49 protein-coding genes, 1 tRNA gene and 1 pseudogene (2 of these 51 running past the window's edge) are annotated in these 57,485 nt (G+C 63.5%); 22 read left to right on the top strand and 29 right to left on the bottom strand.

Going from position 1 to position 57,485, the window contains the following annotated elements; all coding sequences use genetic code 11:
- The 3 genes from BLS27_RS19095 to aceE all read right to left on the bottom strand — a co-directional run.
- Nucleotides 1-430: the start of an EAL domain-containing protein gene (locus tag BLS27_RS19095; RefSeq protein WP_043212606.1), read on the bottom strand. 2,264 nt of this gene lie to the left of the window's left edge; the window shows 430 of its 2,694 coding nt (coding positions 1-430); it begins with the start codon at nt 428-430; the stop codon falls past the left edge of the window.
- Nucleotides 431-754: 324 nt separating this feature from the next.
- Nucleotides 755-2,404 (bottom strand): dihydrolipoyllysine-residue acetyltransferase, encoded by a 1,650-nt coding sequence (gene aceF, locus BLS27_RS19090; protein WP_090346303.1) that lies wholly within the window; start codon nt 2,402-2,404, stop codon nt 755-757.
- Between the two features lie 13 nt (nt 2,405-2,417).
- Entirely contained in the window at nt 2,418-5,063 is a 2,646-nt protein-coding gene (aceE, locus tag BLS27_RS19085; protein ID WP_043212611.1) for a pyruvate dehydrogenase (acetyl-transferring), homodimeric type, read from the bottom strand.
- Between the two features lie 384 nt (nt 5,064-5,447).
- Between aceE and glnE the strand changes: the two genes are divergently transcribed.
- From glnE to BLS27_RS19045, 8 genes are all read left to right on the top strand, one after another.
- Nucleotides 5,448-8,381, top strand: coding sequence for a bifunctional [glutamate--ammonia ligase]-adenylyl-L-tyrosine phosphorylase/[glutamate--ammonia-ligase] adenylyltransferase (gene glnE, locus BLS27_RS19080; RefSeq protein ID WP_090346299.1), 2,934 nt, complete (start codon nt 5,448-5,450; stop codon nt 8,379-8,381).
- Nucleotides 8,382-8,514: 133 nt separating this feature from the next.
- Nucleotides 8,515-9,564 (top strand): lipopolysaccharide heptosyltransferase II, encoded by a 1,050-nt coding sequence (waaF, locus tag BLS27_RS19075; protein WP_043212615.1) that lies wholly within the window; start codon nt 8,515-8,517, stop codon nt 9,562-9,564.
- A complete protein-coding gene (waaC, locus tag BLS27_RS19070; RefSeq protein WP_090346296.1) occupies nt 9,565-10,623 on the top strand; it encodes a lipopolysaccharide heptosyltransferase I in 1,059 nt (352 codons plus the stop codon).
- Nucleotides 10,623-11,747, top strand: coding sequence for a glycosyltransferase family 4 protein (locus BLS27_RS19065; protein WP_043212619.1), 1,125 nt, complete (start codon nt 10,623-10,625; stop codon nt 11,745-11,747). The genes waaC and BLS27_RS19065 overlap by 1 nt, the downstream gene beginning before the upstream one ends.
- Complete coding sequence (gene rfaP, locus BLS27_RS19060; RefSeq protein WP_043212621.1) at nt 11,744-12,550, top strand: lipopolysaccharide core heptose(I) kinase RfaP; 807 nt, start codon at nt 11,744-11,746, stop codon at nt 12,548-12,550. Before BLS27_RS19065 ends, rfaP begins: the two co-directional genes overlap by 4 nt.
- Complete coding sequence (locus BLS27_RS19055; protein WP_043212623.1) at nt 12,550-13,293, top strand: lipopolysaccharide kinase InaA family protein; 744 nt, start codon at nt 12,550-12,552, stop codon at nt 13,291-13,293. The genes rfaP and BLS27_RS19055 overlap by 1 nt, the downstream gene beginning before the upstream one ends.
- Nucleotides 13,290-14,042 (top strand): lipopolysaccharide kinase InaA family protein, encoded by a 753-nt coding sequence (locus BLS27_RS19050; protein WP_090346294.1) that lies wholly within the window; start codon nt 13,290-13,292, stop codon nt 14,040-14,042. Before BLS27_RS19055 ends, BLS27_RS19050 begins: the two co-directional genes overlap by 4 nt.
- A complete protein-coding gene (locus BLS27_RS19045) occupies nt 14,042-15,484 on the top strand; it encodes a lipopolysaccharide kinase InaA family protein (protein ID WP_090346291.1) in 1,443 nt (480 codons plus the stop codon). Before BLS27_RS19050 ends, BLS27_RS19045 begins: the two co-directional genes overlap by 1 nt.
- Before the next feature lie 90 nt (nt 15,485-15,574).
- Here BLS27_RS19045 and BLS27_RS19040 read toward each other — a convergent pair whose 3' ends face one another.
- The 7 genes from BLS27_RS19040 to BLS27_RS19010 form a co-directional block, all read right to left on the bottom strand.
- On the bottom strand, nt 15,575-15,754 hold the full coding sequence (locus tag BLS27_RS19040; protein ID WP_090346288.1) for a hypothetical protein: 180 nt from the start codon (nt 15,752-15,754) through the stop codon (nt 15,575-15,577).
- Nucleotides 15,751-16,863, bottom strand: coding sequence for a PepSY-associated TM helix domain-containing protein (locus BLS27_RS19035; RefSeq protein WP_043212631.1), 1,113 nt, complete (start codon nt 16,861-16,863; stop codon nt 15,751-15,753). The genes BLS27_RS19040 and BLS27_RS19035 overlap by 4 nt, the downstream gene beginning before the upstream one ends.
- Before the next feature lie 83 nt (nt 16,864-16,946).
- A complete protein-coding gene (locus BLS27_RS19030) occupies nt 16,947-19,379 on the bottom strand; it encodes a TonB-dependent siderophore receptor (protein ID WP_090346286.1) in 2,433 nt (810 codons plus the stop codon).
- Nucleotides 19,380-19,540: 161 nt separating this feature from the next.
- Nucleotides 19,541-20,497: a FecR domain-containing protein gene (locus BLS27_RS19025; protein ID WP_090346283.1), complete on the bottom strand. Its 957-nt coding sequence runs from the start codon at nt 20,495-20,497 to the stop codon at nt 19,541-19,543.
- Nucleotides 20,494-21,012, bottom strand: a complete 519-nt coding sequence (locus tag BLS27_RS19020) for an RNA polymerase sigma factor (RefSeq protein WP_090346280.1) — start codon at nt 21,010-21,012, stop codon at nt 20,494-20,496. The genes BLS27_RS19025 and BLS27_RS19020 overlap by 4 nt, the downstream gene beginning before the upstream one ends.
- A 198-nt stretch (nt 21,013-21,210) precedes the next feature.
- A complete protein-coding gene (locus BLS27_RS19015) occupies nt 21,211-21,924 on the bottom strand; it encodes a 3'-5' exonuclease (RefSeq protein WP_090346277.1) in 714 nt (237 codons plus the stop codon).
- Nucleotides 21,921-23,858: a DUF294 nucleotidyltransferase-like domain-containing protein gene (locus tag BLS27_RS19010; protein ID WP_043212641.1), complete on the bottom strand. Its 1,938-nt coding sequence runs from the start codon at nt 23,856-23,858 to the stop codon at nt 21,921-21,923. The genes BLS27_RS19015 and BLS27_RS19010 overlap by 4 nt, the downstream gene beginning before the upstream one ends.
- A 214-nt stretch (nt 23,859-24,072) precedes the next feature.
- On the opposite strand from BLS27_RS19010, the gene BLS27_RS19005 reads away from it, so the two are divergent.
- Nucleotides 24,073-24,522 carry a response regulator gene (locus BLS27_RS19005; protein ID WP_232092056.1) on the top strand — a complete coding sequence of 150 codons (450 nt, stop codon included), beginning with the start codon at nt 24,073-24,075 and terminating at the stop codon, nt 24,520-24,522.
- A 33-nt stretch (nt 24,523-24,555) separates the two neighbouring features.
- Here BLS27_RS19005 and BLS27_RS19000 read toward each other — a convergent pair whose 3' ends face one another.
- Nucleotides 24,556-26,733, bottom strand: a complete 2,178-nt coding sequence (locus BLS27_RS19000) for a malate synthase G (protein WP_090346271.1) — start codon at nt 26,731-26,733, stop codon at nt 24,556-24,558.
- A gap of 460 nt (nt 26,734-27,193) precedes the next feature.
- Here BLS27_RS19000 and BLS27_RS18995 point away from each other — a divergent pair, with 460 nt between their 5' ends.
- The gene (locus BLS27_RS18995) at nt 27,194-27,712 is read left to right on the top strand and encodes a glycine cleavage system transcriptional repressor (RefSeq protein WP_043212645.1); all 519 of its coding nucleotides are present in this window, start codon (nt 27,194-27,196) and stop codon (nt 27,710-27,712) included.
- A gap of 238 nt (nt 27,713-27,950) precedes the next feature.
- On the opposite strand, the gene rarD is transcribed toward BLS27_RS18995, so the two are convergent.
- The 4 genes from rarD to BLS27_RS18975 all read right to left on the bottom strand — a co-directional run bounded on the left by rarD (nt 27,951) and on the right by BLS27_RS18975 (nt 31,547).
- The gene (rarD, locus tag BLS27_RS18990) at nt 27,951-28,838 is read right to left on the bottom strand and encodes an EamA family transporter RarD (protein WP_090346268.1); all 888 of its coding nucleotides are present in this window, start codon (nt 28,836-28,838) and stop codon (nt 27,951-27,953) included.
- 63 nt (nt 28,839-28,901) lie between these two features.
- A complete protein-coding gene (locus BLS27_RS18985) occupies nt 28,902-29,876 on the bottom strand; it encodes a serine/threonine protein kinase (protein WP_090346265.1) in 975 nt (324 codons plus the stop codon).
- 72 nt (nt 29,877-29,948) lie between these two features.
- Complete coding sequence (locus BLS27_RS18980) at nt 29,949-30,713, bottom strand: TOBE domain-containing protein (protein ID WP_043212653.1); 765 nt, start codon at nt 30,711-30,713, stop codon at nt 29,949-29,951.
- A 96-nt stretch (nt 30,714-30,809) separates the two neighbouring features.
- Nucleotides 30,810-31,547 (bottom strand): ComF family protein, encoded by a 738-nt coding sequence (locus tag BLS27_RS18975; RefSeq protein WP_090346262.1) that lies wholly within the window; start codon nt 31,545-31,547, stop codon nt 30,810-30,812.
- A gap of 89 nt (nt 31,548-31,636) precedes the next feature.
- On the opposite strand from BLS27_RS18975, the gene bioB reads away from it, so the two are divergent.
- From bioB to BLS27_RS18930, 9 genes are all read left to right on the top strand, one after another.
- Entirely contained in the window at nt 31,637-32,695 is a 1,059-nt protein-coding gene (gene bioB, locus BLS27_RS18970) for a biotin synthase BioB (RefSeq protein ID WP_043212657.1), read from the top strand.
- 1 nt (nt 32,696) lies between these two features.
- Complete coding sequence (gene bioF / locus BLS27_RS18965) at nt 32,697-33,869, top strand: 8-amino-7-oxononanoate synthase (RefSeq protein ID WP_090346259.1); 1,173 nt, start codon at nt 32,697-32,699, stop codon at nt 33,867-33,869.
- On the top strand, nt 33,862-34,593 hold the full coding sequence (locus BLS27_RS18960) for an alpha/beta fold hydrolase (RefSeq protein ID WP_090346257.1): 732 nt from the start codon (nt 33,862-33,864) through the stop codon (nt 34,591-34,593). Before bioF ends, BLS27_RS18960 begins: the two co-directional genes overlap by 8 nt.
- Nucleotides 34,586-35,410 (top strand): malonyl-ACP O-methyltransferase BioC, encoded by an 825-nt coding sequence (gene bioC, locus BLS27_RS18955; RefSeq protein ID WP_090346254.1) that lies wholly within the window; start codon nt 34,586-34,588, stop codon nt 35,408-35,410. Before BLS27_RS18960 ends, bioC begins: the two co-directional genes overlap by 8 nt.
- Before the next feature lies 1 nt (nt 35,411).
- Nucleotides 35,412-36,092 (top strand): dethiobiotin synthase, encoded by a 681-nt coding sequence (gene bioD / locus BLS27_RS18950; RefSeq protein WP_090346251.1) that lies wholly within the window; start codon nt 35,412-35,414, stop codon nt 36,090-36,092.
- A gap of 117 nt (nt 36,093-36,209) precedes the next feature.
- Complete coding sequence (locus BLS27_RS18945; RefSeq protein ID WP_043215853.1) at nt 36,210-36,506, top strand: hypothetical protein; 297 nt, start codon at nt 36,210-36,212, stop codon at nt 36,504-36,506.
- A gap of 315 nt (nt 36,507-36,821) precedes the next feature.
- Entirely contained in the window at nt 36,822-38,627 is a 1,806-nt protein-coding gene (locus BLS27_RS18940; RefSeq protein WP_043215854.1) for a phenylacyl-CoA dehydrogenase, read from the top strand.
- Between the two features lie 180 nt (nt 38,628-38,807).
- Nucleotides 38,808-40,094, top strand: a complete 1,287-nt coding sequence (locus BLS27_RS18935; protein WP_090346249.1) for a GGDEF domain-containing protein — start codon at nt 38,808-38,810, stop codon at nt 40,092-40,094.
- Between the two features lie 131 nt (nt 40,095-40,225).
- Nucleotides 40,226-42,004, top strand: coding sequence for an acyl-CoA dehydrogenase C-terminal domain-containing protein (locus tag BLS27_RS18930; RefSeq protein ID WP_090346247.1), 1,779 nt, complete (start codon nt 40,226-40,228; stop codon nt 42,002-42,004).
- Nucleotides 42,005-42,322: 318 nt separating this feature from the next.
- On the opposite strand, the gene BLS27_RS18925 is transcribed toward BLS27_RS18930, so the two are convergent.
- A complete protein-coding gene (locus BLS27_RS18925) occupies nt 42,323-43,246 on the bottom strand; it encodes a LysR family transcriptional regulator (protein ID WP_043210345.1) in 924 nt (307 codons plus the stop codon).
- Nucleotides 43,247-43,433: 187 nt separating this feature from the next.
- On the opposite strand from BLS27_RS18925, the gene BLS27_RS18920 reads away from it, so the two are divergent.
- Nucleotides 43,434-44,711: an aspartate aminotransferase family protein gene (locus BLS27_RS18920; protein ID WP_043210346.1), complete on the top strand. Its 1,278-nt coding sequence runs from the start codon at nt 43,434-43,436 to the stop codon at nt 44,709-44,711.
- 165 nt (nt 44,712-44,876) lie between these two features.
- On the top strand, nt 44,877-45,035 hold the full coding sequence (locus BLS27_RS18915) for a YqaE/Pmp3 family membrane protein (RefSeq protein WP_009681539.1): 159 nt from the start codon (nt 44,877-44,879) through the stop codon (nt 45,033-45,035).
- An 82-nt stretch (nt 45,036-45,117) separates the two neighbouring features.
- Here the strand turns inward: BLS27_RS18915 and BLS27_RS18910 are convergent, their stop codons facing one another.
- The 10 genes from BLS27_RS18910 to BLS27_RS18865 form a co-directional block, all read right to left on the bottom strand.
- Complete coding sequence (locus BLS27_RS18910; protein ID WP_090346245.1) at nt 45,118-46,950, bottom strand: S9 family peptidase; 1,833 nt, start codon at nt 46,948-46,950, stop codon at nt 45,118-45,120.
- Entirely contained in the window at nt 46,916-48,076 is a 1,161-nt protein-coding gene (gene pqqE, locus BLS27_RS18905) for a pyrroloquinoline quinone biosynthesis protein PqqE (protein WP_090346242.1), read from the bottom strand. Before pqqE ends, BLS27_RS18910 begins: the two co-directional genes overlap by 35 nt.
- A complete protein-coding gene (pqqD, locus tag BLS27_RS18900; RefSeq protein ID WP_090346239.1) occupies nt 48,048-48,323 on the bottom strand; it encodes a pyrroloquinoline quinone biosynthesis peptide chaperone PqqD in 276 nt (91 codons plus the stop codon). The genes pqqE and pqqD overlap by 29 nt, the downstream gene beginning before the upstream one ends.
- Nucleotides 48,320-49,075: a pyrroloquinoline-quinone synthase PqqC gene (gene pqqC / locus BLS27_RS18895; RefSeq protein ID WP_090346236.1), complete on the bottom strand. Its 756-nt coding sequence runs from the start codon at nt 49,073-49,075 to the stop codon at nt 48,320-48,322. The genes pqqD and pqqC overlap by 4 nt, the downstream gene beginning before the upstream one ends.
- A gap of 88 nt (nt 49,076-49,163) precedes the next feature.
- A complete protein-coding gene (pqqB, locus tag BLS27_RS18890) occupies nt 49,164-50,075 on the bottom strand; it encodes a pyrroloquinoline quinone biosynthesis protein PqqB (RefSeq protein WP_043210355.1) in 912 nt (303 codons plus the stop codon).
- 78 nt (nt 50,076-50,153) lie between these two features.
- Complete coding sequence (gene pqqA, locus BLS27_RS18885; RefSeq protein WP_003243383.1) at nt 50,154-50,225, bottom strand: pyrroloquinoline quinone precursor peptide PqqA; 72 nt, start codon at nt 50,223-50,225, stop codon at nt 50,154-50,156.
- Nucleotides 50,226-50,392: 167 nt separating this feature from the next.
- A complete protein-coding gene (pqqF, locus tag BLS27_RS18880; RefSeq protein WP_090346230.1) occupies nt 50,393-52,711 on the bottom strand; it encodes a pyrroloquinoline quinone biosynthesis protein PqqF in 2,319 nt (772 codons plus the stop codon).
- An 84-nt stretch (nt 52,712-52,795) separates the two neighbouring features.
- Entirely contained in the window at nt 52,796-53,590 is a 795-nt protein-coding gene (locus tag BLS27_RS18875; RefSeq protein WP_090346227.1) for a carbon-nitrogen hydrolase family protein, read from the bottom strand.
- A 14-nt stretch (nt 53,591-53,604) separates the two neighbouring features.
- A complete protein-coding gene (locus BLS27_RS18870; protein WP_043210361.1) occupies nt 53,605-55,287 on the bottom strand; it encodes a flavin monoamine oxidase family protein in 1,683 nt (560 codons plus the stop codon).
- A gap of 208 nt (nt 55,288-55,495) precedes the next feature.
- Entirely contained in the window at nt 55,496-55,957 is a 462-nt protein-coding gene (locus BLS27_RS18865) for an Lrp/AsnC family transcriptional regulator (RefSeq protein ID WP_070571947.1), read from the bottom strand.
- A 164-nt stretch (nt 55,958-56,121) separates the two neighbouring features.
- Here BLS27_RS18865 and BLS27_RS18860 point away from each other — a divergent pair.
- Nucleotides 56,122-56,517 (top strand): annotated as a pseudogene (locus BLS27_RS18860) (LbetaH domain-containing protein); the annotation flags it as partial.
- Here BLS27_RS18860 and BLS27_RS18855 read toward each other — a convergent pair.
- From BLS27_RS18855 to BLS27_RS18845, 3 genes are all read right to left on the bottom strand, one after another.
- Nucleotides 56,501-57,277 carry a lipopolysaccharide biosynthesis protein gene (locus BLS27_RS18855; RefSeq protein WP_090346224.1) on the bottom strand — a complete coding sequence of 259 codons (777 nt, stop codon included), beginning with the start codon at nt 57,275-57,277 and terminating at the stop codon, nt 56,501-56,503. The pseudogene BLS27_RS18860 and the gene BLS27_RS18855 sit on opposite strands and share 17 nt — an antisense overlap.
- Before the next feature lie 105 nt (nt 57,278-57,382).
- Nucleotides 57,383-57,459, bottom strand: a tRNA-Ile gene (locus BLS27_RS18850).
- Between the two features lie 15 nt (nt 57,460-57,474).
- Nucleotides 57,475-57,485, bottom strand: partial view of a bifunctional diguanylate cyclase/phosphodiesterase gene (locus BLS27_RS18845; RefSeq protein WP_043210367.1) — the final stretch only. The gene runs 3,733 nt beyond the window's last position; 11 of the gene's 3,744 nt are visible here — the last part of the coding sequence; its start codon lies off the right edge, out of view; the stop codon is at nt 57,475-57,477.

The following is a 57,485-nucleotide window of genomic DNA, read 5'->3' as shown; positions in this document are numbered from 1 at the left end:
GATCGTCCTCGCCAAGCTCTGGCTCCTGGTCCTGCTGATCATCGAGCACCATGAGATAGCCGCGCAACAGCTGGCGGTTGTGCTGGCGGTAGGCTTCGCCGATCTCCAGCAAGCGCAAGGCTGCGCCGCTGGTGTGCAGGGTGTAGCGGATCCGGTAGTGGTTACGCTGTGCCAGTTGCAGCTGGATCTCGTCATGCAGCCTGTAGCGCGCCTCTGGCTCCATGAGGCTGGCATAGGGTGAGCCGATCAGGGCGCAGAGGTCGGCGGCAGGCAGGCCGAACTGGCGCTCGCAGGCAGGATCCAGATAGAGCATCGCCCAGCTGGCTTCGTTGAGCCGTTCGAAACGCAGCATACCGAGCCGTGAAGGCACGGGGAGCTGCGTGACGACCTCGGCCGCCACTCGGCTGGCGGCATCGGGTTGGCTTTTCATCGAAGACTCGCTTGAAAGGGCGGTTGGCGCGGCGGGCCACGAGCTATGCGGCGGTGCCTAGGGCAAGGTTGCATCATGTCCCGAGGGCTGGCAAGCGGCCATGCGGGAAGCTATGTACAGCTTGTCGGCGGTTGTACGGAAATCTGAAGGCCAGAAGGGGTGGTGGGAACGGGTTCGCCTGCGAAGGGTTGCGAGTTTGACGGCGTATTCGCGTCTTTGGCATCAGGCAAAAAAAGCCCCGCCAGAGTGGCGGGGTTGAGGTACGAGCGTGGCAGCTCGAAACAGGCTTGCCTCACCCCTTGGAGGGTGAGGCAAGGGGCTGCGTTACAGCAGCATGGTGCGGATGTCCGCCAGCACGTCGCCCAGACGCTTGGTGAAGCGCGCGGCGGCGGCGCCGTTGATCACACGGTGATCGTAGGACAGCGACAGCGGCAGCATCAGCTTGGGCTGGAACGCCTTGCCATCCCAGACCGGCTGCATGGTGGCCTTGGAGACACCCAAGATCGCCACCTCAGGCGCGTTGACGATCGGCGTGAAGCCGGTGCCGCCAATGTGGCCGAGGCTGGAGATGGTGAAGCAGGCGCCCTGCATTTCGTCGGAAGACAGTTTCTTGGTGCGGGCCTTCTCGGCCAGCGCCGCGGCTTCGGCAGCCAGTTGCAGCAGGCTCTTCTGGTCGACGTTCTTGATCACAGGGACCAGCAGGCCGTCCGGAGTGTCCACGGCGAAGCCGATGTGCACGTACTTCTTGCGGATGATCGCCTTGCCGCTGGGTGCCAGCGAGCTGTTGAAGTCCGGCAGTTCCTTGAGCAGGAAGGCGCAGGCCTTGAGCAGCAGCGGCAGGACGGTCAGCTTCACGCCAGCCTTCTCGGCCACGGCCTTCTGCGCAACGCGGAAGGCTTCCAGCTCAGTGATGTCGGCGGAGTCGAACTGGGTGACGTGCGGCACGTTCAGCCAGCTGCGGTGCAGGTTGGCGGCACCGACCTGCATCAGGCGGGTCAGGGCGACTTCTTCCACTTCACCGAACTTGCTGAAGTCCACAGCCGGAATCGGCGGGATGCCTGCACCACCGGTCGCGCCAGCGGCTGGAGCTTCCTTGGCTTTCTGCATCATGGCCTTGACGTAGACCTGCACGTCTTCTTTCAGGATACGGCCGTGCGGACCGGTCGCGGCGACCGCGCCCAGGTCGACGCCGAACTCACGGGCCAGCAGACGCACGGCAGGACCAGCATGGACCTTGGCGTTGCTGCCAGCAGCCGGCGCGGTGGCGACCGGAGCCGGTGCAGCAGCCGCAGCTGGCGCTGCAGCAGGCGCGGCGGCTGGCGCCGACTCGGCCTTGGCAGGGGCCGGTGCGGCAGCGGCTGGAGCGGCAGCCGGGGCGGCGCCCGCGACTTCCAGCTTCAGGATCAGGTCACCGGTGCCAACTTCGTCGTCCAGCTTGGCGATCACTTCCTTCACCACGCCAGCGGCGGGGGATGGGATCTCCATGGAGGCCTTGTCGGACTCCAGGGTGATCAGCGACTGGTCGGCTTCGACGGTGTCGCCGGCCTTGACCAGTACTTCGATGATCTTGGCCTTGCCCGACGAGCCGATATCCGGCACATGGATGTCCTGCACGCTGGCGGCAGCAGGCGCAGCAGGCGCAGCAGCCGGGGCAGGGGTGGCGGCTGGCGCAGGTGCGGCAGCCGGTTGCTCTGCGGCAGCCGGGGCAGCAGCGGCCGGAGCCTCGGGCGCCGCAGCGGCACCCTCGACTTCCAGGACCATCAGCTCGTCGCCTTCTTTCAGGCGATCACCCAGCTTGACTTTCAGTTCCTTGATCACGCCGGCCTTGGGTGCTGGGATCTCCATGGAGGCCTTGTCGGACTCCAGGGTCAGCAGGCTCTGGTCAGCCTCGATACGGTCACCGACCTTGACGAACAGCTCGATGATTTCACCTTCACCGCTGCCGATGTCAGGTACGCGAATGAGTTCGCTCACTTAAAAATACTCCTCAGCAGTCCAGTGGGTTGCGCTTGTCCGGATCGATGCCGAACTTGACGATGGCGTCGGCCACCACCTTCGGTTCGATCTCGCCACGGTCAGCAAGGGCTTCCAGGGCAGCCAGCACGACGAAGTGACGGTCGACTTCGAAGAAGTGACGCAGCTTCTTGCGGCTGTCGCTGCGACCGAAGCCATCGGTACCCAGGACCTTGTACTCCTTGCTCGGGACCCACTGACGGATCTGTTCGGCGAAGAGCTTCATGTAGTCGGTGGACGCTACAACCGGGCCTTTGCGGCCGGCCAGGCACTGCTCGACGTAGGTCTGCTGTGGCTTCTGGCCAGGCTTGAGGCGGTTGGCGCGTTCCACGGCCAGGCCGTCACGGCGCAGTTCGTTGAAGCTGGTGACGCTCCAGACGTCGGCGCCGACGTTGTATTCCTCGCGCAGGATCTTGGCCGCTTCGCGGACTTCGCGCAGGATGGTGCCCGAACCCAGCAATTGCACGTGGTGCGCGGCCTCGCGGGTGTCTTCCTCGAGCAGGTACATGCCCTTGATGATGCCTTCCTCGGCGCCGGCCGGAATGGCAGGCTGGGTGTAGGCTTCGTTCATCACGGTGATGTAGTAGAAGACGTCCTGTTGCTCTTCGGTCATCTTCTTCATGCCGTCCTGGATGATCACCGCCAGCTCGTAGCCGTAGGTCGGATCATAGGTGCGGCAGTTCGGGATGGTGGCAGCCATCAGGTGGCTGTGACCGTCTTCGTGCTGCAGGCCTTCACCGTTGAGGGTAGTACGGCCGGCGGTACCGCCGATCAGGAAGCCACGGGTGCGGCTGTCGCCAGCGGCCCATGCCAGGTCACCGATACGCTGGAAGCCGAACATCGAATAGAAGATGTAGAACGGCAGCATCGGCTGGTTGTGGTTGCTGTACGAGGTACCGGCGGCGATGAACGACGACATGGCGCCGGCTTCGTTGATGCCTTCCTCGAGGATCTGGCCCTTCTTGTCCTCGCGGTAGAACATCACCTGGTCCTTGTCGACCGGCTCGTAGAGCTGGCCCACGGACGAGTAGATGCCAAGCTGGCGGAACATGCCTTCCATACCGAAGGTACGGGCTTCGTCCGGGATGATCGGAACGATGCGCTGGCCGATCTCCTTGTCCTTGACCAGCTGCGCCAGGATACGCACGAAGGCCATGGTGGTGGAGATTTCGCGGTCGCCCGAACCGTCCAGGATCGCCTTCAGGGTTTCCAGCGGCGGAGTCGGGATGCTGAAGCTCTTTGCACGGCGCTGCGGTACGAAGCCACCCAGGGCTGCGCGGCGCTCGGCCAGGTACTTGGCTTCGGCGCTGCCTTCTTCCGGACGGAAGAACGGCAGGTTTTCCAGGTCGGCATCCTTGACTGGGATGTCGAAGCGGTCACGGAAGTGACGCAGGCTGTCGACGTCGACCTTCTTGGTGTTGTGCGCGGTGTTCTTGGCTTCGCCGGCACCGGTACCGTAACCCTTGATGGTCTTGGCCAGGATGACGGTCGGCTGACCTTGATGGTTGACCGCCTGGTGGTAGGCCGCATAGACCTTGTACGGGTCGTGGCCGCCACGGTTGAGCTTCCAGATCTCGTCGTCGGACAGGTCTTCGACCATGGCCTTGAGTTCTGGGGTGTTGAAGAAGTGCTCACGGACGTACGCACCGTCCTTGGCCTTGTAGTTCTGGTACTCGCCGTCGATGACTTCGTCCATGCGGCGCTGCAGGGCACCGTTGGTGTCCTTGGCGAACAGCGGATCCCAGAAGCGGCCCCAGACGACTTTGTTGACGTTCCAGCCACCGCCACGGAACACGCCTTCGAGTTCCTGGATGATCTTGCCGTTGCCGCGGACCGGGCCGTCGAGGCGCTGCAGGTTGCAGTTGATGACGAAGATCAGGTTGTCCAGCTTCTCGCGGCCAGCCAGGGCGATCGCGCCCAGGGATTCTGGCTCGTCGCACTCGCCGTCGCCCATGAAGCACCAGACCTTCTGCTTACCGGCCGGGATGAAGCCACGGGCTTCCAGGTACTTCATGAAGCGTGCCTGGTAGATCGCCTGGATCGGACCCAGACCCATGGAAACGGTCGGGAACTGCCAGAAGTCAGGCATCAGCCATGGGTGCGGGTAGGAGGACAGGCCCTTGCCGTCCACTTCCTGACGGAAGTTGTTCATCTGGTCTTCAGTGATGCGACCTTCGAGGAAGGCGCGGGCATAGATGCCTGGGGAGGCGTGGCCCTGGAAGAAGATCAGGTCGCCACCGTGCTCCTCGGTAGGAGCCTGGAAGAAGTAGTTGAAGCCGATGTCGTACAGGGTGGCGCTGGAGGCGAAGCTCGAGATGTGGCCGCCCAGGTCCGAATCCCGCAGGTTGGTACGCATGACCATGGCCAGGGCGTTCCAACGTACCATCGAGCGGATGCGGCGTTCCATGAACAGGTCGCCAGGCATGCGTGCTTCGTGGGTAACGGGGATGGTGTTGCGGTATGGCGTGGTGATTGCGTACGGCAGCTGAGAGCCACTACGGGTGGCCAGCTCGCCCATACGGGTCATCAGGTAGTGAGCGCGGTCTTCGCCTTCTTTGTCGAGGACCGACTCCAAGGCATCCAGCCATTCCTGGGTTTCGACGGGATCGAGGTCTTGCATGGCTTGCTCCAGGGCGGAAAGGCCACCAGAATCGGGGGCCTGAGTTTGCGACTGGCCTTTTGGGCAGACGTCGTGAATTCTTGGATTAGCCGGACAGTCATCCGGCGCCGTGTAGTTTTACTACAAATGGTTTGGCATTTCATGCTTTTGAACAGCCGGGGTAGTAGTAAAACTACAGAAAAGCGGCATTTTGTCGCATGCCGGGTTGTGGGGAAAAACGTTCCCGTAGGTTTGGACTGGGCTTTGATTGGGTGAATCTTGATGTTTTTTACCAATGATTCGTTTATTTCAGCTATTTCCAACTTTTGTATGACAGTCCAACCGTCATTCGGCATCCCCTCGGCCGCCTCTACCCCTCCCACTCACGCCGATCAAGGATAGACCATGCGCCTGCCTTTGCCGCTCGATCTGCCCGCCGTCCTGCAACCGCTGGTCGTCCGTAACCAACAATCCCTGCGTGAGGCCATCGCGGGTATCGAGGGTCTGGACTTCGATGCCTGGAGCTCCGCCCAGCGCCATGCGTTCGATCAAGTGGCTGCAGTCAGCGACTTCGTTTTGGAAGTGGCCCTGCGCGAGCCGGCCATGCTCTTTACGCTGCAGGCTAGCGGTGAACTGGAGCGGCCTTTCGCCCCTGGCGAGCTGCGCGCGCGCATCGCCGCCGCTGCCGAAGCGGCGCAGAGCGAGGAGGAGCTTGCGCGCAACCTGCGTCGCGAGCGCAACCGCCAGCAGGTGCGCATCATTTGGCGCGACATCACCCGCCGGGCCGCGCTGGAAGAAACCTGCCGCGACCTTTCCGACCTGGCCGACGCCTCCATCGACCAGGCCTACCAATGGTTGTATCCGCGCCATTGCCAGCAGTTCGGTACGCCCATCGGCAACCGCAGCGGCCAGGCGCAGCACATGGTGGTGCTGGGCATGGGCAAGCTGGGCGCGGTGGAGCTGAACCTGTCTTCGGACATCGATCTGATCTTCGCCTTTCCCGAGGGCGGCGAAACCGAAGGGGTCAAGCGCTCGCTGGACAACCAGGAGTTCTTCACCCGTCTGGGCCAGCGTCTGATCAAGGCGCTGGATCCAGTGACCGTCGATGGTTTCGTGTTCCGTGTCGACATGCGCCTGCGCCCCTACGGCTCGGCCGGTGCCCTGACGTTGTCGTTCAATGCCCTGGAGCAGTACTACCAGGACCAAGGCCGCGATTGGGAACGCTACGCCATGATCAAGGCACGGGTCGTGGCCGGCGACCAGGTGGCCGGCGCCCAGCTGCAGAATATGCTGCGCCCGTTCGTCTACCGGCGTTACCTGGATTTCTCGGCCATCGAGGCGCTGCGCACCATGAAGCAGCTGATCCAGCAGGAAGTGCGGCGCAAGGGCATGTCGGAGAACATCAAGCTCGGCGCGGGCGGTATCCGCGAAGTGGAGTTCATCGCCCAGGCGTTCCAGTTGATCCACGGCGGGCGCGACCTGAGCCTGCAGCAGCGGCCACTGCTCAAGGTGCTGGCGACCCTCGAAGGCCAGGGCTACCTGCCGCCGGCGGTGGTGGCCGAGTTGCGTGAGGGCTATGAGTTCCTGCGTTATACCGAGCATGCGATCCAGGCCATCGCCGACCGCCAGACCCAGATGTTGCCGGAGGACGAAAAGGATCGCGAGCGCGTGGCGTTTATCCTGGGCTTTGCCGACTGGCAGAGCTTCCATGACCAGCTCATGCACTGGCGTGGCCGGATCGACTGGCATTTCCGCCAGGTGATCGCCGACCCCGACGACGAGGAAGGCGAGGGCGAGCTGGTCGTCGGTGGCGAATGGTCGCCGCTGTGGGAGCAGGCCCAGGATGAAGAGGCCGCCTGCCGTCAGTTGGAGGAAGCCGGCTTCAAGCAGCCCGCCGAGGCCTTGCGACGCCTGGCGTTGCTGCGCTCCAGTCCGTCGCTGCGCTCCATGCAGCGTATCGGTCGCGAGCGCCTGGACGCCTTCATTCCGCGCCTGCTCGCCCAGGCTGTGGAGCACGATGACCCGGACCTGGTCCTGGAGCGCGTGTTGCCGCTGGTCGAGGCGGTGGCGCGACGTTCGGCCTACCTGGTGCTGCTGACCGAGAACCCAGGTGCTTTGCGCCGGTTGCTGACGCTGTGCGCGGCTAGCCCGTGGATCGCCGAACAGATTGCCCGCTACCCGTTGCTGCTCGACGAACTGCTCAATGAAGGCCGGCTGTTCAGCCCGCCCCTGGCGCCGGAGTTGGCCTGCGAGCTGCGCGAGCGCCTGACGCGCATTCCCGAGGACGATCTGGAGCAGCAAATGGAGGCTTTGCGTCACTTCAAGCTGGCCCACAGTCTGCGGGTAGCCGCCTCGGAGATCACCGGCAACCTGCCCCTGATGAAAGTCAGCGACTACCTGACCTGGCTGGCCGAGGCGATCCTCGATCAGGTGCTGGCCCTGGCCTGGCGCCAGACGGTGGCCCGTCACGGCCAGCCCAAGCGCAGCGATGGCAGCCTGTGCGATCCGGGTTTCATCATCGTCGGCTACGGCAAGGTCGGCGGCATCGAGCTGGGGCATGGCTCGGACCTGGACCTGGTGTTCATCCACGATGGCGATCCCCAGGGCGAAACCGACGGCGCCAAACCCATCGACGGCGCGCAATTCTTCACCCGGTTGGGGCAACGCATCATTCATATGCTGACTACCCAGACCAACTCCGGTCAGCTCTATGACGTGGACATGCGCCTGCGTCCTTCCGGCGCCTCGGGGCTGCTGGTCAGTTCCGTGGGTGCCTTCGAGCGCTACCAGCAGGGCGAGGCCTGGACCTGGGAGCACCAGGCTCTGGTGCGGGCGCGAGTGCTGGTGGGCTGCAAGCAGGTCGCGGCGGCGTTCGAGGACGTGCGCGCCCGGGTGCTGGGCAAGCCGCGCGAGTTGGACAAACTGCGCCAGGAAGTGAGCGAGATGCGCGCCAAGATGCGCGACAACCTTGGCACCAAGAGCACCGCCGCCGGCACTGCCGCCAATGCGTTCGAGGCCGGCATGCCCTTCGATATCAAGCAGGATGCCGGCGGTATCGTGGATATCGAATTTATGGTGCAATACGCCGCTTTGGCCTGGTCCCACGACCACCCGGCCCTGCTGCGCTGGACCGACAACATCCGCATTCTCGAGGAGCTGGAGCAGGCTGGGCTGATGCCGGCCGACGATGCGGTGCTGCTGCGCGAGGTATACAAGGCGTTCCGCTCGGCCTCGCACCGCCAGGCCCTGCAGAAGCAAGCCGGGGTCGTCGATGCCGGTCAGTTTGCCGATCAGCGTCGCCAGGTGCGGCGGATCTGGAGCGAGCTCGGGCTGACCTGAGGCCCTCCGCCAGCCCTGTAGGGGCGATCAGCGGTAGAAATGCCTGGGTGTTACACTGTCCGCCACATAGCCTGAATATAAAGAGGGGAGGCCAGGCCAACGCTGAGCCTCCCCGAGCGTTTCTGGACTAAGCATGAGAATACTGATCATTGGGCCCAGCTGGGTCGGCGACATGGTGATGGCGCAGACCTTGTTCCAGTGCCTGAAACAGCAGCACCCCGAATGCGTGATCGACGTGCTGGCGCCCGAGTGGAGCCGGCCGATACTCGAGCGCATGCCCGAGGTGCGCCAAGCCCTGAGCTTCCCGCTCGGCCATGGCGCGCTGGAGCTGGCCACGCGCCGGCGCATCGGCAAATCCCTGGCGGGTCAGTATGACCAGGCGATCCTCCTGCCTAACTCGCTGAAATCGGCATTGGTACCGTTTTTCGCTGGCATCCCCAAACGCACCGGCTGGCGCGGCGAAATGCGCTTCGGCCTGCTCAACGATGTGCGCAAGCTGGACAAAACCCGCTATCCGCTGATGATCGAGCGCTTCATGGCCCTGGCCTATGCGCCAGGGGCCGAGCTGCCACAGCCCTATCCACGCCCAAGCCTGCGGATCGAAGCGCAGAGCCGTGACGCCGCGCTGGCCAAGTTCGGCCTGGCGCTTGATCGACCGGTGCTGGCGCTGTGCCCTGGCGCCGAGTTCGGCGAGGCCAAGCGCTGGCCGGCCGAGCACTACGCCGAGGTCGCTGACGCGATGATCCGTCAGGGGTGGCAGGTGTGGCTGTTCGGCTCGAAGAACGACCACCCAGTGGGTGAGGCGATCCGAGATCGGCTGATTCCAGGGTTGCGCGAGGAGTCCTACAACCTTGCAGGGGACACGTCCCTGGCCGAGGCCATCGACCTGTTGTCCTGCGCCGATGCCGTGGTGTCCAACGACTCCGGGCTGATGCACGTGGCCGCCGCCTTGAATCGCCCGCTGGTGGCCGTCTACGGCTCCACCTCGCCGGGCTTCACCCCGCCTTTGGCCGAACAGGTTGAGATCGTGCGCCTGGGCATCGAATGCAGTCCTTGCTTCGATCGCACCTGCCGCTTCGGTCACTACAACTGCCTGCGTCTGCTCGAGCCCGGCAAAGTGATTGCCGCGCTCACGCACCTGGGCGGACCGAACCTGATCGATGTCCTGGCCGAGGTCGACTAAGTGCGGGTCCTGATCATCAAGACATCTTCGCTGGGCGACGTGATCCACACGCTGCCCGCGGTCACCGACGCCGCGCACGCTCTTCCTGGTATCCGCTTCGACTGGGTGGTGGAGGAAGGTTTCGCCGAGATCCCCAGCTGGCACCCGGCGGTCGACCAGGTCATTCCGGTGGCCATCCGGCGCTGGCGCAAGAATCTCTGGCAGACGATCAAGAGCGGCGAATGGAAGGCGTTCAAGCAGCGTCTGCGCGCGCAAAAGTACGACTTGGTGATCGACGCCCAGGGGCTGGTCAAATCGGCCTGGCTGACGCGCTACGTGAAGGCGCCGGTGGCTGGGCTCGACCGCTACTCCGCGCGCGAAGGCTGGGCCAGCCGCTTCTATGACCGACGGTTGTCGGTCGCCGTCGGCCAGCATGCCGTGGAGCGGGTGCGTCAACTGTTCGCCCTGGCCCTGGCCTATGACCTGCCCGAAGGCATCGGCCGCTATGGCCTGGACCTGGATCGCCTGCAACTGCCGCCTGCCGCGCCATACGTGGTGTTCCTGCATGGCACCACCTGGGCCACCAAGCACTGGCCTGAGGCCTATTGGCGCGAACTGGCCGAGCGCCTTGGGCGGCGCAATCTGCAGGTTCGCCTGCCGTGGGGTAACCCGGCCGAGAAAGCCCGCGCCGAGCGTATCGCCCAGGGCTTGAAGAATTGCGAAGTCCTGCCCAAGTTGAACCTGGCAGGTGTCGCCCGCGTACTGGCGGCGGCCAAGGCCTGCGTGGCGGTGGATACCGGCTTGGGCCATCTGGCGGCGGCACTGGATGTGCCGACCATCTCCCTGTTCGGCCCAACCAACCCTGGCCTGACCGGCGCCTACGGGCGTGTGCAGGTCCATCAGGCCAGCGACTTCCCCTGCGCGCCCTGCCTGCAGAAGAAGTGCACCTACAAACCGAGCGCCGAGGACCTGCGCCGGTTCGATCTCAAACGCGAGTGGCCACTGTGCTTCACTCGCCTGAATCCCGAGCATGTGGCGAGCCGCTTGAGCGCGCTGCTGCTGGCTGAGGATGTTCGTTGATGCAACTGGCTTTCGTGCTTTACAAATATTTCCCCTTCGGCGGGCTGCAGCGCGATTTCATGCGCATTGCCTTGGAGTGCCAGAAGCGGGGCCACCAGATCCGTGTCTACACGTTGATCTGGGAAGGCGACATTCCGCCGGGCTTCGAGGTGCTGGTGGCGCCGGTCAAGGCACTGTTCAATCACCGCCGCAACGAGAAGCTCAGTGCCTGGATGGCCGCGGACTTGGCCAAGCGCCCAGTCGATCGCCTGATCGGTTTCAACAAGATGCCTGGGCTGGACGTCTACTACGCCGCCGACGGCTGCTTCGAGGACAAGGCCCAGACCCTGCGTGGCGGCCTGTACCGCCGCTGGGGCCGCTACCGGCATTTTGCCGAGTACGAGCGCGCCGTGTTCGCCAAGGACGCCCGCACCGAGGTGCTGATGATCTCCGAGGTGCAGCAGCCGCTGTTCATCAAGCACTACGGCACCCCGCTTGAGCGCTTCCACCTATTGCCGCCGGGGATTTCCCAGGACCGCCGCCGCCCGGCCGACGCCGAGGCGATCCGCGCGCAGTTTCGCAAGGAGTTCGGGCTGGGCGAGGACGATCTGCTGTTGGTGCAGATCGGCTCGGGCTTCAAGACCAAAGGCGTGGACCGCAGCCTCAAGGCGCTTGCAGCGTTACCCTCGGCGCTGCGCAAACGCACCCGGCTGATGGTCATCGGCCAGGACGATCCGAAGGTGTTCCAGTTGCAGAGCGCCACGCTGGGCCTGGGCGAGCAGGTGCAGTTCCTCAAGGGGCGCAGCGATATCCCGCGCTTCCTGCTCGGGGCCGATCTGCTGATCCACCCGGCCTATAACGAAAACACCGGCACCGTGCTGCTGGAGGCCCTGGTGGCCGGCTTGCCGGTGCTGGTTTCCCAAGTGTGCGGCTATGCCCATTACATTGCCGAGGCCGACAGCGGCCTGGTGCTGGACGAGCCGTTCGAGCAGGAGCAGCTCAACCGCTACCTGCAACGCATGCTCGAAGACGGCCAGGCGCGTGCCGCCTGGGCGCGCAACGGGCTGGCCTTCGCCGATACCGCGGACCTTTACAGCATGCCGCAGCACGCCGCCGACGTGATCCTCGGGCAGGAGCAGGCATGAAGCTGATACTGGCCGAGCCGTTCAAGCGCCTGTGGGCAGGGCGCGATCCCTTCGAGGCCGTGGAGGCCCTGCAGGGCGAGGTGTTCCGTGAACTGGAAGGCCGCCGCACGCTGCGTACCGAGGTCGAGGGCGAGGGGTACTTCGTCAAGATCCACCGCGGCATCGGCTGGGGCGAGATCTTCAAGAACCTGTTCAGCGCCAAGCTGCCTGTCCTCGGCGCCGGCCAGGAGTGGCGCGCCATCCAGCGTCTACACCAAGCCGGCGTGCCGACCATGACCGCCGTGGCCTACGGCGAGCGCGGCAGTAACCCGGCGAGTCAGCATTCGTTCATCGTCACCGAAGAGCTGGCACCGACCATCAGCCTGGAAGACTTCAGCATCGACTGGGTCAAGCAACCGCCCCAGGCACGTCTGAAATGGGCCCTGATCGCCGAGGTGGCGAAGATGACCGGCGGCATGCACCGTGCCGGGGTCAACCACCGCGACTGCTACATCTGCCACTTCCTGCTGCACACCGATCGACCGGTGACGCCGGAAGATTTCAAGCTGTCGGTAATCGACCTGCACCGGGCCCAGACCCGTGACAAGATCACCCGCCGCTGGCGCGACAAGGACCTGGCTGCCTTGTATTTCTCGGCCCTGGACATCGGCCTGACGCGCCGCGACAAGCTGCGCTTCTTGCGTGGATACTTCCAGCGCCCGTTGCGCCAGGTGTTGGCCGATGAGGCCGCCCTGCTCGCCTGGCTCGAGCGCAAGGCGCAGAAACTCTACGATCGCAAGCAACGCTATGGGGATGCGCTCTGATGGCGGGTTGGACACTGGCACCAGGCTACGAAGGCCTGGCGGCGGATTTCGGCAGTCTCGATGCGGTGTTCGCCCTTCAAGGTGAACGCCTCACCCGTGACCCGCTCAGCGAAGTGGTGCGCATCGAGCGGGATGGGGTCAACTATTACGTCAAACGCTACACCGGTGCCGGCAAGGCCCTGCGTCGCTACGTGGGGCGGCCGCGCATCAAGGCCGAGTGGCAGAACCTCAAGCAATTTGCCAAATGGGGGATCCCCACCGCCGAAGTGGTGGCCTGGGGCCTGGAACGCAACGGCCTGGGTTTTGGCCGCGGTGCGATGATCACCCGCGAACTGCCCAATACCGAGGATCTGTCCGCCCTGGCCGAACGCAAGGACCCGCGCCTGGCCGACCGCACCTGGGTCGACCATGTCAGCCGTCAACTGGCCAGGCATACCCGGGTCATGCACGATCACAACTTCGCCCACAACGATCTGAAGTGGCGCAACCTGCTGGTGGACGACAAGGCGACGCTGTTCTTCATTGACTGCCCGACCGGCGACTTCTGGCGCGGTTGCCGTGCCCTGATGTTGCGTCACCGCCTGATCAAGGACCTGGCGTGCCTGGACAAGGTCGCCAAATACCACCTGTCGGCAACCCAACGCCTGCGCTTTTACCTGCAGTACCGCGGTCACCAGCGCCTGGATTCCAGGGACAAGCGACGGATCCGTGAGGTGGTGAGCTTCTTCGAGGGAAGGGAATGACCGATTACCTGGCCAGTGCCGACGAGGCGTTGCTGCAACGTCACGGGCTAAATGACTTCGAGGCGCTGTGGGCGCTGCAGCTCGACGCCGTGGACGAGCCCAACACCGGCCGTGGCGGTTGGAGCAGCGTGTTTCGCCTGGAGCTCGAGGGCAAGGGCTTCTACCTCAAGCGCCAGAGCAACTACCTCACGCGGACCCTGCATCGGCCGTTTGGCGAGCCGACCTTCGCCCGTGAGTTCCGCAATATCAGCCGTTACCAAAAGCTCAGGATTCCCGCCTTGCAGGCGGTGTTCTATGGTGAACGCAAGGGCAACGGCCAGCACCGTGCCATTCTCATGACCCGAGCACTGGATGACTGGCGCGATCTGGATAGCCTGCTGGCCCAGTGGCCGCAACTGGCAGCCGGGCAGCGCGAGGGTATCCTCAAGGCTTGCGGCCAGCTGGCCCGCACTCTGCACGCGGCAGGCCAGGTGCACGGCTGTTTCTACCCCAAGCACATCTTTCTGCGTGAGCGTCGCGAAGGCTGGCAGGCCCAGTTGATCGATCTGGAGAAGACCCGCCCGCTGTTAATGGGCATGCGTGACCGGCTCAAGGACCTGGAACCCTTGCTGCGCCGTGCCCCCGCCTGGGGCGAGGCGGACGTACGCAGCCTGCTGGCGGCCTACCTCCAGCAGCCTGGCGACAGCAGCCTGGTCGATACTTGGTTGCAACGCTTGGTGCGTCGTCGCCGTGAAAAGGAGGCGCGTTGATGCGTTTGTCTGAACTCAAAAGCGCCGGGCGCAGCCCGTCGTTACCGCTGAGCGTGACGCTGGCCGATGCGGCCGGCAGCGCGGACCTGCAATTGCTCAGTCTGCTGCGCGTGCTGCCGGGGCAACGCTATGTCGGCGCCGGCATCTGGCGTGGCACGCCGGTGTTGGCCAAGCTGTTGGTCGGTGGCAATGCCGCCCGACACTTCCAGCGCGAACTCGAAGGTGTGAAGTTGCTTGCCGCACAAGGCCTGACGACACCCCAGCTGTTGGCAGATGGCCTGAAGGAAGGCGAAGGCGGCTGGTTGCTGTTCGAGTTACTCGAAGGCGCCCAGAGCTTGGGCGACGCCTGGGCAGCGGTGGAGAACCTGCCGGTGCTGGCCGACGAGCAGCAGCAGGTGCTGGGCGAAGCGCTCGCCGCTGTGGCGCACATGCACGCCAAGGGCCTGTGGCAAGAAGACCTGCACCTGGACAACCTGCTGCGTCATGGCGGTCAGCTGTACTTGATCGACGGCGGCGGCATCAAGGCCGAGACCTCGGGCCAGCAACTGTCGCGCCAGCGTGTGCTGGAAAACCTCGGCGTGTTCTTCGCCCAGTTGCCCAAGCGCCTGGAGCCTTTCATCGAAGAGCTGCTGGTCCATTACTTGTTGGCCAATGCCGAACATGCCCTGCCGTTGGAAGCCTTGCAGAAGCAGATCGACAAGGTGCGCAACTGGCGCTTGAAGGATTACCTGGAAAAGGCCGGGCGTGAGTGCACGCTGTTCAGCGTCGAGCGCAGCCTCTCGGGCCTGCGCGCGATTCGTCGCGCCGAAGTGCCGGCCATGCTGTCGGTGCTGCAGAACGCCGATGCGTTGATCGATGCGGGGCATCTGTACAAGACCGGCGGTGCAGCCAGCGTGGCGCGTATCGAGGTCGATGGCCGCACGTTGGTGCTCAAGCGCTACAACATCAAGAACACCGCTCACTGGTTCAAGCGCTTCTGGCGCCCCAGCCGCGCCTGGCACTCCTGGATCGAAGGGCACCGTCTCGAATTTCTCGACATCGCCACGCCGCGGCCGCTGGCGGTGCTGGAGCAGCGGGTCATGGGCCTGCGCAGCCGAGCCTTTTTGGTCACCGAGTATGCCGACGGGCCGGATCTGATCGAGTGTTTCCAGCCGTACGTCGAGAGCGGCGAGGCGCCTGAGGAACAGGTGCAGGCGTTGGTGCACCTGATGCAGCAGCTGATTCGCGAGCGCATCAGCCATGGCGATTTCAAAGGACACAATCTGTTCTGGCAGGACGGCCAGTGGTCGCTGATCGACCTGGATGCCATGTGCCAGCACGCCACCCAGCTCAGCTTCGCACCAGCCTATGCCCGTGACCGGGCGCGGATGTTGCGCAACTGGCCAAGCGGCAGCGCGTTGCACCAGCGGCTTGATGCGCTGTTGCCGCGCATCGATCAGTAGCCCGGACACCGCGCGGCCGACAGGCACGACAGGGCTCTGGGTGGCGACTCAGGCCCTGTCGGGGGACGACGGTGCCCAATTCCACGGTATTCAGGCGCGGCCGCTCAGCCCTCGCAGCCCCAGCACCGCGGGCACGCCCAATCCCACCCAGGACAACACGTCCCACCCGCCATCTCCCAATAACGCGGCAAACAGCCCTGCCGCGCCCAGAACGGCGATGAGCGCCGGCCAGGCGAAGATTCGCCGGGTCGATTGCGACCTGTGGCTCATGCCGTCACCTCCCGACCCTTGCGCTGCTTGGCCCACCACAGGTAAAGGCCGCTGCCCAGCACGACAATTGTCAGCACGTCGAGCACCGCCCAGAGGATCTGCATGGGACGCCCGCCGTAGTCGCCGAAATGCAGTGGCTGCGACAGCCCCATAGCATCCATGTACCAAGGCCGATCACCGATGGCAGTGACTGATAGTGTGCGAGCGTCGATCAGCACCGGGGTCCACGTGTGGGAGGTCAGGTGGGTGGCGCCTTTCATGAACACCGCGTAGTGGTGCTCACTGGAAAAGCGCGTGCCGGGGAAGGCGATGAAGTCCGCCCGCATGCCAGGCGTCGCCTCGGCAGCGATGTCCAGCAGACGGCTGGCCGGTGCGCGCTCGGTGAGCGGTGGTGCGTCCCGGTAAGGGGCGACCATCGCTGCCAGGCTGTCGTTGCGCCAGGCGGCGATGACCACATCGGAGAGGGCGCTGATCACCCCGGTGACACCGACCACCAAGGCCCAGGTCAGGGTGACGATGCCGATCAGGTTGTGCAGGTCGAGCCAGCGAAGGCGGTGCGAGCGATCATGGCGCACCGTGGCGAACCCCAGGCGGCGCATGAAGGGGGCGTAGAGCACGGTGCCGGAGATGATCGCCACCACGAACAACACCCCCATGAACGCCAGCAGCAGCTTGCCGGGCAGGCCGGCGAACATGTCTACATGCAGGCGTAGCAGGGTCATCATCAGCCCGCCGTTGGCCGCAGGCATCGCCACCGCTTCACCCGTGCGGGCGTCGAGCATGAAGGTGTGCGAGGCATCGGGTTCGGTGCCAGCGGTGGCAGCCGTTATGGCAACCACGCCGTCAGGTTCGTCCTCGTCGTAGCCGAAGTACTGCACCACCTCGCCAGGACGATGGGCCTGGGCCTTGAGCACCAGGTGCTGCAGGTCCAGGTGCGGCGTGCCCTCGGGCATCTGGCGCAGTTCGGGGGCATCGCCGAGCAGGTGCTCGAGTTCGTGGTGGAAGATCAGTGGCAGGCCGGTGAGGGCCAGCAGCATCAGGAACAGGGTGCAGACCAGGCTGGTCCAGGTGTGGATGAAGGACCAGCGGCGGATGGTTGAGCTTTTCATTTCATGTTGCTTCTCTGCGTCCGGAAAGACCAAAAGCCGTCTTCCGGGGACGGCTTGATCGATGAGCGAATGACGTCAGGCCATCACCATTTGTAGGTGGCACTGGCGACGACGCTGCGTTGGTCTCCGAAATAGCAGTAGTACGCATCGCAGGTGGAGATGTAGTCCTTGTTCAACAGGTTGGTGGCGTTGATGGCCACCGATGCGCCCTTCAGGCTGTTGTCGAGACGTCCCAGGTCGTAGTGCACGGCGGCATCGAACACGGTGTAGGCGTCGGCCTTGCCCAGGTAGGTGTTGGCCTGGTCGCCATAGGTATTGCCGGTGTAGCGCGCACCGGCACCGATACCGAAGCCATCGAGCACGCCGGTGTGCCAGGTGTAGTCGGCCCACAGCGAGGCTTGCTGGTTCGGCATCCGCTGCAGGCGATTGCCTTTGTAGAGGCCGTCCTGCACTTCGGATTTGGCCAGGGTATAGGCGGCGATCACCTTCAGGTTTTCGTTGACGTCGGAGACGGCCTCGAGCTCCAGACCACGGACTTTCACTTCGCCGGTCTGGCTGGTGACGGTCACGTTTGCGACAGTGTCGGTGACCGAGACGTTCTTCTGGGTCAGGTCATAGATCGCGGCGGAGAGCAGGGTGTTGGAACCAGGAGGTTGGTACTTGATGCCAAGTTCCCACTGCTGGCCTTCGGTCGGCTTGAACGACTCCGTGGCTTTAGGGCTTGGATCACTGGTCGGCTGGAAGGATTCGGCGTAGGACAGGTAGGGAACAAAGCCTGAGTCGAACACGTAGCTGATGGCGGCGTTGCCACTGAATTTCTTGTCGCGCTGGGTAGTGGTCGCGTCATTGTCGTTGAAGTACTTAGTGCCGGTGTGCACCCAGTCCTCACGCCCGCCAATGGTCAGGCGCCAGTTGTCCAGGGCCATCTGATCCTGGACATACAGGCCCGTCTGGCGGGTTTTCTGGTTGTAGTCGTAATAGGCGTCGGCGCGGGGCGGGCGGGTGATCGGCAGCCCATACACCGGGTTGTTGACGTTGGTGTCGGGCACGTTGAAGCCGTAGATCGCCAGGTAGTTGGTGTTGGTGCGCTGGTGATCCAGGCCGATCAACAGGGTATGGCTGATGTCGCCGGTGTCGAAGTTGCCCTGGAAGTTGTTGTCGACGGCGAACTGGCTGATGTCCTCATCGACATTGGTGGACATGCGGCTGGTGTTGCCTTGGTTGTCCACCGGCGGGTTGGTGGGGTTGTAGCTGCTGACCGTAATCGTTTGGAAAGCCAGGTCCGACTTGGTGTAGCGCAGGTTCTGTCGGAACTGCCAGACATCGTTGAAGCGGTGCTCGAAGGCATAGCCCAAGGCGTAATAGGTGCGGTCGTAGAACTCGTAGTTTGGGTCGCCTAGGTTCTTGTGATGCGAGATCTTGCCGAACGGCATGTCGATCTTGGTGCCCTGGATCGGGCGGAACTGGCTCGTGACGCCGGTATCGTCGCGGGTGAACTGAGACAGAAAGGTCAGCGAAGTGTCTTCGTCGATGTTCCAGGTCAGGCTAGGGGCAATGTTGTAGCGCTTGTCGTCGATGTGGTCGATCTGGGTGCCGCCGTCGCGCAGCACCCCGCTCAGGCTGTACAGGAACTGACCCTGGTCATCGATCTTGCCGGTGCTGGCGAAGTTGATCTGTCGGTGGTTATCGCTGCCGTACTGCAGTTCGATTTCATGGGCGCTTTCGGCCTGCGGGCGGCGGCTGACCATGTCCAAGAGGCCGCCGGGTGGAGTCTGCCCGTAGATCGAAGAGGACGGGCCGCGTAGCAGCGCCAGACGGTCCAGGTTCCAGGTCTCGGCTTTGGGGTTGGCGTAGACGCCACGAGGCAGTGGCAGTCCGTCGAGGAACTGGGTCGGCTCGAAGCCGCGCACGAGCATCCAGTCGTACCGTGTATCACTGCCGAAACTCGCCGAAACGATCCCTGGCATGTAGCGCACGGCATCGTCGAGGCTGTGCACGCTCCGGTCATTCATCTGCTGACGGGTCGCGACGGAGATGGAACGGGGGACTTCGACAAGTGCCGTATCGGTCTTGGTGCCTGCGGCGGTGCGGGTGGCGGTATAGCCTTCTACCGGGCCCCAGGCCGTCTCCAAGTCGCCGCTGGCATGGATGGCGGTTTCCGGAAGTGCCAGGGTGCCGTCGGGGGTGGCCACCAGGCTGTAGCTGCCGACGCTGCTTTGCTGCAGTTGCAAGCCTGTGCCGCGCAGCGCTGCATGCAGGGCGCCCAAGGCGTCGTACTGGCCGCTGACCCGGGCCGAGGTGCGGCCATCGACCAGCGCCGGATCCAACGCCAGAGCGATACCGGCCTGGCTGGCGATCTGGTTCAGGGTGCTGGCCAGCGGTGCGCTGGGCAGATCGTAGGTACGCAGAGCCGTCTGTTCGGCGGCCTGCACGGCAGGGCTGCCCAGCGGGATGGCCAGAGCAACGGCCAGGGCCATCAGGCTAGGGCGCAGGAAAGAATCTACGGCACGGGACATGCAGCGGCTCCTCGACGAATAAGTGCTGATTGCTTCCTTGCCGAGCGAGATGTGAAAAGTGACAGAGGGTGATGGAAAAAATGCGCAAGGGGACTGGGGCTGTTTCGCAGCCCCTCGCAGGCTTGGCCAGTTCCCACGCAGGGAGACTGAGTGTCGTGAGTCTATTTGGCGGTGACGGTCACCCACCACGGCGTATGCAGCTCGATCTTCACCGGTAACGCCGGGGTGAGCGATGCCAGGGCCAGGTCGGTGTCGGTCAGCGGGAAGCTGCCGCTCACACGCAGATCGGCCACTTCGGCGGCAACCCCCAGGTGGCCGTTGCGGTAGTGGGCGAGCGTGGCGACCAGATCGGCCAGGCGTACGTTGTCCACGACCAGCATGCCGCGGGTCCAGGCATCGGCACCGACCGCGATGGGGTCGACCTGGCCAAGACCGTCGGCGGTCATCAGTACCTGCTGGCCTTCGCGCAGGACCTGCTCATCGCTGCTGTTCAGTGGCCTGGCCGCTACCTGGGACTTGAGCACCTCCAGGCGGGTGCCGTCGCCTTCGCGCTTGACCAGAAATCGCGTTCCCAGCGGTCGCAGGCGGCCATCATCGGTACGCACCAGCAACGGACGGGCATCCCTATGGCCGGTTTCGACGGAAATCTCGCCTTGGTGCAGGACGATGACCCGCTGCGTGCCGGTAAAGTCGATGTCTACCGCAGTGCTGGTATTGAGGCTCAGCACGGTGCCGTCTTCGAGGCGCAGGGTGCGCAGCTCGCCGGTGCCGGTGCGCTGGTCGGCCAGCCAGTAGCCCGGCGACAACGAAGGTGCACCAACACCGATCAGCAGTGCGCCTACCAGCAGCAAACCAGCCAGGCCGCCACCGAACCTGCCCAGCCGCTGGCGCAAACTTGCTCGCGATTGCACCAGGGCTTTGCGTGCCGGGCCTGCCGCGGCACTGACGCGCTGATCGAGCATGCCCAGTTGCTGCCAGGCACGGGCATGTTCCTCACTGGCGGCATGCCAGCGCATGAACTCGATGCGTTCATCTGCGGTGCCGTCGCCGCCATCGAGGCTCAGTTTCCAGGCAATGGCGGCGTCCAGCACTTTGGCCGATACGGGCTTGGTGTTCACGTCGGCTCTCCATAGAGCGCCACGTAGCACTGGCGCATGCCTTGGGCGATGTACTGGCGCACCCGTGAGACCGACACGCCCAAGCGCTCGGCGATTTCGGCATGGCCCATGCCATCGAGGCGATTGTGCAGGAAGGCCGCCCGCGCCTTGCTCGACAGCTTGCCCAGGAGCCGGTCGATGGCCTTGAGGTCTTCGAGGATCAGGTGCTGGATTTCTGGGGAAGGCTGCTCGGCCTCGGGCCGGCTGGCCAGCTCGGTCAGGTAGGCCTGCTCCAGAGCCGCACGGCGGAAGTGGTCGAACAGCAGGCCCTTGGCCACGGCGACCAGAAAGGCACGGGGCTCGCGCGGAACGTCGAGGTGCTCGCGACCGAGCAGGCGCACGAAGGTGTCCTGGCTCAGGTCTTCGGCACGCTGGCGGCAGGCTGTGCTGCGTTGCAGCCAGGCCAGCAGCCAGGTGCGATGGTCGCGGTACAGCGTACCGACCAGCTGGGCATGTGGGCTCTGCGCAGACGACAAGAAGCGTCCCCCGAAAAGAATGCGTTAACTAACGATAATTATTCGCGATTGTGGCAGAGCGGAGGTGCCCGGTGCAATTGACGCTGATCGGATTGTGAAGGCGGGTTTGCCTCCACACAGGAGGTCAGGCTCCCCTGGGGCCTGCGAGCCAAGGGAGCGGGTCCATCCGCGCACGAGCAGACGCGAGCGATGTAGGGGCTACAAGCTGTATTGCTGGGTCTTGCGCCGGCGCCACTGCTGCAGACGCAGGTTCAGCTGCAGGGGGCTGTCGAGCTGCTGGCGGCGGGCCTGGCTGAGCAGGATGAGGGCCAGTTCGGCTGTGACCAGGGCATCGGCGCTGGCGTGATGGCGTTCTTCTGCCTGCAGGCCGAAGCGGGCGATCCAATCGTCCAGGCTGGCTTCGCGCAGCACGGTATCGGGGTTGAGCATCGGGGCCATGTCGGCCACATCGAAGAAGTGATGCTGCAGACGATAGCCGAGGCTGTCCTTCAGGGCGCGAGCCAGCATGCGCTGGTCGAAGGGGGCGTGAAACGCCAGCACGGGACTGTCGCCAATGAATTCCAGCAAGTCGAGCAGTGCAGTGGCCGGGTCGCAGCCAGCGGCCAGGGCGCTGGGGCCCAGGCCATGAATCAGGACGCTGGGGTTGGTCTTCTGCGCCGGGCGGTGCAGGGTGCGCTCGAACTGTTGGCGGAAATCGATGGCGCCATCCTCGATGGCGACCGCGCCGATCGACAGCACTTGGTCACGGTTGACGTTCAGCCCGCTGGTCTCCAGGTCCAGCACCACCCAGCGCTGCTCGCGCAACGACAGCACGCCCAGTGTCGGCGTGGTCTTGGGCAGACGCGCAATGCGCTGGCACAAGTCGGCGTCCAGCGACGGCTGGGTCGGTCGCAGCCAGGCGAACAGGCTCATAACTGGTACCGCAGGGCCAGGCTGCTTTGCAGGCGCTGAGCCTGGCGCAGGGACTCACGCAGGATGCGTCGGTCCAAGTGATTAAGGCTGTCCGGGTCGAGCCGGTTGGAGTAGGGCAGGTTGTCGCGGCTTTGGCGCTGGTGCTGCTGCATGCGGGTCTGCTGGATGAAGTGGTAGGCCTCCTCGTAGGCGGCGCCATCCAGTGGCTCGATGATGCCCCGGGCTACCAGGTGGCGCAGACGTTCCAGGGTATTGCAGGCCTTGATGCCATTGGCCAGCGCCAGCAGGCGTGCGCCATCGACGAAGGGGGTCAGTCCCTGGACCTTGAGGTCGAGGGTCGCGGCCTTGTCGTTGCCCTGACGGGTCAGCACGAACTCGCGCAGGCGGCCTACCGGCGGGCGTTGGCGCAGGGCGTTGTCGGCCATCATGCGCTGGAAGATACGGTTGTCAGCGACCTGCTCGAGAATACCGCGGCGCAGTTGTTCGCAGCCCTGTTCGTCGCCCCAGACCACCCGCAGGTCGAAATAGATGCTCGAACCCAGCAGGTTTTCGGGGCTGGCCTCACGGATGAAACCGGCGAAGCGGCGCGCCCATTCGCTGCGCGACAGGCACAACTCGGGATTGCCGGCCATGACATTGCCTTTGCACAGGGTGAAGCCGCACTGGGCCAGGCACTGATTGATGTACTGGGCAAGTGGCAGCAGTCGGGCGCGAATCGCCTCGGCCTCGGCGGCGTCATTGGCTTCGAAGAGAATGCCGTTGTCCTGGTCGGTGTGCAGGGTCTGCTCGCGGCGGCCTTCGCTGCCAAAGCACAGCCAGCTGAACGGCACGCCCGGATCGCCGCGCTCGGCCAGGGCCAGCTCGATTACCCGGCACACGGTATGGTCGTTGAGCAGGGTAATGATCTGGGTGATCTGCGTCGAAGAGGCGCCGTGGGCAAGCATGCGTTCGACCAGTTGGCCGATCTCGCCGCGCAGCGATACCAGGTTCTCCAGGCGTGGGGCGTGGCGAATGGTGCGGGCCAGGTGCACCAGGTCGACCCGTTGCAAGGAGAACAGGTCCCGCTCGGACACTACGCCGCACAAGCGTTGGTTATCCACCAGGCAGACGTGGGCGATATGCCGTTCGGTCATGGCCATGGCGGCGTCGAAGGCGCTGGCCTGGGGGCTGAGGTAGAACGGCTGGGCGGTCATGTAGCGCTCGATCGGCGCGGTCAGTTCGGCGCTGGCGTCGGCCACTACCTGGCGCAGGTCGCGCAGGGTGAAGATGCCAAGGGGGAAGCGCTGTGGATCGACGATGACGATGCTGCCGACCTGCTGTTCGTGCATCAGCCCCACGGCTTCGCGCAAAGGGGTGTCCGGTGTGCACACCACCGGGTGACGCATGGCCAGCTCGCCTAGCGGCGTATTGAGGGAATACTGGGTCCCCAGGGTTTCCACGGCGCGCTGGCGTACTTGCTGGTTGACCTGGTCGAGCAGGCTGCTGACGCCACGCAAGGCGAAATCGCGAAATGGCTCGGACAACGAGAACACGCGGATGAACGCGCTCTTGTCCAGTTGCAGGCAGAAGGTGTCCTCACCGGCCAGGTGCTCGGTGCGCGTGGCCCGCTCGCCCAGCAGCGCTGCCAGGGGAAAGCACTCGCCACTGGCGATCTCGAAGGTGGTTTCCATGCCCGGCTTGGTGACGTGCTGGCGCTCGCCGACCACTCGGCCTTGCTTGACGATGTAGAAGTGTTCGACCGGGCCGTCGGCCGGTTTGATGATGCTCTCGCCGCTGGCGTAGAAGCGCAGCTGGCATTGCTCCACCAGGTAAGCCAGGTGGCTGGGCTCCATCTGATTGAACGGCGGGAAGCGCTGCAGGAACTGCAGGGTACCCTGGATGTTCTGCAGCACTGCCGTTCTGCCGGCCTGGCTGTAGGCGTCCTTCTTGCTCATGGAACTGACCGCATTTAGGGGGCACTAGGCGCAGGCCCTGTTGTTCTAAGGCTCCATGGTCGGCCGCTGGCCTTGCGGTGCCCATTGGACGTAAGTCTATAAGGCACGGCACGCCCTGCCTGGCAGGCGCCTGGGTGTCAAATAGACGACGAAAGGTGCCTTGCATAGCGTTGTTTTGCGGTCTGAACTCTTAGAACGGGATTTTTTTGACGAGATGAACATGGCCGAGCATGACGACATCCTCAGTGACGACGAGCGCGAGGCATTGGCCACGCTGACCGCTCCGGCTGCGCCGGCGCAACGGGTGCTGGTCGTGGACGATGATGACGCGAACCGTGAAGCGTTGTGTCTTTACCTCAAGTCCAAGGGAATCGACTGCATCACTGCTGACGGTGCCCAGGCGGCGCTGAGCCTGCTCAAGCGCAGGGCCAACATCGGCCTGATGATCACCGACCTGCGCATGGAGCCCAAGGACGGGCTGGAACTGATTCGGCAGGTGCGTGAATCGCAGTGTGCGGCGCTTTCGATCATCGTGGTGTCGGGCGACACCGATGTGAAGGAGGCGGTGGACGTGATGCACCTTGGGGTGGTGGATTTCCTGCTCAAGCCAGTGGACCTGGACAGGTTGCTGGAGCTGGTGAGAAAGGAACTGGGCATCGAATAAAGCATTGGGGCCGCAGAGCGGCCCCAAAAGGTTTTACAGCCCGTTGCGTGCCTTGAACTCGCGGCGACGACGGTGCAGCACCGGCTCGGTGTAGCCGTTCGGCTGCTTGGCGCCTTCGATGACCAGCTCGATAGCGGCCTGGAACGCGATGTTGTCATCGAAGTTCGGTGCCATCGGGCGGTACAGGGCGTCGCCGGCGTTCTGCTTGTCGACCACCGCCGCCATGCGCTTGAGGCTTTCCAGAATCTGCTCCTGGCTGACGATGCCATGGCGCAGCCAGTTGGCCAGCAGCTGGGCGGAGATACGCAGGGTGGCGCGGTCTTCCATCAGACCGACATCGTTGATGTCCGGCACCTTGGAGCAGCCTACGCCCTGGTCGATCCAGCGGACCACGTAACCCAGGATGCCCTGGGCATTGTTGTCCAGCTCGTTGCGGATTTCTTCTTCCGACCAGTTGGTGTCGGTCGCCAGCGGAATGGTCAGGATGTCGTCCACCGAAGCCGGTGTGCGCTTGGCCAGCTCGCGCTGACGCTCCTGCACGTTGACCTTGTGGTAGTGCAGGGCGTGCAGGGTGGCGGCGGTCGGCGACGGTACCCAGGCGGTGTTGGCGCCGGCCAGTGGGTGAGCGATCTTCTGCTCAAGCATGGCGGCCATCAGGTCCGGCATGGCCCACATGCCCTTGCCGATCTGGGCGCGACCTTGCAAACCGGTGGCCAAGCCGATGTCGACGTTGTTGTTTTCGTAGGCGCCGATCCACTTCTCGTTCTTCATGGCGCCTTTGCGCACCACGGCACCGGCTTCCATGGAGGTGTGGATTTCATCACCGGTACGGTCGAGGAAGCCGGTGTTGATGAATACCACGCGCTCGGCGGCAGCCTTGATGCAGGATTTGAGGTTGACCGTGGTACGGCGCTCCTCGTCCATGATGCCGACTTTGACGGTGTTGCGCTTCATGCCCAGCAGGTCTTCGACGCGGCTGAAGATCTCGGCGGCGAAGGCCACTTCCTCCGGACCGTGCATCTTCGGCTTGACGATGTAGACGCTGCCGGTGCGGGTGTTCTTGCGGGTGGTATTGCCCTTGAGGTTGTGCAGGGCGATCAGGTTGGTGAACAGACCGTCCTGGATACCTTCGGGAATCTCGTTGCCTTGGGCGTCGAGGATCGCAGGGTTGGTCATCAAGTGACCGACGTTGCGCACGAACAGCAGCGAACGACCGTGCAGGGTGACGGTGCCACCGGCGGCTGCGGTGTACTCACGGTCAGGGTTCATGGTGCGGGTGAAGGTCTTGCCGCCTTTGGTCACGCTTTCGGACAGGTCGCCTTTCATCAGGCCCAGCCAGTTGCGATAGACCACGACCTTGTCGTCGGCATCGACCGCGGCGACGGAGTCTTCGCAGTCCATGATGGTGGTCAGAGCCGACTCCATCAGGATGTCCTTCACGCCGGCTGCGTCGGTGCTGCCGACCGGGGTGCTGGCATCGAACTGGATTTCGAAGTGCAGGCCGTTGTGCTTGAGCAAGATGGCGGTCGGGGCGCTGGCATCACCACGGAAACCGATCAGCTGAGCGTCGTCGCGTAGGCCGCTGTTGCTGCCGCCCTTGAGGGCGACGATCAGCTTGCCACCGTCGATGCGATAGCCGGTGGAGTCGACGTGGGAGCCGGCCGCCAGGGGCGCGGCTTCGTCGAGGAAGGCGCGACCGAAGGCAATGACCTTGTTGCCGCGGACCGGGTTGTAGCCTTGGCCTTTCTCGGCACCGCCTTCGTCGCTGATGGCGTCGGTGCCATAGAGTGCGTCGTACAACGAACCCCAACGAGCGTTGGCGGCGTTGAGGGCGAAGCGGGCATTCATTACCGGCACGACCAGCTGTGGGCCGGCCATGTGGGCGATTTCTTCGTCCACGTTCTCGGTGGTGGCCTGGAAATCGTCGGCTTGTGGCAGCAGGTAGCCGATTTCCTGGAGGAAGCTCTTGTAGGCCACGGCGTCATGGGCCTGGCCTTTGCGTGCCTGGTGCCAGGCATCGATCTTGGCTTGCAGTTCGTCGCGCTTGGCGAGCAGGGCTTTGTTCTTTGGAGCGAGGTCATTGATGATCTTTTCCGCACCGGCCCAGAACTGCTCGGCGACGATGCCGGTCCCTGGAATGGCTTCGTCGTTGACGAAGTCGTACAGGACCTTGGCGACCTGAAGGCCACCGACTTGAACGTATCCAGTCATTGCTTGCCTCACTCTGCTCAGCTATTTCGCTCTTCTGTATTAAGCCTGTAGCGCTTCTCTAAACACGGCACCAGTACTTGCCCTCGTCTGAGCGCGGCTGGGTGCGGCTCGCCAGACGGGCTGGCGGGCGGGTTGCGTATTTTCACAGGCGCCTTGGCAGACATCCAAACGACGTTTTGTAGTCCGCACCGAGGCATACTACATGAGGCAGTAGGCTGGTGAACATCAGACTAAAAGCGTCGTTGTGCGACCAATCGGTCGCGTATGGTCACGCTGGGAGAGGATATGTTCGCAAAAAACAGGTGGATTGTTCCAGATAAATCTTGAAACAGTACACGATTCGTTGTGCGAACCGCCCTGCGGCAGGTTGCCGCGCCTTGCCTATACTGAGGCGATGCCCCCGTATTTCGCCGCGCGCAGCGGTGTCCTAGACCTAACAGCAGAGCTCAGGAGCGGCCCCGTGGACCATCTCGTACTGACAGTGATCGCCCCCGATAAAGCCGGGCAGGTCGAGCGTATCGCTCAATGCATCGCCGAGCATAACGGTAACTGGCTGGAGAGTCGTATGTCGCGGATGGCCGGGCAGTTTGCCGGGATCTTGCGTGTGGCGGTGCCGGCCGAGTCCTATGACGACTTGGTGGAGGCCCTGCAAAAGCTTTCCAGCCACGACATTCGCGTGCTGATCGCCGAGAGCGGTATCGAGCCTTCCTGCACCTGGAAACCGATCGCCATGGAGCTGGTGGGCAACGACCGGCCCGGGATCGTGCGCGATATCACCCGGTTGCTGGCCGAGCAGGGCGTGAATCTGGAGCGCTTCACGACCGAGGTGCGCCCGGCGCCGATGAGCAGCGAGCCGCTGTTTTGTGCCGATGCATTGTTGGCGCTGCCGCTGACGTTATCCCTGGATGACCTGCAACGGCGGCTGGAGAGCCTGGCGGATGATCTGATGGTCGAGCTGAAGTTGCGGCCCGAAGAGTGAATGCTGGCGGGTAATCCCGTGGAAGGGTTATCCCAGATTCGTGGGGGCGGCGCTGTGGATAACCTGGGGGTGCACCGCTGTAGCCCAGGCTTGTCAGGGCTTCCGGCGCTTTGAGCAAAAAATGTCCAGATTTCAGTGCGTTGTGCACAAAGCGCGGGGACGAGGGTGTGGATAACCTTTGGAGACATCGCTGCAGGCCACGTCGTACGTGGCTTGCAGCGGGTTGTTCGTTTTTTGATCAGGCGCGTTTGCGCAGGCTCAGCCAGGCATCCACGCTGTAAAGGGCCAGGCCTGCCCAGATGAAGACGAACGCCAGCAGGGTGCTGGACGACAGGTGTTCACCGAACAGCAGTACCGCCTGCAGCAGAACCAGAGTCGGCGCCAGGTACTGCAGGAAGCCCAGGGTGGTGTAGGGCAGGTGACGCGCGGCGGCGTTGAAGCACACCAGCGGAACCAGGGTGACCGGCCCGGCTGCCATCAGCCAGAGGGCTTCGCTGCTGGTGTAGAAGCTGGCATGGGCGCTGGTCGCCTCTGGATTGAGGAGCAGCCAACCGGCGGCCAGGGGGACCAGCATCCAGGTTTCCACCACCAGGCCAGGCAGGGCTGCGACCGGTGCCTGTTTGCGGATCAGGCCATAGAAGCCGAACGACAACGCCAGCACCAGCGACACCCACGGCAGGCTGCCGACTTGCCACACCTGCTGGGCCACACCCACCGCCGCCAGGCCCACCGCCAGCCATTGCAGGCGACGCAGGCGCTCGCCGAGCAACAACATGCCCAGCAGGACGTTCACCAAGGGGTTGATGTAGTAACCCAGGCTGGCTTCGAGCATGCGTCCGTTGTTCACCGACCACACATAGGTCAGCCAGTTGCCGGCGATCAACGCCCCGCTCAGGGCCAGGATGCCCAGGCGGCGCGGGTTTTCACGCAGTTCGCGCCACCAGCCCGGGTGCTTCCAGACCAGCAGCAGGAGCGAGCCGAACAGCGCCGACCAGAGTACGCGGTGGACGATGATTTCCACCGCCGGGACGCTCTGGATGGCTTTGAAGTACAGGGGGAACAGGCCCCAGATGATGTAGGCGCTCAGGCCCAGGATGTACCCGCGGCGCGGGTTGGCGGCGTGCATGGAGAGTCCTTGCTTAGGTAACTAAATACTGCACGCCTATTGTAGACAGACCACCTGTCGCTTCTAAAACAATTTCAGCGGTTCTTCATCCAGCGCTGCGATCTGTTCGCGCAGGGCGAGGATCTGATCGCCCCAGTAACGCGGCTGGCCGAACCAGGGGAAGCTCGGCGGGAATGCCGGGTCGTCCCAGCGCCGGGCCAGCCAGGCGCTGTAGTGCAGCTGGCGCAGGGCACGCAGCGGTTCGATCAAGGCCAGTTGGCGCGGGTCGAAGTCGTGGAATTCGTTGTAGCCGTCGATCAGCTCCGCCAACTGGCCCATGCGCTCCTCGCGGCTGCCGGCGAGCATCATCCACAGGTCTTGGACCGCAGGCCCCATGCGGCAGTCATCCAGGTCGACGATATGGAAGGCCTCATCGCGGAACATCAGGTTGCCTGGGTGGCAGTCGCCGTGCAGGCGAATCATTTCATGCGGGGTGCGGGCGTAGAGGCGTTCGACCCGTTGCAGCACGTCCCTGGCAACGGATTCGAAAGCCGGTCGCAGTTCTTTGGGTACGAAGTTACCTTCGAGCAAGGTGTTCAGCGAGGCATGACCGAAGTTATCCACCGCCAGCGTTTCGCGGTGCTCGAAGGGGCGGGCAGCGCCGACCGCGTGCAGGCGTCCGAGCAGTTGGCCCAGGCGGTAGAGCTGATCGAGGTTGCCCGGCTCCGGTGCGTGGCCGCCTCGGCGAGGAAACAGCGTGAAACGAAAGCCCTGGTGTTCGAACAGGCTGCGGCCTTCGTGCAGCAGGGGAGCTACCACCGGTACGTCGCATTCGGCCAGCTCGGCGCTGAAGCGGTGTTCCTCGAGGATCGCATCGTCCGTCCAGCGTCCGGGGCGGTAGAACTTGGCGATCAGCGGTTGCGCGCCTTCGATGCCCACTTGGTAGACCCGGTTCTCGTAGCTGTTGAGGGCCAGCACCCGGGCATCGCTGAGAAAGCCCAGGCTTTCCACGGCGTCCAGGACCAGGTCGGGGGTGAGGGTGTCGAAGGGGTGGGACATGAAGGCTCCGGGCACGGCGGCAGGATAAGGTGCCATGGTAGCGCAGGTTGACCAGAGGCTGCCCTGGCCCTGTTACACCGGAACCCCCAGCAATACATAAGAGGGATGAAACTGCACACGCACTTGGCTACCGGCATCCAGCTCATGCTGTGTAAGCCAGTGCTCATCGGCAAAGGCGCACAGGGTCTGCCCGTTACCCAGCACCAGCCGCACTTCGCTGGGCCCGTCTTCATCGGTCAGTACCTGTTCGACGGTGGCCATAAGGCAATTGCTGCCCGCTTCGACGTGATCGCCCTCGAGGAGCAACTGCACCCAGCCGGCCTTGAGCAGCGCGACCACGGTGGTATCGAGCGTCAGCTCCAGACGCTCGGTGCTGCCTCGGGTGATCAGCGCCTCGATCTGTAACCCGCCGCCAAGATCGAGGCTGACCCGGTCGTGCCGCCCTTCGCGGCGCAACCCGCTGATGCGTCCTTGCAGCTGGTTGCGGGCACTGGTGCGCAGCATCAGGCGGCCGAGCAGATCGAGGTCACTGCTTTCTTCGGCGGCGTCCAGCAACTGGGCCTGCAGGGTTTGCAAACGTTGATACAGGCGCAACACCCGCTCGCCTTCGGCCGACAGACGCGCACCGCCACCCCCACGTCCGCCCGTGCTGCGCTCCACCAAGGGTTGGGTGGCCAGGTTGTTGAGCTCATCGATGGCGTCCCAGGCAGCTTTGTAGCTGATGCCGGCCGCCTTGGCAGCGCGGGTGATCGAACCTTGTTCGGCAACATGTTGCAGCAAGGCGATGCGCTGAGGACGACGGGCGATGTGCTGGGTGAGCAGGGCAGGTAGTGACATGACGGAGGTCGGTCTCGGTGAAGATGCTGTGACGGTGCCGGTGGCCTGTTGGCAAGTCAAGACAAGGTGCCCTCCCTGCGATGGTGCCAGTACCACTCACTCCTGCCCTGGTTTGGGCGTGCGCGCCAGGCAATACACGTCGACCCGCCGGGCACCGGCTTTGCGCAGCAGTGTGGCGATGGCCTGGGCGGTGGCGCCAGTGGTCAATACGTCATCGATGATGGCCAGGTGAAGGCCATCGAGCCGGGCATCGGGTGCGAGCCCGAACGCCTGGCGCAGGTTGCGCTGCCGGGCCTTGGCGCCGAGGGTCTGTTGGGCAGGGGTGTCGCGGGGCCGGCGCAGCAATTGCTCGTTGCACGGGATGTTCACTTGCGCGGATAACCACCGTGCCAGCAAGGCAGCCTGGTTGAACCCTCGTCGGCGCAGTCGACGAGCAGCCAGGGGTACGGGTAACAACTGGTCAGGTTTTGCCAGCCCCTCGGCGAAGCGATGCGACAGCGCCTGGCCCAGCAAACGGGCCATCAATCGGCCAAGCGGCCACTGGCTGTGATGCTTGAAACGGCTCACCAGCGTGTCGATGGGAAATCCGAAGTACCAGGGCGCCACGACGTGGTCGAAGGCCGGCCTATAGCGGCTGCAATGGCCGCAGGTCAAACCGGCCATCGGCAGGGGTAGGGCGCATCGGATGCAGTGATCGTCCAGCCAGGGCAGTGCGTGCTCGCATTCGGTGCACAGGGGATAGGCCTGGTCGGCGGGCTCGTCACAGAGCAAACAGTGCTGGCTAATATTTATACACTTGTAAACCAAGTGTTTTGCGAGTGGTTGACAGTGCATGGGCCTTCCATGAGTATGCGAGCTATCCGTGATGCGCTGGCGGACTTTCCTGTCCCGGCGCCAGCAAGAGCCTAAACAAGGAAACACCGATGAGCGCCAGCACAACTGCAACAACACGTCACGACTGGTCCCTGGCCGAGGTCAAGGCCCTGTTCCAGCAGCCGTTCAACGACCTGCTGTTCCAGGCGCAGACCGTGCATCGCGCGCACTTCGACCCAAACCGCGTGCAGGTTTCCACGCTGCTGTCGATCAAGACCGGCGCCTGCCCGGAAGATTGCAAATATTGTCCGCAGTCCGGCCACTACAACACCGGCCTGGAAAAACAGAAGCTGATGGAAGTGCAGAAGGTGTTGGAAGAAGCCGCTCGGGCCAAGGCCATCGGCTCCACCCGCTTCTGCATGGGCGCTGCCTGGAAGCACCCGTCGGCCAAGGACATGCCCTACGTCCTGGAGATGGTCAAAGGCGTCAAGGCCATGGGGCTGGAAACCTGCATGACCCTCGGCAAGCTCGATCAAGAGCAGACCAAAGCCCTGGCAGACGCCGGCCTGGACTACTACAACCACAACCTGGATACCTCGCCGGAGTTCTACGGCAGCATCATTACCACCCGCACCTATGCCGAGCGTCTGCAGACCTTGGCCTATGTGCGCGATGCGGGGATGAAGATCTGCTCCGGTGGCATCCTTGGCATGGGCGAGTCGCTCGATGACCGCGCCGGCCTGCTGATCCAGCTGGCCAACCTGCCGGAGCATCCGGAGTCGGTACCGATCAACATGCTGGTCAAGGTCGCTGGTACACCGCTGGCCGAAGAGGAAGACGTCGACCCGTTCGATTTCATCCGCATGCTCGCGGTAGCGCGCATCCTCATGCCCAAGTCCCACGTGCGTCTCTCCGCTGGCCGCGAGCAGATGAACGAACAGATGCAGGCCCTGGCCTTCATGGCTGGCGCCAACTCGATCTTCTATGGCGAGAAGCTGTTGACCACCGCCAACCCGCAAGCTGACAAGGACATGCAACTGTTCGCCCGTCTCGGTATCCAGCCCGAAGCGCGCGAAGAGCACGCCGATGAGGTGCACCAGGCGGCCATCGAGCAGGCACTGGTCGAACAACGCAGCAACGAGCTGTTCTACGACGCAGCACAGGCCTGACATGGCGTTCGACCTGGCGGCGCGCCTGGCCGAACGGCGCGCCGCGGATCTGTACCGGCAGCGGCCATTGCTCGAAAGCCCCCAAGGGCCGGAGGTGGTGGTCGATGGCCAGCCGCTCTTGGCCTTTTGCAGCAACGATTACCTAGGGCTGGCCAACCACCCGGAAGTGATCGCCGCCTGGCGTGCAGGCGCCGAGCGCTGGGGAGTGGGGGGAGGTGCCTCGCATCTGGTGGTCGGTCACAGCACGCCTCATCACCAGGTGGAAGAAGCCCTGGCCGAACTGACCGGGCGCCCACGCGCGCTGCTGTTTTCCACCGGCTACATGGCCAACCTCGGCGCCATCACCGCCTTGGTGGGGCAAGGCGACACGGTGCTGCAGGATCGTCTCAATCATGCCTCGCTGCTCGATGGCGGACTGCTCAGCGGTGCGCGTTTCAGCCGTTACCTGCACAACGACCCCGTGAGCCTGGCCAACCGCCTGGAGAAGGCGACCGGCAATACGCTTGTGGTCACCGATGGCGTGTTCAGCATGGACGGCGACCTGGCCGACCTGCCTGCGCTGGCCAAGACCGCCCGCACTCATGACGCCTGGCTGATGGTCGATGACGCCCATGGACTGGGCACGCTCGGTGCCCAGGGTGGCGGCATCGTCGAGCATTTCGGCCTGGGCGTTGAGGATGTTCCGGTGTTGATTGGTACCCTGGGCAAGGCGTGCGGCACCGCTGGTGCTTTCGTGGCCGGCAGCGAGGAGTTGATCGAGGCGTTGGTGCAGTTCGCCCGTCCCTATATCTACACCACCAGCCAGCCGCCAGCGCTGGCCTGCGCCACGCTCAAGAGCCTCGAGCTGCTGCGCCGCGAGACCTGGCGCCGCGAGCACCTGGCGGCATTGATCCGCCAGTTCCGCGCGGGCACCGAGCAGATCGGGCTGGCGCTGATGGACAGCCCGACCGCGATCCAGCCGATCCTGATCGGCGACAGCGCACGCGCCCTGCAGTTGTCCCGGATGCTGCGCGAGCGGGGCTTGCTGGTGACTGCGATCCGCCCACCGACCGTCCCCGCCGGCAGTGCACGCCTGCGCGTGACCCTGAGCGCGGCCCACAGCGAGGCGCAGGTCCAGCTATTGTTGAATGCATTGGCCGAGTGTTACCCACTGCTGGAGTCCGCCGATGCGTAACCGACTGATCCTCTTGCCCGGCTGGGGCCTGGGCACTGCTGCACTTGAACCGCTGGCTGCAAGTCTCAGGGCCCAGGATTCACGTCTGCAGGTCGAGCTGATGCCGCTGCCGGAGCTCGCCGATGCCGATGTCCAAGCCTGGATCGATTACCTGGACCGCAAGCTGCCCACCGACAGTTGGCTGGGCGGCTGGTCGTTCGGGGGCATGCTCGCCAGTGCCCTGGCGCACACACGTGGCGATCACTGCTGTGGTCTGGTGACGCTCGGCAGCAACCCGAGCTTCGTCCAGCGCGCTGATTGGCCCCATGGCATGGCAGTGGACACCTTCGGTACGTTCCTCGACGGCTGTCGCAGCCATCCGCAGGTGACCCTCAAGCGTTTTCGCAGCTTGTGCAGCGATGGCGCGCAAATGCCGCGCACGCTACTGCGCCAGTTGGGTGTCGGCGTGCCGGACACCGATCCGCTCTACCTGGCCACAGGGCTGGAAGTGCTGGCCAAGCTGGACACCCGCAATGCCCTGGAGCAGTACGGCGGGCCGCAATTGCATCTGTTTGCCGGCAGCGATGCGCTGGTGCCGGCGGAGGCAGCCAAGGCCTTGAGCGAGTTGTTGCCGGATGTGGAAGTCGGCCTGGTCGAAGACAGTTCCCACGCCTTCCTGCTGGAGTATCCACAGGAGCTGGCGGCGGGTATCAAGAGTTTCCTGCATGAGAGTGGTGATGACTGACCTTTCCCGTCCGACCCCGCCCGGCACTCTGCCGGACAAGCGCCAGGTGGCGGCCTCGTTCTCCCGCGCTGCAGCCAGCTACGACAGCGTGGCGGCCCTGCAACGGGCGGTGGGCCTGGCGCTGCTCGGCCAGCTCCCTGCTGACCTGCAGCCTGAGCGCTGGCTTGACCTGGGCAGCGGCACGGGGCATTTCAGCCGCGCCCTGGCCGAGCGCTTCAGCGCTGCGACGGGTGTGGCAGTGGACATCGCCGAAGGCATGTTGCGCCATGCCCGTGAACAGGGCGGGGCGCATCATCATGTGGCGGGCGATGCCGAGCGGCTGCCGTTGCGCGATGACAGTGTCGACCTGGTGTTCTCTAGCTTGGCGGTGCAATGGTGCGACCAGTTCGGCAGCGTGCTGTGCGAAGCCCGCCGTGTGCTGCGGCCGGGCGGGGTGCTGGCATTCAGCAGCCTGTGCGTCGGCACCCTCGATGAGCTGCGTGCCAGTTGGCAGGCGGTGGACGGCCTGGTCCACGTCAATCGTTTCCGACGCTTGGAGGACTATCAGCGGCTGTGTGGCCAGAGTGGCCTGCAGGTGCTTGGCCTGGAGCGTCGCCCGCATGTCCTGCATTACCCAGACGTGCGCAGCCTGACCCACGAGCTCAAGGCCCTGGGGGCGCACAATCTCAACCCTGGACGGCCTTCGGGCCTGACCGGGCGGGCGCGGATGCAGGGCCTGTTGCAGGCCTATGAACGCTTCCGCCAGCCCGAGGGCCTGCCGGCCACCTACCAGGTGGTCTATGGCGTACTGCGCAAACCCTTGGCAGACGAGGCGTGACATGAGCCAGGCCTATTTCATCGCGGGCACCGACACCGATGTCGGCAAGACCACCATCGCGGCCGGGCTGCTGCATGCGGCGCGGTTGGAGGGCTTGAGCACCCTGGGCGCCAAACCGGTGGCATCCGGCTGCACGCCAGGCGCCAAGGGCCTGCGCAACGCCGACGCCCTGGCCTTGATCGCCGAAAGCTCGGTGAAGCTGCCCTACGAGCAGGTCAATCCATTCGCATTCGAGCCGGCCATCGCTCCGCATGTGGCGGCCCGTGAGGCAGGGGTCAGCCTGGACGTACCGGTGCTGCTGCAGGCCATGCAGCATGTACTGGCCCAAGGGGCCGACTTCACACTGGTGGAGGGGGCAGGGGGCTGGCGGGTGCCGTTGTCCGCCCATGCCCATCTGTCGGACCTGGCTATCGCCTTGAAGCTGCCGGTGATCCTGGTGGTGGGCGTGCGCCTGGGCTGCATCAACCACGCTTTGCTGAGCGCTGAAGCCATCGCCCGTGATGGGCTGCCACTGGCAGGATGGGTGGCCAATATCATCGACCCGCGGACGTCGCGTCTGGAAGAAAACCTCGCCAGCCTCGCCGAGCGATTGCCGGCGCCTTGCCTGGGACGGGTGCCGAAGCTCAAGCAGGCCACAGCCGAGGCAGTGGCGGAGCACCTGCACCTGGATCTTCTGGATTGACGCGCTCAACATTGTCTATTAAGTGGCACAAGGCTATTAGGTATTTAAACGGGCCTTTTACGCTTTCGGCTGCTTTAATAAGCCTGACCTCGCATCCTGCGTCTTTGGAGTCCTGACATGGAAATCACCGGTAGCACTGCCTATTACGCTGGCCTTGGCGCCATCCAGGCCGGGCAGAACCGAGTCGACCAAGCCGCCAGTCAAATCGCCAGCAGCACCGTCGAGCGTGCCGCCACCAGCCAGTCCAGCGACTATCAGGCCGAACGCCTGCGAGCGGTCGATCGCAGCCAGCAGATGGACCTGGCCACCAGCACCGTCGAGTTGGCGCTGGGCAAGCATGAAGTCGCATTGGGCGTGAAAGTCGCCAAAGCCTCGGACGAGATGCTTGGCCGGTTCATCGATACTTACGTCTGATCCAACCCCCATCCACCGCCTAGACTCCTTGTAGAGCGGCGGTTCTATCCGCTGATTTTCTGACCTCAACCAGACGGCTCCGTTGTCTGTGTCGTCCTATTCGCGGTTAAACCTGCGAACAGGCTGCGGCATCCAGGGTCGCTTCGGCGCTTATGGCGTTTATGTCGTGTTTCGCGGCGTAAATGGCACCATAGTCCATCCTTGACATTGGGCGGGGCTAAACGTAAGTTTCAAACAACTGTTTGACCGAAAGCCGCCAAGAGCTGGTTGGTACCTGCGGTCTCTCCACTGGACTCATCACAGAGGTTCATCGCTATGCCTGATTACAAAGCCCCCTTGCGTGATATTCGCTTCGTCCGTGACGAGCTGCTCGGCTACGAGGCGCATTATCAGAGCCTGCCGGGTTGCCAGGACGCCACGCCGGACATGGTCGACGCGATCCTCGAGGAAGGCGCGAAGTTCTGTGAGCAGGTGCTGGCGCCCCTGAACCGTGTCGGTGACCTGGAAGGCTGCACCTGGAGCGAGTCGGGCGTTAAGACCCCGACCGGTTTCAAGGAGGCCTACCAGCAGTTCGTCGAAGGCGGCTGGCCTAGCCTTGCGCATGACGTGGAACATGGCGGCCAAGGTCTGCCTGAGTCCCTGGGCCTTGCCATCAGCGAAATGGTCGGTGAGTCCAACTGGTCCTGGGGCATGTACCCAGGCCTGTCCCACGGCGCCATGAACACCCTGTCTGCCCACGGCACCGCCGAGCAGCAGCACACCTACCTGACCAAGCTGGTGACCGGTGAGTGGACCGGCACCATGTGCCTGACCGAGCCGCACTGCGGTACTGACCTGGGCATGCTGCGCACCAAGGCCGAGCCCCAGGCGGATGGTACCTACAAGGTGTCCGGCACCAAGATCTTCATTTCCGCTGGCGAGCACGACATGGCCGACAACATCGTCCATATCGTCCTGGCCCGCCTGCCCGATGCCCCGGCGGGCACCAAGGGCATCTCGCTGTTCATCGTGCCGAAGTTCCTGCCCAACGCCGAAGGCGGTGTTGGCGAGCGCAACGCCGTGAGCTGTGGCTCCATCGAGCACAAGATGGGTATTCACGGCAATGCCACCTGCGTGATGAACTTCGACGGCGCCACCGGCTTCCTGATCGGCCCTGCCAACAAGGGCCTGAACTGCATGTTCACCTTCATGAACACCGCCCGCCTGGGCACCGCGCTGCAGGGCTTGGCCCACGCCGAAGTGGCTTTCCAGGGTGGCCTTAAGTATGCCCGCGAGCGTCTGCAGATGCGTTCGCTGACCGGCCCGAAAGCGCCAGACAAAGCAGCCGACCCGATCATCGTCCACCCGGACGTGCGCCGAATGCTGCTGACCATGAAGGCCTTCGCCGAAGGCAACCGCGCCATGGTCTACTTCACCGCCAAACAAGTGGACATCGTCAAGTACAGCCAGGACGAGGAAGAGCGCAAGAAAGCCGACGCCCTGCTGGCCTTCATGACTCCGATCGCCAAGGCCTTCATGACCGAGGTTGGCTTCGAGGCTGCCAACCACGGTGTGCAGATCTACGGTGGCCATGGCTTCATCGCCGAGTGGGGCATGGAGCAGAACGTACGCGACAGCCGCATCTCCATGCTGTACGAGGGCACCACCGGTATCCAGGCCCTGGACCTGCTCGGTCGTAAGGTGCTGATGACCCAGGGCGAGGCGCTCAAAGGCTTCACCAAGATCGTGCACAAGTTCTGCCAGGCCCAGGAAGGCAACGAAGCCGTCAAGGAATTCGTCGAGCCGCTGGCCGCGCTGAACAAGGAGTGGGGCGAACTGACCATGAAGGTGGGCATGGCCGCGATGAAAGACCGCGAAGAAGTCGGTGCTGCCTCGGTGGACTACCTGATGTATTCCGGCTACGCCTGCCTGGCGTACTTCTGGGCCGACATCGCCCGCCTGGCTGCCGAGAAGCTGGCCGCCGGCACCAGCGAAGAGGCGTTCTACACTGCCAAGCTGCAAACCGCGCGCTTCTACTTCCAGCGTATCCTGCCGCGTACCCGTGCGCACGTGGCGGCCATGCTGTCCGGCGCGGGCAACCTGATGGCCATGAAGGAAGAAGACTTCGGTCTGTCCTGCTGAGCCAAGCGGTAACCAGGAAAAACCGCCTGCCTTCACCGGCAGGCGGTTTTTTTTTGCCTGGCGCTGCAAGCACACATCCAGCAATCGTTTAAACGTTCCGTGTATTCATCTATTCATGTGCGCTGCCGATGAACTAGAGGCACAATGCTATTATTGATCTGCCGGGTCGGAGATTGCCTTTTGTTTCGTTTATCCGCTGTACGCGCGAGCCATTTCCTGCCTTCGTTGTTCCTGTTGCTGTCGGGGCTGGCGGCAGCTTATGTGAGGGACCTCAGCGTCTTCTTCACCTCCCTGTTCAATGTACTGCCGACATTGGTGTTGTTGCTCGGCGGTGCCTATTGCGCCGTGTACCGTCGCCAGCGCGAGCTGTTCTTGATGGTCACGGTGTACATCGCCTACTTCCTGCTCGACACGCAGACCGATTTCTATCGCGACAACGGCCGGGTCCGAGAGGATGCGGCGGTCGTGTTCCATCTGGTCTGCCTGCTGTTGCCCCTCCTGTTCGGGCTGTTCGCGGCGTGGCAGGAGCGCACCCACCTGGCCCAAGACCTGCTCGCCCGCTTCGCCGTGCTGTTCGCCGTCGGCAGCGTGGCAGTGGCGTTGGAGCAGAGTTTTCCCCAGGCACTGCTGAGCTGGTTGGCGGAGATTCGCTGGCCATCGCTGCATGGTCAATGGATGAGCCTGATCCAGCTGGCCTATCCACTGTTCCTGGGGATGTTCGTACTCTTGGTGGTGCAGTACCTGCGCCAGCCACGGCCCTTGCATGCGGCGCAGATCATCGGTCTGATCGGCATCTTCTGGATGCTGCCCAAAACATTCATCCTGCCGTTCACCCTCAACATCATGTGCAGTCAGGTCATGCTGATGATCGCAGCGGCGGTGTCTCACGAGGCCTATCAAATGGCCTTTCGCGATGAGCTGACTGGCCTGCCGGGGCGCCGCGCTCTGAATGAGCGCATGCAGCGGCTGGGGCGCAACTACGTGATCGCCATGACCGATGTGGACCACTTCAAGAAATTCAACGACACCCATGGTCACGATGTCGGTGACCAGGTGTTGCGTCTGGTGGCCAGTCGCTTGGGGCGTGTGACCGGGGGTGGGCGCGCCTATCGCTACGGTGGCGAGGAGTTCGCGCTGGTCTTTGCCGGCAAGACGGTCGAGGAGTGCACGCCCCACCTGGAAGCGGTGCGGGAAATGATTGCCAACTATGCGATCCAGCTGCGTGACCAGAACAGCCGCCCACAGGACGATTCGACCGGACGTCAGCGCCGCGCGGGCGGCGCGGGCAGTACGGTTTCGGTGACCATCAGCATTGGGGTTGCGGAACGCCAGGTGGATCATCGTTCACCGGACGAGGTGCTCAAGTCAGCCGACGAGGCGCTCTACAGCGCCAAGGGAGCCGGTCGTAACTGCGTCATGGTTTTCGGGCAGCATTCCCGGCGCGGGGCGGTTCGCATGGCGTCGTGATCGTGGTGACTGAAGCTGACTTGTCAGTCGCATGATGACCCTATGTCTCGTAAAAGTTGTTCGGTTACACTGGCTCCAACCTAGTGTCGCGATCCTGAGGGATCGCCCCGACCTGATAGCGAGAGGTTGTCATGGCTGAGTACAAAGCGCCGCTGCGCGACATGCGTTTCGTTCTGAATGAAGTCTTCGAGGTGGCCAAGCTCTGGTCCCAACTGCCGGCCCTGGCCGAGGCGGTCGATCAGGATACCGCCATGGCTGTTCTGGAAGAGGCGGGCAAGGTCACCGGCAAGACCATCGCTGGGCTAAGCCGTAGCGGCGACGAAGAAGGCTGCCATTGGGACAACGGCACCGTGCGCACCCCGGCTGGCTTCATCGAGGCCTACAAGACCTACGCCGAAGGCGGCTGGGTGGGCGTGGGCGGTGACCCGCTGTTTGGCGGCATGGGCATGCCCAAAGCCATTTCGGCGCAGGTCGAAGAGATGGTCAACGCCTCCAGCCTTGCCTTTGGCCTATACCCGATGCTGACCGCAGGTGCCTGCCTGTCGATCAACGCCCACGCCAGCGAGGCACTGAAGGAAAAGTACCTGCCCAACATGTACGCCGGTGTCTGGGCCGGCTCCATGTGCCTGACCGAGCCCCATGCCGGTACCGACCTGGGAATCATCCGTACCAAAGCCGAGCCCCAGGCTGACGGCAGTTACAAGGTCAGCGGCACCAAGATCTTCATCACCGGCGGCGAACACGACCTGACTGAGAACATCGTCCATTTGGTGCTGGCCAAGCTGCCGGATGCGCCGGCGGGTCCCAAAGGCATCTCGCTGTTCCTGGTGCCTAAGTTCCTGGTCAACGAAGATGGCAGCCTGGGGGCACGAAACCCGGTCACCTGCGGCTCGATCGAGCACAAGATGGGCATTCAGGCCTCGGCCACCTGCGTGATGAACTTCGATGACGCCACCGGTTACTTGGTGGGCGAGCCGAACAAAGGCCTGGCGGCCATGTTCACCATGATGAACTACGAGCGCCTGGGTGTTGGCATCCAGGGCCTGGCGTCGGCCGAGCGCTCCTACCAGAACGCTGTCGAGTATGCCCGCGAGCGCTTGCAGAGCCGGGCACCGACCGGCCCGCAGGCCAAGGACAAGGCCGCCGATCCGATCATCGTCCACCCCGACGTGCGTCGCATGTTGCTGACCATGAAGGCGCTGATCGAAGGCGGGCGTGCCTTCTCCACCTATGTCGCCCTGCAACTGGACAGCGCCAAGTACAGCGAAGATGCCGCCACGCGCAAGCGCAGCGAAGAGTTGGTAGCGTTGCTGACCCCCGTGGCCAAGGCCTTCCTCACCGACCTGGGCCTTGAGTGCACCGTTCACGGCCAGCAGGTGTTCGGCGGTCACGGATACATCCGCGAATGGGGGCAGGAGCAACTGGTCCGCGATGTGCGCATCACCCAGATCTACGAAGGCACCAACGGCATCCAGGCCCTGGACCTGATGGGACGCAAGGTGATCGGCAGTGGCGGCGCGTTCTACCGCCTGTTCTCCGATGAGATCCGTCAGTTCATTGCCAGCGCCAGTGCCGAGCTGGATGAGTTCACCCAGCCACTGGCCACCGCGCTCGACGAGCTGGACGGGTTGACCGAATGGGTACTGGCGCAGGCCAAGGGCAACCCCAACGAGATCGGTGCGGCCTCGGTGGAGTACCTGCAAGCGTTCGGTTACGTGGCTTATGGCTATATGTGGGCTTTGATGGCGCGCGCTGCTCGGGCCGGCAAGGACGACGAGGCGTTCTATGGTGCCAAGCTTGGCACCGCGCGCTTCTACTTTGCCCGTTTGCTGCCGCGCGTGAATTCGCTGGTGGCATCGGTGAAAGCCGGTAGCGAGACGTTATACCTGCTCGACGCCGCACAGTTCTGATATCGCCCATGTAAGCCCGCTCCTACACGGTCACCACGGCCAGGTAGGAGTGGGCTTTTTTTCGAGTGCGAATCCACAGCATGTCGTCTTTTGAGACTTTTGTGTAAGTGATTTCTTACACGACGCGGTGGCTTTTTTCCTCTTTTCTGAAATTGGATCCAGGGCTAATCTTCACCCCATGGACGTAGCGCAGGATGCGCAATGGACAGAACAGGGACAACGTAGGATTTCCTGCCAGGGTGGCGGGGCGATAAGGATGTCAAGGGAAACAGTCTGGAAAACCCCGCTTCGGCGGGGTTTTCTTTGTCCGCTCGTTTTTCAGCCAAGCACGTCTAAGGGCGAAACGCCTGGCAGGCGGGCGTCGGTCTCTTCCTCCAGCAGTGTACGCAGCAGTTCCACCGAGGCCTGCTGGCGCTGGGCATCGCGGAACACCAGGCCGACCTTCAGCGGCACCCTCGGTTCGCTCAAAGGCTTCCACAGCAAGTCCTGGTCATCTTCGGTGGCATCCTTCGCCCGGCCGGGCAGGATGGTTGCCAAGGCGGTATGGGCCAGGCTGTCGAGAATCCCCGCCATGTTGTTCATCTCCGCCTGCACTTGCGGCCTGCGCCCTAGGCTGGCCAGTTGCGCCTGCCAGATCTGCCGAATCTGGAACTCTTCGCCGAGCATCAGCATCGGCAACTCAGCCGCCTGGCGCAACGAGACTTTCTTGAAGTCCTTCAAGGGGTGGGTATTGGGGATGACCAATTGAAGTTCATCTTCGTACAACAGCAATCCATGCAAGCCCGGTTGGCGTGGCGGCAGGTAGCTGATGCCGATATCCAGGCTGCCATTAAGCAGGCGCCGCTCGATTTCTAACCCTGACAACTCATAGATCTGCACCACCAGGTGCGGTTGAGCCCGGCGCACGCGCTCCAGCAATTGCGGTACCAAACTCGGGCGCACGGTCTGCAGTACGCCGATGGCCAGCGTACGCAGAGACTGGCCTTTGAAGTTGCGCATCGCTTCATGGGCGCGCTGCAGGCCGTCAAGCAAGGGCAGGGCGTGGTTGTACAAGGTATGGGCGGCGAGGGTCGGCAGCAGGCGTTTGTTGCTGCGCTCGAACAGACTCAGGTCGAGGCTGTGTTCAAGTTGGCGGATCTGCTGCGACAACGCCGGCTGGGACAGCGACAGGCGCTCGGCGGCCCTGCCCACATGGCCTTCTTCATACACCGCGACGAAATAGCGCAGTTGTCGAAAATCCATAAGATCTACTTATCGAAAAAGCTGGAAAAACGGAATGGCCGAATGTCGGCTTGAAGCCTAGTCTATCGCCGTATTCCAAAGGGTTACAGCGCTCGCCGAGCCGATTGTTACCTGCAGGGAAAAACACTTTTGATAGGCAAGGCAAAATAAACCGCTGCCGACCCTGACCCAGATGGCTGGAGCCCCGATGAACCTGTTCAACCTGCGCCGTTCGGCCCCTGCCGCTGCCGAGCCCAAGCCTGCTCCGGTGAGCGCGCCAGCGGCGTCGGAGCCGACCCGCGAACGGCTGATGCCAAGCGCCGAGCGGGCGCCGCAGGTGTTCGTACGAGGCCAGGGCTCTTGGCTGTGGGACAACCAAGGCCATGCCTACCTGGACTTCACTCAGGGCTGCGCCGTCAACAGTCTTGGCCACAGCCCAAGCGTGCTGGTCAAGGCCCTGGGCAACCAGGCCCAGGCGCTGATCAACCCTGGCGCGGGGTTCCACAGTCGTGGCTTGCTGAGTCTGGTCGATCGCCTCTGCCAGAGCACCGGCAGCGATCAAGCCTACCTGCTCAACAGCGGTGCCGAGGCCTGCGAGGGCGCCATCAAGCTGGCGCGCAAATGGGGGCAGCTGCATCGCAACGGCGCCTATCACATCATCACTGCCAGCCAGGCCTGCCATGGACGCAGCCTGGGGGCGCTGTCGGCTTCCGACCCGTTGCCCTGCAATCGCTGCGAGCCTGGCCTGCCAGGTTTCAGCAAGGTGCCCTTCAACGACCTCGCGGCCCTGCACGCCGCCGTGGACTCGCGCACCGTGGCGATCATGCTCGAGCCGATCCAGGGCGAAGCGGGGGTGATCCCGGCGACTCGCGAGTATCTGCAAGGGGTCGAGCGTCTGTGTCGCGAACTCGGCATCCTGCTGATCCTCGACGAGGTGCAGACGGGCATCGGCCGTTGTGGCGCCCTGCTCGCCGAGCAGACCTACGGCGTGCGTGCCGACATCATTACCTTGGGCAAAGGCCTGGGTGGTGGTGTGCCGCTGGCGGCCTTGCTGGCCCGCGGCAGCGCATGCTGCGCCGAGCCGGGCGAGCTGGAGGGCAGCCATCATGGCAACGCGCTGATGAGCGCGGCCGGCCTTGCGGTACTGGAGACTGTGCTCGAGCCAGGCTTCTTCGAACACGTGCAGGACAGCGGTCGCCACCTGCGTGACGGCCTCAGCCGCCTGGCCGGTCGTTATGGCCAGGGCGAAGTGCGTGGCCAAGGGCTGCTCTGGGCGCTGCAGTTGCACGAGGACCTGGCCCGCGAGCTGGTCGAGGCGGCGCTGCACGAGGGGCTGCTGCTCAACGCACCGCAGGCCGATGTAGTGCGCTTCTCACCAGCGCTGACCGTGAGCAAGGGCAACATCGACGAGATGCTCCTGCGCTTGGCCCGCGCCTTTGCCCGCCTGCATGCCCAGCAACACAGTCGCCGCGAGGTTTCGGCCTGACCGGCCCCGGGCGCCACGAATTTCACCGAACCGTCTCGCGTTCCTGCGCATCGCCCTTGGCCAGCAGTATTTGGCTCGGGGCGTTTTTTTTGCCTGGCGCTTGGTCATGGAACCCTGGCGTGGCCCGGCTAGTCTCTTTTGAAACCCTTCCAAGGAGAGACGAACATGGATTTCATCCGCATCATCATCGCTATCATCCTGCCGCCACTGGGCGTATTCCTCCAGGTCGGGTTCGGCGGCGCGTTCTGGCTGAACATTCTGCTGACATTGCTGGGTTACATTCCGGGCATCGTGCACGCGGTGTATATCATCGCCAAGCGCTGACACTTCGCGGGTAAGCCTGCTCCCCCACGGCTCATTGCCCGTCTTGTGGGAGCGGTTTTACCCGCGAAAAGGCCTCCGATGTCTATCGCCCCAGCACCCGGCAATAGAACTTCCATTCTTCCTCCAACGCGTGCGCCAGGTTCTGCGCCTTGCGCAGCCCGTGCCGCTCACCGGCATAGAAGTGCCCTTCGGCTTCGATGCCATTGGCCTTGAGCGCGGCCAGCATGGCACGGGTCTGTTCGGGCACTACCACGGCGTCCAGCTCGCCCTGGAAGAAGATCACCGGCACCTTGATCTGGGCAGCGTGTAGCAACGGCGTGCGTTGGCGATAGCGTTCATGGTCGAGCTGCGGATCACCGATCAGCCAGCCCAGGTAATCGCCTTCGAACTTGTGGGTGGCCTGGTCGAGGGCGACCGGGTCGCTGACCCCATAGAGGCTCGCCCCCCCGCGGAACACATCATGGAAGGCCAAGGCACACAGCGTGGTGTAGCCCCCGGCACTGCCGCCGCGGATGAAGGCTTGACGCGGGTCGACCAGGCCGAGTTTGGCCAGATGGTCGACGGCGGCGCAGGCATCCTGCACATCGAGCTCGCCCCAGTTGAGGTGCAGGGCCTGGCGATAGGCACGGCCATAGCCGGTACTGCCCCGGTAGTTGAGGTCGGCCACGGCGAAACCGCGCTGGGTCCAGTACTGGATGCGTGCATCGAACACCGGGTAGCAGGCCGAGGTCGGTCCGCCATGGATGAACACCACCAGTGGCGAAGGGGTTTCGGCGCCAACGGCAGGGTAGAAGAAGCCATGGGCCTGGCCATCGCCACTGGGGTAGTGGATGGGGCGCGGGCGGCTGACCCGGTCGGCGGGTAACGCAAGGCCACCGCCGGCAAGTACCCTGCTCCGGCCGGTGTGCCGATCGAACGCGACGACCGCAGGCGGGGTCAGGGGCGAGGCGGCGATGGCATAGACATGCCCGTCATCCGCGGCGAGGCTGCGAAAGCGCGTGTATTCACGGCCCAGGCGCTGAACCTGACGATCTTCGCCGTACAGTCCCAGCAGCCCGAATCCATCCTCGAACCAGCTGGCGAGGTACGCTTGCGGCCCGATCGGCAGCCAGGAGCTGGCGCCCAGTTGCCAAGGTGCGGCGGCATGGTCGGCGGCTGCGGCAGGCAAGGCTTGCCAGGTGCCACCCAGCTCGCCCCAGGGTTGCCAGAAACCATTTTGGTCAGAGAGACAGTAGAGCTGCCCTTGGGCATCGAAGCGCGGTTGTTGCAGTGAAACCTCCCGCGTCCCATGCCCTGCCAGGCAAAACGCTGCTCCCCAACGACCGTCATGGTTGCGCGCCTGGCACATCAGGCGTGTTTGGGTCCAGGGCTGCGCGGGGCGGTCCCACTCGATCCAGGCCAGGCGCTGTCCATCGTCGCTGAGGGTGGGCGAGGCATAAAAATCAGCCCCTTCGGCCAATACTTCGCGCCCCTCGGGCCCGATGGCCACGAGCCGATGCTCGACCGACACACCATGGCGCTCCTCGACCGCTAATACCCGTTGCGCATGCCACAGCACATCGCCATAGCGGCACTGCGCATCCTGGGTCAGCGGACGCGGTGGGGAGCCATCGAGGGCCTGGGTATAGAGTTGCTGGTCGGCTTCATTGACGAACACCACGCCGTCGCCGCCAAGGCAGAAGCTGCCGCCGCCGTATTCATAGACGCGGCTGCGGGCGCTGAAGCCGTCCGGCGTCAGGCAGTGGGCCTGCTCGTTGCGCCAATGCCAGAGGCGGCAGGCGCCATCGGCGGGGCGGAATTCGTTCCAGAATACGCCGCTGGCACCGACCTTGAGCTCAGCGAAATCGGTGCTGGCCGCGACCGCCTGGGCGGCGCTGAAATCAGCCGCGGGTGATGATTCGTGAATTGCGCTCATTGCGGAAGGTCATCTCTTCGATGGTCAACTGGGCGGTTTGCGCTTCTTCACGGGCCTTGAGAATGATGCCGTGATCAGGGGATTTGGCGCACACCGGATCGGCGTTGCTGGCATCGCCTGTGAGCATGAAGGCCTGGCAGCGGCAGCCGCCGAAGTCCTTTTCCTTCTCGTCGCACGAGCGGCAGGGCTCGGGCATCCAGTCGTAGCCACGGAAGCGGTTGAAACCGAAGGAGTCGTACCAGATATGCCGCAGATCGTGGTCGCGCACGTTGGGGAATTGCACCGGCAGTTGACGTGCGCCGTGGCAGGGCAGGGCGGTGCCATCGGGCGTGATGGTCAAGAACAGGCTGCCCCAGCCGTTCATGCAGGCCTTGGGGCGTTCCTCGTAGTAATCCGGGGTGACGAAGATGAGCTTGCAGGGGTTGCCCGCGGCCTTGAGTTGCTCGCGGTATTCGTTGGTGATGCGCTCGGCCCGTTCCAGTTGGGCGCGGGTCGGCAACAGCCCCAGGCGGTTGAGGTGCGCCCAACCGTAGAACTGGCAGGTGGCGAGTTCTACGAAATCCGCTTCCAGGGCGATGCACAGCTCGATGATGCGGTCGATCTTGTCGATGTTGTGCCGGTGGGTGACGAAGTTGAGCACCATGGGATAGCCATGGGCCTTCACTGCGCGGGCCATCTCCAGCTTCTGGGCGAAGGCCTTCCGGGAGCCTGCCAGCAGATTGTTCACCTGCTCGTCGCTGGCCTGGAAGCTGATCTGGATGTGGTCCAGCCCGGCCTGCTTGAAGGCGGCGATCTTCTGCTCGGTCAGGCCGATGCCGGAGGTGATCAGGTTGGTGTAGTAGCCCAGGCGGCGGGCTTCGCCGATCAGCTCGGGCAGGTCCGGGCGTACCAGCGGCTCGCCGCCGGAGAAGCCCAGTTGGGCCGCCCCCAGCTCGCGGGCCTCGGCCATCACCCGGAACCACTGTTCGGTGCTGAGCTCCTGACCCTGCCGGGCGAAATCCAGCGGGTTGGAGCAGTACGGGCATTGCAAAGGGCAGCGGTAGGTGAGCTCGGCGAGCAGCCACAGCGGCAGACCGACTTCGGGCTTGGCTGGCATTTCAGCCGAGGACGATCCAGTGTTCGGCACGGGCCACCTCCATGAACTGCTCGATGTCTTCGGCGACTTGCGGGACATCCGGGAACTGACCCTCGAGCTCGGCGATGATCGCCGCCACATCGCGCTCACCGTCGATCAGCGCGCCGATCAGGCCAGCGCTCTCATTGAGCTTGATCATGCCCTCGGGGTATAGCAGGACATGGCCTTTTTGCGCAGGCTCGTACTGGAAACGATAGCCCGGGCGCCAGGCGGGGACTTGCTTGCGGTCGAAACTCATAGGGCGATCCCCTTGTGCCAGACCCGCTCAGCCGTGACGGTGTGGTAAGGCGGGCGTTTCAGTTCATAGGCCATGCTCATGGCATCGAGCATGCTCCAGAGAATATCCAGCTTGAATTGCAGGATCTCCAGCATGCGGTACTGCCCCTCGCGGGTCGTGTAGTGCTGCAGGGTGATCGCCAGGCCGTGCTCCACGTCGCGCCGGGCTTGGCCCAGGCGGGTGCGGAAATAGTCGTACCCGGCCGGGTCGATCCAGGGGTAGTGCGTGGGCCAGCTGTCCAGACGCGACTGGTGGATCTGCGGGGCGAACAGCTCGGTCAGCGAACTGCTGGCGGCCTCCTGCCAACTGGCGCGGCGGGCGAAGTTGACGTACGCGTCCACGGCAAAGCGTACGCCCGGCAGTACCAACGCTTGGGAGCGCAATTGGTCCGGGTCCAGGCCCACGGCCTGGCCCAGGCGCAGCCACGCTTCGATGCCGCCGTCCTCGCCCGGTGCGCCATCGTGGTCGAGCAGGCGCTGGATCCACTCGCGGCGTACTTCGCGGTCGGGGCAGTTGGCCAGGATCGCCGCATCCTTCATCGGAATGTTGACCTGGTAATAGAAGCGGTTGGCCACCCAGCCCTGAATCTGTTCACGGGTGGCGCGGCCTTCGTACATCGCCACGTGGTAGGGGTGGTGGATGTGGTAATAGGCGCCCTTGGCGCGCAGGGCCTGCTCGAATTCGGCAGGGGACATGGGTCGTGCATCGTTCATCAATTGACTCCCATAGAACGCACTATCGGCTGACTTCGCCGCCTGTGGGAGCGGGTGAACCCGTTCCCACAAGGGCCGAGCAGCTTCGTTACAGCTCGATGCTCATGCCGTCGTAGGCCACTTCCACGCCGCGGCGTTGCACTTCGGCCCGCTCGGGTGAGTCCTCATCGAGAATCGGGTTGGTGTTGTTGATGTGGATGAGCACCTTGCGCTGACGCGAGAAGCCGTCCAGCACCTCGAGCATGCCACCCGGACCGTTCTGCGCCAGGTGGCCCATCTCGCGGCCGGTACGGGTGCCGACACCGCGGCGTTGCATTTCATCATCCTCCCACAGGGTGCCATCGACCAGCAGGCAATCGGCGCCCTGCATCATCTGCAGCAATTTGTCGTCGACCTGGCCCAGGCCCGGGGCATAGAACAGCTTGCCGCCGGTGCGGGTGTCTTCCACCAGCAGGCCGAGGTTGTCTCCCGGATGTGGATCGAAGCGGTGGGGCGAATAGGGCGGCGCGGCGCTGCGCAAGGGGAAGGGGGTGAACCGTAGGTTCGGGCAGGCTGGGATGACGAAGCTGCCTTCGAGCTCGATGCGGTTCCACACCAGACCGCCATTCCAGTGGCTGAGCATGGTGAACAGCGGGAAGCCGGTGGTCAGGTCCTGGTGGACCATCTCGGTGCACCAGACTTGGTGCGGGCAGCCTTCGCGCAGGCTGAGCAGGCCGGTGGTGTGGTCTATCTGGCTGTCGAGCAGGACGATCGCGTCGATACCGGTATCGCGCAGGGCGCGGGCTGGCTGCATTGGCGCGAAGGCCTGGAGCTGGGCACGTATGTCCGGCGAGGCGTTGCACAGGACCCAGTGCTCGCCATCGTCCGACAGTGCAATGGAGGACTGGGTACGCGCGGTGGCGCGCAAGGTGCCATCGCGGTAGCCCTTGCAGTTGGCGCAATTGCAGTTCCACTGAGGAAACCCGCCACCGGCGGCGGAACCGAGAATCTGGATGTACATGGCTGCTCTCTATCCGAAAAACCGTTGCCAAAAAACGCAAACGCCCCGGCGGACCGAGGCGTCTAATCGCAGCGATGCTTAGCGGTTGGCGAAGTACATGGTCACTTCGAAGCCGATACGCAGGTCAGTGTAAGCAGGTTTGGTCCACATGGGCGTTCTCCTTCCGGATGGGGTTGGGTGGTCAGTTACTTGTTTGGCGCCGCCTTGGGGAGGAGGTTCCATTGACTGAGATTGCGCTATCTTACAAGAAAAATTTGTACCGAAAGGTTAATTATTCGAAAAGTGCCGTTGCAGTCCCCGTAACAATCCGGCTGGATTCAGTGCCAACTGGCATCCGGCGCCGGGGCGTTGGCCAGGCACACCCAGCCATACTCGGCTGTCACCAGGGCCTGCCTGAGCCGATCCAGATGCGTTTGCTCTGTCGTCAGGATAGACCGCCTTAGCGCAGCAAGATCGTCGGCTTGTATAGCCAGGTGTGTCTGCCATGCCCATTGCGCGACATCGCCATTGTTCATGGCATTTTCTTCAAATTGAGCGGCGAGGTTTTCGCGGGCTTGCACGTCGAGCGGCAGGTTCTGCCCGAGCAAATGCAGGATATGGTCGAGGATCTTTGCATGGCTGGCCTTGGGCGACTGCACGCCGAAGAGCAGCCCGCAGACACCTTCGACCTGACGAAAGGTACTGAACACGGCGTAGCCCAACTGCAATTCGACTCGCAGACGCTGATAGTACGGGCCTTGCAGCAAGTGGGCGAGCAGACGGCCAGCGGCTTGCTGGTGCGCGGGCAGTGGGCAGAACAGCAACAGCGCCGGTTCGCTGCCTGGGGTCTGTAGCGCATGCCAACGACGACCCATGAGCGATGGAGGGGCATGGCGCGTTTCAGGCGTGCCCATCACTCCCTGCAGTGCTGCAGCCAGCGCTGACTGCTCGGCCGCGGCGAACCCCACCGCCAAGCCCTGCCAGCGAGCGGTTTGCCAGAGCACGTCAAGCGAGGCTTGGTCCAGCACTGTGTCATCGGGCTGTCGAGACGGGTCGTGCCGGATCGCATCGGGCAGGGCCTGAAGCAACGCGCGGATCGGAACCAACGCAGGCTTGGACGCCGATGGTGATATCCAGTCATCCACGCCAGGTCGGCGTAGCAGCGGGAGGGCTTCGTCGAGTGCGCGTATCACCGCTTGTGGTGCACCTGCGCAGTGCAATTGCCAGGCATTGCCGCTCGCCGTGAAATCCAACTGCAATGACGCCCGCTTGGCGCGTTCGACCAGCGGCTGTAACGAATGCTCGAGCAGGGGTTGGAAGCGCTGGCCCAAGGGAGAGCTGACGTGCCAGCGCAGGTAGAGCGCGGCAAAGCGGCGTGAAGCGGGCAAGGCATCGCTGATCGCGAGGCTCGCGGGCAGGGCTACGCGCGCATGGCGAGGCAGGGTTGCCAGCAAAAGGGGGTCCGCGGGCGCTAGTTGCCAGTGGCCATGGTCGCGGTGCGGCAGGCTGTCCAGCAGCGTGCGCAAGGCCGCGAGGCCCTGCTCGTCAAGGTGGCGAAAGGGCAGACCTGTGCTATCCCGGCGCGCCAGTTCCAGAGCGCTGGCCGTGTATGCGCGACGTTGCTGCAACTGGGCATGTGTGCGGTTCAGTGCGTTGTGATCGGTCTGGCGCAGAAAGCCCAGCCAGCCTTGGAGCGAGGCCAGGATCTCATCTTGCGAGGCGTCTTCGCTTACCTGTAGCTGGGCGCTCCACAGCAACTGCCCGGCATGAACATAAAGGGGCTCGGCCTTGAAGCTGCGCAGCCAGCCGCGCTGGCGCAGATAGGCCAGCCAGCCGCCAGGCCGGTTGTCGCCCAGACAGGCGAGCAGCAACTCCAGGGCGGCTTCGGTGCCCTCGGGCAGATGCTCGTGGGCAAACAGCAGGTCGAGACGATCATCGACTCTGACAGCGGCCGGCTCCGCACGCTGCAAGAGCCTCGGCGGCAGGGCTTGCGCGGTGGGATCGCCAGAGGCCAGCAACAGGCCAAAGCGAGTGCCCAACGTTTGAAGGTCATCCAACGACTGGGGCCCGCACAGGCTGAGCACCATTTGCCCGCCGTGGTAATAGCATCGATGGAAGTCGCGCAGCGCCAACTGAAATGCTGGCGCCTGTATGGCCAGTGTGTATCGATTGCCAGCGTGAAAGCCGCCCAGCGGATGTGCAGGGGCTGCGCTCTGCAGCAGGGCGAAATGCCGTTGGGCTTGCCGGTTGCGCGCCCAGGCGATGAACTCTGCATGGATCACTTCCCGCTCACGGCGTTGGCGCTCGATGCTAAGGTCAGGTTCCGCCAGCATCTGGCACAGTCGCTCAAGGCCACCTGCCAACGCGTGGGGCGGGACTTCGAAGAAAAAATCGGTGGTGCGTTCGCGGGTACTGGCATTGACCTGACCGCCCAGGCCCTGCACGTAGCGCATCAGGCCATCTGCCAGGGGAAAGCGCTCGGTGCCGAGAAAGAACAAATGTTCGAGAAAGTGCGCCAGCCCAGGCCATTGGGCTGGAGCGTCATGGCTTCCAGCATGCACCCGGATGGCCGCGGCAGCGCGTTTGAGGCGCGGGGCGTGGCGCAGGGTGAGCTGCAGGCTATTGGAGAGGGTGAGGTGGCGGGTGGCGTCAGGCATGGCGTAATCCTAACGCATCGGCCGGCCCTGAGCTGCAGGCGTGGGCCTGCTTAGTGCCAGGCCGCATCCGGCCCCTCGCAGGTTTCAGGTGTTACGAAGATGCAGCTCGCAGCGCAGGTCGGTCAAATAAGGAAATGCCTTGCGCCCTTGCTCCACGCATGCGTGGTCAAGGTCCGCCACCAACTGGCATTCCTCCTGGCTGGCCATCGCCAGAACGCTGCCATCCGGCCCGATGATGCTGCTTTGGCCGCAGTAGTGGATCTCACCCTCGGCCCCGCAATAATTGGCATAGACGAGGAAGCACTGGTTTTCCTGTGCCCGCGAGCGCACGGTGACCTGGCAAGTGAAGTCGTACGGCTGCATGTTGGCCGTCGGCACCACGATCAGTTCGGCGCCGCCCAGCGCCAGGCGCCGGGCGTTTTCCGGGAACTCGATGTCGTAGCAGATCAACATACCCAGCCTCCAGCCCTCCAGCTCGACCACCGGAAAGTGATCAGGGCCTGGGCTGAACATCGAACGGTCCAGTTCGCCGAACAGGTGCGTCTTGCGGTAGTTGCACAGGCTGCGACCGTGGCTGTCGATCAACTGCACGCTGTTGTACAGCGCGCCATCCTCGCCTCGCTCCGGATAGCCATAGGCGATGGCGATGCGATGGGCCTGGGCGATATCGACCACGCTCATGGCCGACGGGCCATCGTTGGGCTCAGCCAGGCGCTGTACGGCGCCCAGGCCGATGTTGTAGCCGGTCAGGAACATCTCCGGGCATACCAGCAACTGCGCGCCGCCAGCGGCGGCCAGTTGCGCCTGCTGTTGCAGGCGCTCGAGGTTGCCGGGTACGTCCACTGGCCTTGGCGCGCCTTGGTACAGGGCGATGCGCATGGTGCGTCCTCGTGTCAGTCCGGCAGGGCGATCGGGCCGAGGTCATGGAAGACATCGCCTGGGCCCGGGTTTTCAGGATGGGTCTTGCCGCCGAAGTGGTTCATGATACCCCACACCGCATTCAGCGATGTCTGCACCGCGCCTTCCACCCAGGCTGGGGTCCACGACACATCGTCGCCAGCAATGAAGATGCCGCGCTGCTCGGCAGGCATGTCCTGCTGCATGAAGTGCGCGTACATGCGCTGGTTGTAGCGGTAGTGCCCTGGCAGCGCGCCTTTGAAGGCGCCGAGGAAGTACGGGTCGGCCTCCCAGGAGATGGTGATCGGATCGCCGATGATGTGCCCCGCAATATCGGTTTTCGGGTAGATCTTCTTCAGAGCATCGAGGGCCAGCTGCACACGTTTTTCAGTCGGGTGCGGCAGCATCTTCAAGGCATCGCTCATCCACGCGTAGGACAGGCAGATGACCCCCGGCTTGTCGTCGCCGTTATCGAACAGGTAGGTCCCACGGGTCAGGCGGTCGGTGAGCGTCATGCTCATCAGATCGCGCCCGGTTTCCGGGTCCTTGTCCTTCCAGAACGGCCGGTCGACCATGACGAAGGTTTTCGACGACTGCATGTAGCGGGTGCGGTCCAGGGCCATCCACATCTTTTGCGAGAACAGCGACTCCTCGCAGTCGATCTGGGTGGTCAGCAGCCAGGTCTGGCAGGTCGCGAGCACTGCGGCGTAATTGCGGGTATCGCCCCAGGTATCGGTGACCGCCAGGCTGCCATCGGCCGCTCGGTGGATGCGCTTGACGCCGCCGCGTGGCGCGCCGCCATGCAGCGAGCTCAGGCTGGTGCCGGCTGGCCAGTGGGCGCAACGCTCGGGTACGTGACGCCAGATGCCCTGAGGTACTTGCTCGACGCCGCCGACCACCAGATGCTGATGATCGTCGCAGTTGGTCATCACCACGCGGAAGATTTCCAGCATCGAGTTGGGGAAGTCCGAGTCCCAGCCGCCCGTGCCGAAACCGACCTGACCGAAGACTTCGCGGTGCTGGAAGCTGAGCTTGGCGAAGGAGCGCGAGGTGGCGACGAAATCATAGAAGGTGCGATCGTCCCACAGCGGAACCAGGGTGTTCCACAGCTCTTTCAGGCGCGGTACATCGCGGTCACGGATGGCTTGCTGGATCTCGCTGAACTGGGCGCCGCTTTCCAGGGCATCGGCCCAGGCATCGGCCACTTCCTGGAACAATGCCGGCAGGTCGGAAATCTTCTCGGCGTAATAGGTCTGGCCTTCCAGGTCGATGACCGTGCTGCCGGAGGCTGGGGTCAGCGGGTTGGGGAAAGGTTTGGTTTCCAGGCCCAGTTTGTCGACATAGTGATAGAACGCCGTGGACGAGACCGGGAAGCGCATGCCGCCCAGTTCGGCGACGATGCCGTCAGTGCCGTTGAAGGCCTGCGAGCGCAGACGCCCACCCAGTTTCGAGGCTTCGTACACCACCGGCTTGAGGCCCAGCTTCATCAGCTCGTACGCCGCCACCAGACCTGCGATGCCGCCACCGACGATCGCCACTTCTTCGCCATGACGCTCGGCCGGGATGCTGCCCAAGCCGGCCGGGTGCTCCAGCCAATCGTCAAAGCCGAAGGGAAAGTCCGGGCCGAAGATGGTGACAGGTTTCTTGCCGTCGACGGGGTGGCGGTTTTTCTTGTTCATGTGATGACCTTGCCAGGGAGGCTACGCAGAAGGCGGAGCCTGAGTATAGAAAATGTCTGGAGGCCATTTTATGAAGCGGGAAGTTCGTATTTAAGGTGCAGAGTGGCGTCGTTATGTGAAATTTGTCGTCTTAATGACGGCTTGGGCATGCAGAGTGACGAGCGCTGATCGCCAGGGGCAAGCTCGCCTTGGTTACGAGGCTGAATGATCAGCCCGGTTGGCCCCGGTCGACCTTGCTGCTGAGAATGATGGAAGTCGTGGTTTTCTCGACCCCTTCGAGACTGCCGATCTGATCGAGCAGCTGGTCCAATTGTTCCGGCGAGTCGCTGCTCAGCCAGGCCACGTAGTCGAATTCGCCACTGACCGCGCACAGCTGCTGAACCTGGCCCATGGCGCTGAGGCGGCGCACGATGTCCTTTCCCGAACGCGGCTGCGCCTTGATGCCCACATAGGCCTGCAACCCCCCTCCACGCATCCGCTGGCCCAGACGCACACCGTAGCCTGTGATGATCTTGCCCTTCTCCAGCCGCTCCAGGCGGGAATTGACGGTAGTACGGGCAATACCCAAGTGCCGAGCGAGGGTGGCGACGCTTTCCCGGGCGTTGATCTGCAGCAGGGAAATCAACTGGCGGTCGATTTCGTCGAGGGTGATGGAGCGAGCGTCGGGCATGGCGAATCTCTTTGATAGGCGGTTCAGCGGGGTGGGAGTGCTGTGCAGGAGGAAAAGTGCCTGCCTGGGCCGCCTTTTATCATAAGAGCGCAGCCGCTATGCTGACCAGCAGTTGGGAAGAGGGGTAATTTTGGAAATGGTCAAGCGGGGCGGAAAGTGCAGCTTATGCTCGCCGGCTCAATCAGCGTTTGAATCTTAAGTACACTGTCGACATAAGTCTGGACGCTAGCATTGGACCAGGGCTCCGAATTGCCCATTTACCGGATATCGTCATCAGCGGCTACGCCCGGATTGGACGGAATTTGTTCATTCGCCAGAACAGCACCATTGGGATAAAGGCCCTTGGCCTCGAACGTTACCAACTGGAAATTGGTGGCAATGTGAGCATTGGTGCCAACAGTTGCATCATTGGCGATACGCTTTCCATCGGCGACAACGTGACCATTGGCGCGATGTCGTTGGTCAATAAAAGTGTGTCAACAGCATTTATTACACGCAGCGCAGTGGCGTTCTGGTCGAGAAATGAGCGGAGCGTTTCAGGCGTCAGATCATCGATCTGAACGCCTCGATGCTGATCTTCGGAATGACTTCATTGGGAATTCTGGAATTGGCCGAAAGGTTGTAGACCTGGAACTGCTCGCTGACGACTTGCCGTGCGGCGAGCTCGAAGGAGGGCAGAATCCGGCCTTCGAAATGTTGATCCAACCCACACGGTGATTTATGCGAGTCGTCATTTTCATAGAAGCGGGCGACAGCCTGATGCAAGTCGACGCCTAAGAGAAACACACGCGAGAACCCCAAGTGGTAAGCAATCTGCAGCGCAAGGTACGCAACCGTCCGGGCGTCGAAATAGCCGTGTTCGAGATTTTTGCTGAAGCCGAGGGAGCGCACTCGCTTATTCAGACTATTACGGTTGCGGATCAGCACCGGATCATTGTCGATCATGCGTTGAAGAAAAGTGAGATTCCTGGCTTTTTTCAGAAAATACACTTCACCCTTCGGCTGCCGTTGAAGGCGTTCGTATTGATCCTGCCAAATCGCTACCCGTTGGCTCTTCTCCAGCGCCAAAGCGAACAGCTCCGGTTGTTGGCGCGCGAATCCCTTATCAGAGCATACGTAGAAGAATGGGCGTATACCGGCCTCGCTCAATAGCGTGATCGAGCCATTCATCGCGATGACTGGTATATGGGCAAATTCGGTGATCGGGAAATTTTTCGCCGACGCCCCGGATGCCAAGATAATGACCGCCCCTTCTGCGATATTTCGGCAGGCCCCGAATTCCCGAAGGGAAGACATAGGGCTGGGGGTGACTGCAAGCATGCATAGAATTCCGTCTGGTAGGCGCATTCGATGTTACATAATCTTGGGAACACCAGCCAATCACCCAGACAGCAAAAGCCGCACAATGCGCGGCTTTGTCGTATTTGGTGGGCCCACACGGACTCGAACCGTGGACCAAAGGATTATGAGTCCTCTGCTCTAACCAACTGAGCTATAGGCCCCAGAGGTGGCGGGGATTATAACGAGG

The organism is Pseudomonas guariconensis (assembly GCF_900102675.1).
Taxonomy (GTDB): domain Bacteria; phylum Pseudomonadota; class Gammaproteobacteria; order Pseudomonadales; family Pseudomonadaceae; genus Aquipseudomonas; species Aquipseudomonas guariconensis.
This window is presented reverse-complemented; position numbering and strand designations above follow the sequence as displayed.

Coding starts and splice junctions, on each gene's coding strand:
- BLS27_RS18910 (WP_090346245.1), bottom strand. CDS start 46,950: ATGAGCGCAATTCACGAATCATCACCCGCGGCTGATTTCAGCGCCGCC.
- BLS27_RS19055 (WP_043212623.1), top strand. CDS start 12,550: ATGGCGGGTTGGACACTGGCACCAGGCTACGAAGGCCTGGCGGCGGAT.
- bioF (WP_090346259.1), top strand. CDS start 32,697: ATGGCGTTCGACCTGGCGGCGCGCCTGGCCGAACGGCGCGCCGCGGAT.
- bioD (WP_090346251.1), top strand. CDS start 35,412: ATGAGCCAGGCCTATTTCATCGCGGGCACCGACACCGATGTCGGCAAG.
- BLS27_RS19010 (WP_043212641.1), bottom strand. CDS start 23,858: ATGAGCAAGAAGGACGCCTACAGCCAGGCCGGCAGAACGGCAGTGCTG.
- BLS27_RS19030 (WP_090346286.1), bottom strand. CDS start 19,379: ATGTCCCGTGCCGTAGATTCTTTCCTGCGCCCTAGCCTGATGGCCCTG.
- BLS27_RS18855 (WP_090346224.1), bottom strand. CDS start 57,277: ATGCTTGCAGTCACCCCCAGCCCTATGTCTTCCCTTCGGGAATTCGGG.
- BLS27_RS18925 (WP_043210345.1), bottom strand. CDS start 43,246: ATGGATTTTCGACAACTGCGCTATTTCGTCGCGGTGTATGAAGAAGGC.
- BLS27_RS18960 (WP_090346257.1), top strand. CDS start 33,862: ATGCGTAACCGACTGATCCTCTTGCCCGGCTGGGGCCTGGGCACTGCT.
- BLS27_RS18930 (WP_090346247.1), top strand. CDS start 40,226: ATGGCTGAGTACAAAGCGCCGCTGCGCGACATGCGTTTCGTTCTGAAT.
- BLS27_RS19045 (WP_090346291.1), top strand. CDS start 14,042: ATGCGTTTGTCTGAACTCAAAAGCGCCGGGCGCAGCCCGTCGTTACCG.
- BLS27_RS18940 (WP_043215854.1), top strand. CDS start 36,822: ATGCCTGATTACAAAGCCCCCTTGCGTGATATTCGCTTCGTCCGTGAC.
- aceE (WP_043212611.1), bottom strand. CDS start 5,063: ATGCAAGACCTCGATCCCGTCGAAACCCAGGAATGGCTGGATGCCTTG.
- BLS27_RS18875 (WP_090346227.1), bottom strand. CDS start 53,590: ATGCGCATCGCCCTGTACCAAGGCGCGCCAAGGCCAGTGGACGTACCC.
- glnE (WP_090346299.1), top strand. CDS start 5,448: ATGCGCCTGCCTTTGCCGCTCGATCTGCCCGCCGTCCTGCAACCGCTG.
- BLS27_RS18865 (WP_070571947.1), bottom strand. CDS start 55,957: ATGCCCGACGCTCGCTCCATCACCCTCGACGAAATCGACCGCCAGTTG.
- pqqD (WP_090346239.1), bottom strand. CDS start 48,323: ATGAGTTTCGACCGCAAGCAAGTCCCCGCCTGGCGCCCGGGCTATCGT.
- BLS27_RS18980 (WP_043212653.1), bottom strand. CDS start 30,713: ATGTCACTACCTGCCCTGCTCACCCAGCACATCGCCCGTCGTCCTCAG.
- BLS27_RS18870 (WP_043210361.1), bottom strand. CDS start 55,287: ATGAACAAGAAAAACCGCCACCCCGTCGACGGCAAGAAACCTGTCACC.
- BLS27_RS19040 (WP_090346288.1), bottom strand. CDS start 15,754: ATGAGCCACAGGTCGCAATCGACCCGGCGAATCTTCGCCTGGCCGGCG.
- BLS27_RS19000 (WP_090346271.1), bottom strand. CDS start 26,733: ATGACTGGATACGTTCAAGTCGGTGGCCTTCAGGTCGCCAAGGTCCTG.
- BLS27_RS18920 (WP_043210346.1), top strand. CDS start 43,434: ATGAACCTGTTCAACCTGCGCCGTTCGGCCCCTGCCGCTGCCGAGCCC.
- BLS27_RS19065 (WP_043212619.1), top strand. CDS start 10,623: ATGCAACTGGCTTTCGTGCTTTACAAATATTTCCCCTTCGGCGGGCTG.
- pqqC (WP_090346236.1), bottom strand. CDS start 49,075: ATGAACGATGCACGACCCATGTCCCCTGCCGAATTCGAGCAGGCCCTG.
- BLS27_RS19015 (WP_090346277.1), bottom strand. CDS start 21,924: ATGAGCCTGTTCGCCTGGCTGCGACCGACCCAGCCGTCGCTGGACGCC.
- pqqB (WP_043210355.1), bottom strand. CDS start 50,075: ATGTACATCCAGATTCTCGGTTCCGCCGCCGGTGGCGGGTTTCCTCAG.
- rarD (WP_090346268.1), bottom strand. CDS start 28,838: ATGCACGCCGCCAACCCGCGCCGCGGGTACATCCTGGGCCTGAGCGCC.
- BLS27_RS18915 (WP_009681539.1), top strand. CDS start 44,877: ATGGATTTCATCCGCATCATCATCGCTATCATCCTGCCGCCACTGGGC.
- waaF (WP_043212615.1), top strand. CDS start 8,515: ATGAGAATACTGATCATTGGGCCCAGCTGGGTCGGCGACATGGTGATG.
- pqqF (WP_090346230.1), bottom strand. CDS start 52,711: ATGCCTGACGCCACCCGCCACCTCACCCTCTCCAATAGCCTGCAGCTC.
- BLS27_RS18975 (WP_090346262.1), bottom strand. CDS start 31,547: ATGCACTGTCAACCACTCGCAAAACACTTGGTTTACAAGTGTATAAAT.
- bioC (WP_090346254.1), top strand. CDS start 34,586: ATGACTGACCTTTCCCGTCCGACCCCGCCCGGCACTCTGCCGGACAAG.
- BLS27_RS18985 (WP_090346265.1), bottom strand. CDS start 29,876: ATGTCCCACCCCTTCGACACCCTCACCCCCGACCTGGTCCTGGACGCC.
- BLS27_RS18945 (WP_043215853.1), top strand. CDS start 36,210: ATGGAAATCACCGGTAGCACTGCCTATTACGCTGGCCTTGGCGCCATC.
- BLS27_RS19035 (WP_043212631.1), bottom strand. CDS start 16,863: ATGAAAAGCTCAACCATCCGCCGCTGGTCCTTCATCCACACCTGGACC.
- BLS27_RS19005 (WP_232092056.1), top strand. CDS start 24,073: ATGAACATGGCCGAGCATGACGACATCCTCAGTGACGACGAGCGCGAG.
- rfaP (WP_043212621.1), top strand. CDS start 11,744: ATGAAGCTGATACTGGCCGAGCCGTTCAAGCGCCTGTGGGCAGGGCGC.
- BLS27_RS19050 (WP_090346294.1), top strand. CDS start 13,290: ATGACCGATTACCTGGCCAGTGCCGACGAGGCGTTGCTGCAACGTCAC.
- bioB (WP_043212657.1), top strand. CDS start 31,637: ATGAGCGCCAGCACAACTGCAACAACACGTCACGACTGGTCCCTGGCC.